Origin of the sequence: Sciscionella marina DSM 45152 (assembly GCF_000379465.1) — a bacterium.
Classification (GTDB): domain Bacteria; phylum Actinomycetota; class Actinomycetes; order Mycobacteriales; family Pseudonocardiaceae; genus Sciscionella; species Sciscionella marina.
In genome coordinates, this window is sequence record NZ_KB905392.1 from 670219 (window position 1) to 726299 (window position 56081).

General features: G+C 69.3%; 56 protein-coding genes and 1 pseudogene (1 of these 57 running past the window's edge). 28 read left to right on the plus strand and 29 right to left on the minus strand.

Features of this window, described 5'->3' with window-relative positions:
• From A37U_RS0120290 to A37U_RS0120300, 3 genes are all read right to left on the minus strand, one after another.
• A protein-coding gene (locus tag A37U_RS0120290) for a class F sortase (protein ID WP_020498504.1) crosses the window boundary here: on the minus strand, positions 1-505 show its 5' portion. The gene continues 95 nt to the left of window position 1, outside the view; the window shows 505 of its 600 coding nt (coding positions 1-505); its start codon is at positions 503-505; its stop codon lies off the left edge, out of view.
• Between the two features lie 4 nt (positions 506-509).
• Positions 510-1100 carry a hypothetical protein gene (locus A37U_RS48425; RefSeq protein ID WP_020498505.1) on the minus strand — a complete coding sequence of 197 codons (591 nt, stop codon included), beginning with the start codon at positions 1098-1100 and terminating at the stop codon, positions 510-512.
• 199 nt (positions 1101-1299) lie between these two features.
• Positions 1300-2703, minus strand: coding sequence for an NAD(P)H-quinone dehydrogenase (locus tag A37U_RS0120300; RefSeq protein WP_020498506.1), 1404 nt, complete (start codon positions 2701-2703; stop codon positions 1300-1302).
• A gap of 116 nt (positions 2704-2819) precedes the next feature.
• On the opposite strand from A37U_RS0120300, the gene A37U_RS0120305 reads away from it, so the two are divergent.
• On the plus strand, positions 2820-3272 hold the full coding sequence (locus A37U_RS0120305; protein WP_083933658.1) for a gamma-glutamylcyclotransferase: 453 nt from the start codon (positions 2820-2822) through the stop codon (positions 3270-3272).
• Here the strand turns inward: A37U_RS0120305 and A37U_RS48430 are convergent.
• The 6 genes from A37U_RS48430 to A37U_RS52985 form a co-directional block, all read right to left on the minus strand.
• Positions 3224-4144 (minus strand): hypothetical protein, encoded by a 921-nt coding sequence (locus tag A37U_RS48430; protein WP_020498508.1) that lies wholly within the window; start codon positions 4142-4144, stop codon positions 3224-3226. The two genes, A37U_RS0120305 and A37U_RS48430, sit on opposite strands and share 49 nt — an antisense overlap.
• A gap of 269 nt (positions 4145-4413) precedes the next feature.
• A complete protein-coding gene (locus A37U_RS0120315) occupies positions 4414-5673 on the minus strand; it encodes an amidohydrolase (RefSeq protein WP_020498509.1) in 1260 nt (419 codons plus the stop codon).
• Between the two features lie 223 nt (positions 5674-5896).
• Positions 5897-6241 (minus strand): hypothetical protein, encoded by a 345-nt coding sequence (locus A37U_RS0120320; RefSeq protein WP_020498510.1) that lies wholly within the window; start codon positions 6239-6241, stop codon positions 5897-5899.
• Positions 6242-6245: 4 nt separating this feature from the next.
• On the minus strand, positions 6246-7235 hold the full coding sequence (gene meaB, locus A37U_RS0120325; protein ID WP_276141800.1) for a methylmalonyl Co-A mutase-associated GTPase MeaB: 990 nt from the start codon (positions 7233-7235) through the stop codon (positions 6246-6248).
• A gap of 157 nt (positions 7236-7392) precedes the next feature.
• On the minus strand, positions 7393-9579 hold the full coding sequence (gene scpA / locus A37U_RS0120330) for a methylmalonyl-CoA mutase (protein WP_020498512.1): 2187 nt from the start codon (positions 9577-9579) through the stop codon (positions 7393-7395).
• A complete protein-coding gene (locus tag A37U_RS52985; protein ID WP_020498513.1) occupies positions 9576-11375 on the minus strand; it encodes a methylmalonyl-CoA mutase family protein in 1800 nt (599 codons plus the stop codon). Before A37U_RS52985 ends, scpA begins: the two co-directional genes overlap by 4 nt.
• Before the next feature lie 84 nt (positions 11376-11459).
• Here A37U_RS52985 and A37U_RS0120340 point away from each other — a divergent pair, with 84 nt between their 5' ends.
• From A37U_RS0120340 to A37U_RS52650, 6 genes and pseudogenes are all read left to right on the plus strand, one after another.
• The gene (locus A37U_RS0120340) at positions 11460-13112 is read left to right on the plus strand and encodes a serine/threonine-protein kinase (RefSeq protein WP_020498514.1); all 1653 of its coding nucleotides are present in this window, start codon (positions 11460-11462) and stop codon (positions 13110-13112) included.
• A gap of 88 nt (positions 13113-13200) precedes the next feature.
• A complete protein-coding gene (locus A37U_RS0120345; RefSeq protein ID WP_020498515.1) occupies positions 13201-13983 on the plus strand; it encodes a purine-nucleoside phosphorylase in 783 nt (260 codons plus the stop codon).
• A 10-nt stretch (positions 13984-13993) separates the two neighbouring features.
• Complete coding sequence (locus A37U_RS0120350) at positions 13994-15634, plus strand: phospho-sugar mutase (protein ID WP_020498516.1); 1641 nt, start codon at positions 13994-13996, stop codon at positions 15632-15634.
• An 87-nt stretch (positions 15635-15721) separates the two neighbouring features.
• On the plus strand, positions 15722-15859 hold the full coding sequence (locus A37U_RS53765) for a type II toxin-antitoxin system Phd/YefM family antitoxin (RefSeq protein ID WP_020498517.1): 138 nt from the start codon (positions 15722-15724) through the stop codon (positions 15857-15859).
• Positions 15856-16095: pseudogene (locus A37U_RS52645) on the plus strand (Txe/YoeB family addiction module toxin); the annotation flags it as partial. The gene A37U_RS53765 and the pseudogene A37U_RS52645, both read left to right, overlap by 4 nt.
• Before the next feature lie 42 nt (positions 16096-16137).
• A complete protein-coding gene (locus A37U_RS52650) occupies positions 16138-16590 on the plus strand; it encodes a flavodoxin family protein (protein ID WP_026197416.1) in 453 nt (150 codons plus the stop codon).
• Between the two features lie 5 nt (positions 16591-16595).
• Here the strand turns inward: A37U_RS52650 and A37U_RS0120365 are convergent, their stop codons facing one another.
• On the minus strand, positions 16596-17243 hold the full coding sequence (locus A37U_RS0120365; RefSeq protein WP_051111697.1) for a TMEM175 family protein: 648 nt from the start codon (positions 17241-17243) through the stop codon (positions 16596-16598).
• 23 nt (positions 17244-17266) lie between these two features.
• The gene (locus A37U_RS0120370; protein ID WP_026197418.1) at positions 17267-17791 is read right to left on the minus strand and encodes a DUF6790 family protein; all 525 of its coding nucleotides are present in this window, start codon (positions 17789-17791) and stop codon (positions 17267-17269) included.
• Between the two features lie 57 nt (positions 17792-17848).
• On the opposite strand from A37U_RS0120370, the gene A37U_RS0120375 reads away from it, so the two are divergent.
• Entirely contained in the window at positions 17849-18280 is a 432-nt protein-coding gene (locus A37U_RS0120375; RefSeq protein ID WP_026197419.1) for a MarR family winged helix-turn-helix transcriptional regulator, read from the plus strand.
• 221 nt (positions 18281-18501) lie between these two features.
• On the opposite strand, the gene A37U_RS0120385 is transcribed toward A37U_RS0120375, so the two are convergent.
• The gene (locus A37U_RS0120385) at positions 18502-19245 is read right to left on the minus strand and encodes a helix-turn-helix transcriptional regulator (protein WP_026197420.1); all 744 of its coding nucleotides are present in this window, start codon (positions 19243-19245) and stop codon (positions 18502-18504) included.
• Positions 19246-19300: 55 nt separating this feature from the next.
• Between A37U_RS0120385 and A37U_RS0120390 the strand changes: the two genes are divergently transcribed.
• The gene (locus A37U_RS0120390; protein WP_026197421.1) at positions 19301-20467 is read left to right on the plus strand and encodes an MFS transporter; all 1167 of its coding nucleotides are present in this window, start codon (positions 19301-19303) and stop codon (positions 20465-20467) included.
• On the opposite strand, the gene A37U_RS0120395 is transcribed toward A37U_RS0120390, so the two are convergent.
• Both A37U_RS0120395 and A37U_RS0120400 read right to left on the minus strand, forming a co-directional pair.
• Positions 20440-21426 (minus strand): aldo/keto reductase, encoded by a 987-nt coding sequence (locus A37U_RS0120395; protein ID WP_020498525.1) that lies wholly within the window; start codon positions 21424-21426, stop codon positions 20440-20442. The two genes, A37U_RS0120390 and A37U_RS0120395, sit on opposite strands and share 28 nt — an antisense overlap.
• Positions 21423-21824, minus strand: a complete 402-nt coding sequence (locus A37U_RS0120400) for a MerR family transcriptional regulator (protein ID WP_020498526.1) — start codon at positions 21822-21824, stop codon at positions 21423-21425. The genes A37U_RS0120395 and A37U_RS0120400 overlap by 4 nt, the downstream gene beginning before the upstream one ends.
• Before the next feature lie 105 nt (positions 21825-21929).
• On the opposite strand from A37U_RS0120400, the gene A37U_RS0120405 reads away from it, so the two are divergent.
• Positions 21930-23807 carry a glycoside hydrolase family 43 protein gene (locus tag A37U_RS0120405; protein WP_020498527.1) on the plus strand — a complete coding sequence of 626 codons (1878 nt, stop codon included), beginning with the start codon at positions 21930-21932 and terminating at the stop codon, positions 23805-23807.
• A 6-nt stretch (positions 23808-23813) separates the two neighbouring features.
• Here A37U_RS0120405 and A37U_RS0120410 read toward each other — a convergent pair whose 3' ends face one another.
• Positions 23814-24122, minus strand: coding sequence for an L-rhamnose mutarotase (locus A37U_RS0120410; protein ID WP_020498528.1), 309 nt, complete (start codon positions 24120-24122; stop codon positions 23814-23816).
• Between the two features lie 88 nt (positions 24123-24210).
• Between A37U_RS0120410 and A37U_RS0120415 the strand changes: the two genes are divergently transcribed.
• The gene (locus A37U_RS0120415; protein ID WP_020498529.1) at positions 24211-24984 is read left to right on the plus strand and encodes an MBL fold metallo-hydrolase; all 774 of its coding nucleotides are present in this window, start codon (positions 24211-24213) and stop codon (positions 24982-24984) included.
• Positions 24981-25757 (plus strand): SDR family NAD(P)-dependent oxidoreductase, encoded by a 777-nt coding sequence (locus A37U_RS0120420; RefSeq protein WP_020498530.1) that lies wholly within the window; start codon positions 24981-24983, stop codon positions 25755-25757. The genes A37U_RS0120415 and A37U_RS0120420 overlap by 4 nt, the downstream gene beginning before the upstream one ends.
• On the opposite strand, the gene A37U_RS0120425 is transcribed toward A37U_RS0120420, so the two are convergent.
• The 3 genes from A37U_RS0120425 to A37U_RS0120435 are packed head-to-tail and all read right to left on the minus strand — an operon-like array spanning position 25744 to position 28779.
• Positions 25744-26775 (minus strand): zinc-dependent alcohol dehydrogenase, encoded by a 1032-nt coding sequence (locus A37U_RS0120425; RefSeq protein ID WP_040588266.1) that lies wholly within the window; start codon positions 26773-26775, stop codon positions 25744-25746. The two genes, A37U_RS0120420 and A37U_RS0120425, sit on opposite strands and share 14 nt — an antisense overlap.
• A gap of 22 nt (positions 26776-26797) precedes the next feature.
• Complete coding sequence (locus A37U_RS0120430; protein ID WP_020498532.1) at positions 26798-28006, minus strand: cysteine desulfurase-like protein; 1209 nt, start codon at positions 28004-28006, stop codon at positions 26798-26800.
• Positions 28003-28779, minus strand: a complete 777-nt coding sequence (locus A37U_RS0120435) for a PP2C family protein-serine/threonine phosphatase (RefSeq protein ID WP_157182905.1) — start codon at positions 28777-28779, stop codon at positions 28003-28005. The genes A37U_RS0120430 and A37U_RS0120435 overlap by 4 nt, the downstream gene beginning before the upstream one ends.
• Before the next feature lie 83 nt (positions 28780-28862).
• Between A37U_RS0120435 and A37U_RS0120440 the strand changes: the two genes are divergently transcribed.
• On the plus strand, positions 28863-30641 hold the full coding sequence (locus A37U_RS0120440) for an N-6 DNA methylase (RefSeq protein WP_020498534.1): 1779 nt from the start codon (positions 28863-28865) through the stop codon (positions 30639-30641).
• Between the two features lie 52 nt (positions 30642-30693).
• Positions 30694-31605 (plus strand): serine/threonine-protein kinase, encoded by a 912-nt coding sequence (locus A37U_RS0120445; protein WP_026197422.1) that lies wholly within the window; start codon positions 30694-30696, stop codon positions 31603-31605.
• A 105-nt stretch (positions 31606-31710) separates the two neighbouring features.
• Here the strand turns inward: A37U_RS0120445 and A37U_RS0120450 are convergent, their stop codons facing one another.
• The 3 genes from A37U_RS0120450 to A37U_RS0120460 are packed head-to-tail and all read right to left on the minus strand — an operon-like array spanning position 31711 to position 34585.
• Positions 31711-32352, minus strand: a complete 642-nt coding sequence (locus A37U_RS0120450) for a LutC/YkgG family protein (RefSeq protein WP_020498536.1) — start codon at positions 32350-32352, stop codon at positions 31711-31713.
• On the minus strand, positions 32349-33836 hold the full coding sequence (locus tag A37U_RS0120455; protein ID WP_020498537.1) for a LutB/LldF family L-lactate oxidation iron-sulfur protein: 1488 nt from the start codon (positions 33834-33836) through the stop codon (positions 32349-32351). The genes A37U_RS0120450 and A37U_RS0120455 overlap by 4 nt, the downstream gene beginning before the upstream one ends.
• Positions 33833-34585, minus strand: a complete 753-nt coding sequence (locus A37U_RS0120460; protein WP_020498538.1) for a (Fe-S)-binding protein — start codon at positions 34583-34585, stop codon at positions 33833-33835. Before A37U_RS0120460 ends, A37U_RS0120455 begins: the two co-directional genes overlap by 4 nt.
• 26 nt (positions 34586-34611) lie before the next feature.
• Here A37U_RS0120460 and A37U_RS0120465 point away from each other — a divergent pair, with 26 nt between their 5' ends.
• From A37U_RS0120465 to A37U_RS0120475, 3 genes are read left to right on the plus strand one after another with little or no spacing between them, the layout of a single operon-like run.
• Positions 34612-35556, plus strand: coding sequence for a pseudouridine synthase (locus A37U_RS0120465; protein ID WP_020498539.1), 945 nt, complete (start codon positions 34612-34614; stop codon positions 35554-35556).
• A gap of 12 nt (positions 35557-35568) precedes the next feature.
• Positions 35569-36522 (plus strand): DNA polymerase domain-containing protein, encoded by a 954-nt coding sequence (locus A37U_RS0120470; RefSeq protein WP_020498540.1) that lies wholly within the window; start codon positions 35569-35571, stop codon positions 36520-36522.
• The gene (locus A37U_RS0120475) at positions 36515-37162 is read left to right on the plus strand and encodes a class I SAM-dependent DNA methyltransferase (RefSeq protein WP_020498541.1); all 648 of its coding nucleotides are present in this window, start codon (positions 36515-36517) and stop codon (positions 37160-37162) included. The genes A37U_RS0120470 and A37U_RS0120475 overlap by 8 nt, the downstream gene beginning before the upstream one ends.
• Here A37U_RS0120475 and A37U_RS54915 read toward each other — a convergent pair.
• The 3 genes from A37U_RS54915 to A37U_RS0120495 form a co-directional block, all read right to left on the minus strand.
• The gene (locus A37U_RS54915) at positions 37159-37491 is read right to left on the minus strand and encodes an SRPBCC family protein (RefSeq protein WP_157182906.1); all 333 of its coding nucleotides are present in this window, start codon (positions 37489-37491) and stop codon (positions 37159-37161) included. The genes A37U_RS0120475 and A37U_RS54915 overlap by 4 nt on opposite strands.
• 498 nt (positions 37492-37989) lie before the next feature.
• Positions 37990-38292: a putative quinol monooxygenase gene (locus tag A37U_RS0120485; RefSeq protein ID WP_026197424.1), complete on the minus strand. Its 303-nt coding sequence runs from the start codon at positions 38290-38292 to the stop codon at positions 37990-37992.
• An 836-nt stretch (positions 38293-39128) separates the two neighbouring features.
• Entirely contained in the window at positions 39129-40697 is a 1569-nt protein-coding gene (locus tag A37U_RS0120495) for a PucR family transcriptional regulator (protein WP_020498545.1), read from the minus strand.
• Positions 40698-40878: 181 nt separating this feature from the next.
• Here A37U_RS0120495 and uraD point away from each other — a divergent pair, with 181 nt between their 5' ends.
• The 6 genes from uraD (at position 40879) to A37U_RS0120525 (ending at position 46116) form a co-directional block, all read left to right on the plus strand.
• Positions 40879-41388 carry a 2-oxo-4-hydroxy-4-carboxy-5-ureidoimidazoline decarboxylase gene (uraD, locus tag A37U_RS0120500; protein WP_020498546.1) on the plus strand — a complete coding sequence of 170 codons (510 nt, stop codon included), beginning with the start codon at positions 40879-40881 and terminating at the stop codon, positions 41386-41388.
• 76 nt (positions 41389-41464) lie between these two features.
• The gene (gene uraH / locus A37U_RS0120505; RefSeq protein ID WP_020498547.1) at positions 41465-41788 is read left to right on the plus strand and encodes a hydroxyisourate hydrolase; all 324 of its coding nucleotides are present in this window, start codon (positions 41465-41467) and stop codon (positions 41786-41788) included.
• A 26-nt stretch (positions 41789-41814) separates the two neighbouring features.
• The gene (pucL, locus tag A37U_RS0120510) at positions 41815-42663 is read left to right on the plus strand and encodes a factor-independent urate hydroxylase (protein WP_020498548.1); all 849 of its coding nucleotides are present in this window, start codon (positions 41815-41817) and stop codon (positions 42661-42663) included.
• A gap of 206 nt (positions 42664-42869) precedes the next feature.
• Positions 42870-43352: a nucleoside deaminase gene (locus A37U_RS0120515; protein WP_020498549.1), complete on the plus strand. Its 483-nt coding sequence runs from the start codon at positions 42870-42872 to the stop codon at positions 43350-43352.
• A gap of 130 nt (positions 43353-43482) precedes the next feature.
• Positions 43483-44925: an NCS2 family permease gene (locus A37U_RS0120520; RefSeq protein WP_026197426.1), complete on the plus strand. Its 1443-nt coding sequence runs from the start codon at positions 43483-43485 to the stop codon at positions 44923-44925.
• Positions 44926-44982: 57 nt separating this feature from the next.
• Complete coding sequence (locus A37U_RS0120525) at positions 44983-46116, plus strand: glycerate kinase (protein WP_020498551.1); 1134 nt, start codon at positions 44983-44985, stop codon at positions 46114-46116.
• 33 nt (positions 46117-46149) lie between these two features.
• On the opposite strand, the gene A37U_RS0120530 is transcribed toward A37U_RS0120525, so the two are convergent.
• Positions 46150-46665, minus strand: a complete 516-nt coding sequence (locus A37U_RS0120530; protein ID WP_240437619.1) for a mycothiol transferase — start codon at positions 46663-46665, stop codon at positions 46150-46152.
• Positions 46666-46684: 19 nt separating this feature from the next.
• Positions 46685-46966 (minus strand): hypothetical protein, encoded by a 282-nt coding sequence (locus tag A37U_RS54920; RefSeq protein WP_040588035.1) that lies wholly within the window; start codon positions 46964-46966, stop codon positions 46685-46687.
• Positions 46967-47149: 183 nt separating this feature from the next.
• On the opposite strand from A37U_RS54920, the gene A37U_RS0120540 reads away from it, so the two are divergent.
• The 4 genes from A37U_RS0120540 (at position 47150) to A37U_RS0120555 (ending at position 50947) form a co-directional block, all read left to right on the plus strand.
• Positions 47150-48658 carry an alpha/beta hydrolase gene (locus A37U_RS0120540; protein WP_026197427.1) on the plus strand — a complete coding sequence of 503 codons (1509 nt, stop codon included), beginning with the start codon at positions 47150-47152 and terminating at the stop codon, positions 48656-48658.
• A 74-nt stretch (positions 48659-48732) separates the two neighbouring features.
• Positions 48733-49689, plus strand: a complete 957-nt coding sequence (locus tag A37U_RS44435) for an ornithine cyclodeaminase family protein (protein WP_020498555.1) — start codon at positions 48733-48735, stop codon at positions 49687-49689.
• The gene (locus tag A37U_RS0120550) at positions 49686-50381 is read left to right on the plus strand and encodes a GntR family transcriptional regulator (protein ID WP_020498556.1); all 696 of its coding nucleotides are present in this window, start codon (positions 49686-49688) and stop codon (positions 50379-50381) included. Before A37U_RS44435 ends, A37U_RS0120550 begins: the two co-directional genes overlap by 4 nt.
• 107 nt (positions 50382-50488) lie before the next feature.
• Complete coding sequence (locus A37U_RS0120555; protein WP_020498557.1) at positions 50489-50947, plus strand: nuclear transport factor 2 family protein; 459 nt, start codon at positions 50489-50491, stop codon at positions 50945-50947.
• A 22-nt stretch (positions 50948-50969) separates the two neighbouring features.
• Here A37U_RS0120555 and A37U_RS0120560 read toward each other — a convergent pair whose 3' ends face one another.
• Together A37U_RS0120560 and pruA are read right to left on the minus strand one after the other, a co-directional pair.
• The gene (locus tag A37U_RS0120560; protein WP_020498558.1) at positions 50970-51899 is read right to left on the minus strand and encodes a proline dehydrogenase family protein; all 930 of its coding nucleotides are present in this window, start codon (positions 51897-51899) and stop codon (positions 50970-50972) included.
• 12 nt (positions 51900-51911) lie between these two features.
• On the minus strand, positions 51912-53540 hold the full coding sequence (gene pruA, locus A37U_RS0120565; RefSeq protein WP_020498559.1) for an L-glutamate gamma-semialdehyde dehydrogenase: 1629 nt from the start codon (positions 53538-53540) through the stop codon (positions 51912-51914).
• A 127-nt stretch (positions 53541-53667) separates the two neighbouring features.
• Here pruA and A37U_RS0120570 point away from each other — a divergent pair, with 127 nt between their 5' ends.
• On the plus strand, positions 53668-55260 hold the full coding sequence (locus tag A37U_RS0120570) for a PucR family transcriptional regulator (RefSeq protein ID WP_020498560.1): 1593 nt from the start codon (positions 53668-53670) through the stop codon (positions 55258-55260).
• Here A37U_RS0120570 and A37U_RS0120575 read toward each other — a convergent pair.
• Complete coding sequence (locus A37U_RS0120575) at positions 55257-56042, minus strand: transporter substrate-binding domain-containing protein (RefSeq protein WP_020498561.1); 786 nt, start codon at positions 56040-56042, stop codon at positions 55257-55259. The two genes, A37U_RS0120570 and A37U_RS0120575, sit on opposite strands and share 4 nt — an antisense overlap.
• Positions 56043-56081 lie beyond the last annotated feature (39 nt).

The window sequence follows — 56081 nt, forward strand, 5'->3', positions numbered from 1 at the left end:
CGGGTTTGGTGGTGTTGCCGTACACCGCCTGGGTGGGGAACTCGTCCTTGGGCACCTGATCCACCGCACGCACCCGGAACCGCGCGGTTTTCCCGTCCGCGCGGGCGATGTCGACCTCCTGGCCTGCCTTGACCTTGTCGAGGTCGTAGAAGATCCCCTTCTTGTGGTTCCCGTCGACATGGCCGAGTACGACCGACGGACCGACCTGCCCCGGTGTGGGCCCGTTCCGGTACCAGCCGGCTTGGCGCGGCTGGCTCACCGGCGGTACCGCGACACTCCCGTCGGACTGCAGACCGAGCGGGACGAGGCCGGATTCCGCGCCGATACTGGGAATGTCCAACCGTACCGGCGTCGATCGCGGCATTCCCGCCTGCGGTGCGGAGCTGGCCGCGGGCTTGGGTGCCGCCTGCCCGGCAGGTTGCGCGCTCGGTCCCGCGCAACCCGCCGCGAGCAGTGCGGGTGCCACCGCCGCGACCACCGCCGTCGCGAGGCGTGCCTTTCGCATCGGCTCAGCGAAGGCCGGCGAGCGATCCGTCACCGGTCTCCGCGGCACCCTTGGGCACCACGGTCACCTGGTGCTCGCTGATCGGCACCGGCTTCGAGGGCTTTTTCGCACCGAGCACCGTCAGGCTCGCCGAGAGCGGCTTGCCCGCGCAGCTCGACGTGACCGAATAGGTTCCCGGTTTGACCGAGGCGACGGTGGCGTTCTCGTACAGCGAGCCGGCCGCACCGTCGGCCCTGCCCATCCGCAGCGCGGGAGAACTCGTCGAGCCCTTGTCCCCGAGACAGGTCAGTCGCACCACCACGCCCTGGCCCGGGCGGGCGGAGTGCGGAGACACGGTCAGGGACGAGCCTTGCGAGTCACCACCGGGCTGCGTGGTCGTGGGTTCCGGTTTGCTCGTCGTGGGTTCCGGCTGGCTCGTGCTCGTCGGAGCGGGTGAGCTGGTCGGATCCGCCGAGGTGGTCGGCGCGGGGGCCGCGGTCGGTTCCTGGGCCGGGGCCGTCGCCGCAGAGGCGCCGATGGCGGTCGCAAGTACGAGGACGCCGGTGCCCGCGGCACTGGTGATCAACCTGAAACTCTTACGCGAACTGATACGCATTCGTGACCTCCGAAAAATATCGAGCGATTACCGAAGTACCGCACACGAAATGCCTGCGGTAAACCGTCGAATCGCTTCGAGCGGTGTCTATTCGAACCCTTCCGGAAGGCCTCACTCAAAAGACGCCCGTTGGCCCGGAAAGGTTGCCACGTATCGAAAAAATCCGCCTCTGCCCAGATCAGCCGTGTTACCCGTGAGTTCAGTCCAGGTCGTCGTGGCGCATCAGCTGGCGCCCGGCCTCGGTGATCGAACCGGACAGCGAGGGGTAGACCGAGAAGGTCATCGCCAGGTTGTCCACGGTGAGCTGGTTCTGCACGGCAAGGGTGATCGGCAGGATCAGCTCGCTCGCCCGTGGTGCGACGACCACACCGCCGACGACGACCCCGGTCGCCGGACGGCAGAACAGCTTGACGAAGCCACGGCGCAGCCCGTCCATCTTGGCCCTGGCGTTCGTGGCCAGCGGGAGCATCACGGTGCGCGCGGGTACCTCACCGGCGTCGATCGCCTGCTGGCTGATCCCCACCGTGGCGATCTCGGGGTGAGTGAACACGTTCGCCGCGACCGTCTTGAGTTTGATCGGGGCGACGCCCTCGCCGAGCGCGTGCCACATCGCGATCCGGCCCTGCATCCCGGCCACCGAGGCGAGCATGAGCACGCCGGTGCAGTCGCCGGCAGCGTAGATCCCGGACACCGAAGTACGCGAGACCCGGTCCACCGAGATGAACCCGCCCCTGTCCGGTTCGATGCCGACCCGTTCGAGGCCGATGCCTTCGGTGTTCGGTACCGAACCCACGGTCATCAACGCATGACTGCCGGTCACGGTGCGCCCGTCGGAGAGCCGCACGACCACTCCGTCCTCGGTACGCTCCACGGCGTCCGCGCGGGCGTGCTTGAGCACCCTGGTGCCGCGTTCGGCGAACACGTCCTCGAGCACCGCCGCCGCGTCCGCGTCCTCGTGCGGCAGCACCCTGTCCCGGCTGGACACGAGGGTCACCTGCACACCCATCTCGGTGTAGGCGGAGGCGAACTCGGCACCGGTGACCCCGGAGCCGACCACGATCAGGTGTTCCGGGAGCTGGTCGAGTTCGTAGAGCTGGCGCCAGGTCAGTACCCGTTCGCCGTCCGGTTCCGCGCCGGGGAGCACCCGCGGATGCGCGCCGGTGGCGATGAGCACCACATCGGCGGAAAGCACCTCGGTTCCGCCTTCGGTGAGCTCGACCTCGATGCTGTGCTGCGCCAATCCCGGTGCCTCGTCGCAGAAACGCGCGGTCCCGGTGAGCATCCGCACACCCTCACGCTGCAGCCGGGCCCGGATGTCGGCCGATTGGGCGAGCGCGAGTCCCTTGACCCTGCCGTGCACCGTCGGCACATCCACCACGGCCTTCTCGGTCTCGGCGTGGATGCCCAGCTCGTCGACCGCATGAAAGGAGGACCGCGCCCCGGCCGAGGCGATGAAGGTCTTCGAGGGCACGCAGTCGTAGAGCACGCACGCGCCGCCGAGCCCTTCCTCCTCGACGACCGTCACCTCCGCGCCGTGCTGTGCCCCGACGAGCGCCGACTCGTATCCGGCGATCCCGCCGCCCATGATCACGATGCGGGTCACGTGCTGGCCTCCCTCTCACCCGAGAACTCGCTCGTTACCGTACGCGCGCGCGAACGAAACGGACGCACGGGGCACGGCCCGCAACCCGCGCGGGAGTGATCGAATAGTCTGTCTCCGTGGCGTTGTATGCAGCTTATGGGTCCAACATGGATCCGACGCAGATGGCCGAGCGCGCCCCGCACTCTCCGATGTCCGAAACGGGGTGGCTCATCGGGTGGCGGCTCACGTTCGGCGGCGAGGACATCGGCTGGGAGGGCGCGCTCGCCACGATCGTCGAGGATCCCGACTCGCAGGTTTTCGTGGTGCTCTACGACGTGACGCCGTACGACGAGGCGCGCCTGGACCGCTGGGAGGGTTCCGAGCTCGGCCTGCACAGCAAGATCCGGCTCCGGGTGCAGACACTCGGCGGTTCGGTCCTTTCCTGGCTGTACGTGCTCGATGCCTACGAGGGCGGTCTCCCTTCGGCGCGCTATCTCGGCGTGATGTCCGATGCCGCCGAGGCCGCCGGTGCACCCGCCGACTACGTGTCCTCGTTGCGCACCCGGCCCTGCCGGGGCATCGGTCCGTGACCGGACTCCCTTCCGGAATCGCCTAACGCGACACTGAGCCCGGTGCCGAGTTCGGCGAGCCAGCCCGTGCCGGGTCCGGCACGGATCAGGCTCCATCCCCGCTCCCGCAGGTCCGCATCACGCAACGGGTCCGGTGCCCGGGTCATTTCGAGCGCCAGGCGGTCGGCCGGCCAGGCGAACTCCAGCCGGTACAGCTCACGTCTGGCGGCATCGCGTACCGGGAACCACAGCCGTGGGACGGGCAACCCATGGTCGGCGATCGCCAGCAGCGCGGCACCGGCGGCCGTTCCCCTCGTCTTGCCGCTGACCAGGCAGCTGAGCCGATCGCCCCGTTCGCGGTAGCGGGGATCGCGCCGTTCGGCGATCCGGGCCCGGATTCCGGCGCGGAAGGATCTTCGCCACGCCACCGGCTGTAGGGCGAGAGCCTCCTCGGCCACGGCGAATCCGAAATCCCGTTCCGGCGCGCACAGCAGTTCGGCGAGCGCGTGGTCGAGACCTACCGTCGGTAGCCCGCAGACGGTGTCCGGTGCATAGCGGGCGGGGTCTCCGTGATGGATCCGGATACCGGATGGCGCACTGCGATTGCGGCCGTACGGCCGGAGCACGTGCACCTGCTGGACGCGGGCGCTGGAGCAGCCGTGCAGCCAGGCGGCGCTCGCCCGGCACAGCACACTGCCCGGCCCGCACCACAGGATGGCGGCGGAGGCGACGGTGAGCGGGTCGGCCGCCCGCGCCCCGCGCACCAGCACCCCGGGGAACCGTTCCCGCAGCTGCCCGGTGCTCACCGCGAGGCGCAGCGGATACCCACCGATCTCGGCACGCGCCGCGCGCTCGATACACGCGCCGTTGGTCATGCAGCTCAGCTCGGTCATGTGAGCGGAGCTCCCCGAGCATCGCAGCGAGCCCCGGCGAGCGAGTCCGCGAAGACGCCGATCGAGTGAGGACACGAGCGAGCCTCAGCGAGCGAGGCCCGGAGCGAGTGAGAAGTCGAGCCGAGGTCGCAGCGCAAGGCAAGATCCGATCGGGTCGACACGGTCATGAGAACGAGCATGCCGTGGTCCGCCCGGAAGACAACGGGCCTGCGCAAATCTGTGGATGGCGGTGGCCGCTGTGGACAACCGCGCAGACAGACGGCCGGTGGTCAGCGCTGCGCGGTCAGCGCGTGCAGCGCGGCTGTCACATGGACCCGGACACCGATGGGAAGCGCCCGCTCGTCGATGTCGAAGGCGGGCCGGTGGATATCCCGGTGCTCGCCACCGCCGTGCACCCCGAGCCGGGCGAAGGTGCCCGGCACCTGCTCCAGGTACCACGCGAAGTCCTCGCCACCTGAGGACTGCGGCGCCGTGGCGACCGCATCGGTGCCGATCGCCGAGGTCACGGCCTCGGAGAGCAGTTCGGTGCTGCGTTCCTCGTTGACCACCGGGGGAACTCCCCTGCGGTAGTCGAGCTCGAACCCGACCCCGGTCGGCGAGACGAGGGCGGCGACGAATTCGCGCACCAGGGGTTCGAGCGCGGCCCAGGTGTCCCGGTCGGCGGTGCGCAGCGTGCCGCGCAGTTGCCCCTCCTTGGGCACCGCGTTCGGTGCGTTCCCCGCGTGCACCGCACCCCAGACGAGCACCGTCCCGGAGCGTGGGTCGACCCGCCTGGACAACAGCGCGGGCAGGCCGGTGATCACCGAGCCGAGCGCGTTGACCAGGTCCGCGGTCAGATGGGGGCGGGAGGTGTGCCCGCCGGGAGAGGTGAGCCCCAGCTCGATGAAATCGGTCGCGGAGGTGATCGGGCCGACCCGGGTGCCGACCGTGCCGACGTCCAGTTTCGGTTCGCAGTGCAGGCCGAAGATGCGCTCGACCCCCTCGAGCCCGCCCGCCTCGATCACGTCGAGCGCGCCGCCGGGCATGACCTCCTCGGCGGGCTGGAAGATCAGCCGTACCCGCCCGGGCAGGCTCGGGGCCTGGACGAGCGCATGCGCGGCGCCGAGCAGCATCGCGGTATGCGCGTCGTGTCCGCAGGCGTGCGCCACCCCGTCCACGGTCGAGGCGAACGGGAGGCCGGTGTCCTCGTGCACGGGCAGGGCGTCGATGTCCGCACGCAGCGCGACGCACCGGTCCCCGCTGCCGATATCGCAGATCAGGCCGGTTCCGTTCGGGAGGACATCGGGTTTGAGCCCGATCGAGCGCAGCAGGTCACCGACGAGTTCGGTGGTCGCGTACTCGTCGCGGGCGAGCTCGGGGCGGGCGTGGATGAGCCTGCGCCAGGCGACGAGATCCGCGCTGCCGCGGCGCAACCAGCTCTCCAGCCAGTCCGGTCCCCGTCCCTTGGCCAGGTCGGCGACGTCGCCCGCTCCGGTGAGCAACTCCTCGATTCCGCCGGTGCGCTCCGGCTGTGCGTCGACCAGGGTCACTGCTGCGGCTCCATCGGCGAACCTCCTCGAAAGGCTTGCGCTGTCGTGCTCATCATGCACGGATACTCGACGACAGAACGTAGTTTCGGCTGATCAACCGCTCGCCGGTCGCGCGAGTGCGCTGGACGGCAATCGGGAATTCAGCCCGGCCGAACGCTGTGCGCGGGCCTCGAGGTCTCAGAGTTCGTTACCGAAAGAGCACGGCAGATGACGGAGCAGGGGACTATGCCTTGGCGTTCTGGAGGTTCTTGAGCTTCCTGCGGTACTTGCCGCGCTTGCGCCGCCCGAAGTAGACGATGACGAGCAGCAGCACCACGACCACGCCGAGGATCAGTTTGTTGGCCGAACGCTCCTTGTCGGCCTGCTCCTGCTGCTTGTTGATCGACACCCCGGGCTCCGGTCCGGCGGTCGCGGCGTGCCCGCCGACCGCGGTCGAGGAACCGACCAGGGCGGCGGAAGTGGCCGGCTGCGCCGTGGCTACCTGTGGGAGCAGTCCGCCGCCGAGGCCGAGCAGCATGGCGCACAGCCCGAGCAGGACGATCCGGCTGGCGCGGTGTTGTGAACGCACACGCTCAGTGTGCCCGCTCGCGGGTGAACGCGTCCAGGATCCGCGCCGCGGCGAGTGAAGCGGCCAGCCGTCCCTCGCGCACCTCCCGCTGCACACCGTCCACGATCGCCGCCACATCCGGGTTCGCGCGCAGCGAGTCGAACAGCTGATCACGCACCATCGACCACATCCAGTCCACCTGCTGACGACGGCGGTTCTCCTCGAAGGAGCCGTCCGCGAGCGCGGCCTCCCGATGCGCGCCGAGCTGGGTCCACACCGTGTCCAGCCCGGTCTCGGTCAGCCCGCTGCAGGTGAGCACGGGGGCGTGCCATTCGTCCTCGCTGGAGCGCAGCATCCGCAGTGCCCCGGCGAGTTCGCGTGCCGCACGGCGGGCCTCGCGTTCGTGATCCCCATCGGCCTTGTTCACCGCGATCACATCGGCCAGTTCGAGCACCCCCTTCTTGATTCCCTGCAGCTGGTCACCGGTGCGCGCGAGGGTGAGGAACAGGAAGGAGTCGACCATATTGGCCACGGTGGTCTCGGACTGGCCGACACCGACGGTTTCCACGAGCACCACATCGTGGCCCGCGGCCTCCATCAGCACCATGGTCTCCCGGGTGGCCCGGGCCACCCCGCCGAGAGTGCCCGAGGTCGGCGAGGGACGCACGAAGGCGTTCGGGTCCACGGCCAGCCGCGCCATCCGGGTCTTGTCGCCGAGGATCGCCCCTCCGGTCTTGCTGGAGGAGGGATCGACGGCGAGCACGGCGACCCGGTGCCCGCGCGTGGTGAGCATGCTGCCGAGCGCGTCGATGAAGGTCGACTTGCCCACCCCGGGAACCCCGCTGATGCCGAGCCGCATCGCCCTGCCCGAGTGCGGGAGCAGTTCGGTGAGCAGTTCGGCGGCCTTGGCCCGGTGATCGGCCCGGGTGGACTCGACGAGCGTGATCGCCCGGGAGAGCACCCCGCGCTTGCCAGCCAGCACCTCCTTGGCCATCGCGGCGACGTCTATCGTCACGGCGCCTCCTCGCTGACGCTCCTCGGCTTCGTGACGCGCCGTGCTGTGCCCGATGGCGGCCTCGCAAGCTCGGCCGCCGCACCTTCCTCGCTGACGCTCGTCAGCCCCGCGGCCGACGGCACTGTGTCCGATGGCGGCCTCGCAAGCTCGGCCACGTCTAATCCTCCGGCACCGGGTGGCCGTGCTGGGCGCAGAGCTGACGGAGCAGGTCGATCGCGGCATCGGCGATCACGGTGCCCGGCGGGAAGATCGCGGCCGCGCCCGCCTCGCGCAGCGCGTCGAAGTCACCCGGCGGGATCACGCCACCGACCACGACCATGATGTCCGAGCGGTCGTTGGCGGCCAGTTCCTCGCGCAGCGCGGGGACCAGGGTCAGGTGCCCGGCCGCGAGCGAGGACACCCCGATCACGTGCACATCCGCCTCGACCGCCTGCCGGGCGACCTCGGCGGGGGTGGAGAACAGCGGGCCGACGTCCACGTCGAAGCCGAGGTCGGCGAACGCGGTCGCGATGACCTTCTGCCCCCGGTCGTGCCCGTCCTGGCCCATCTTGGCGACCAGGATGCGCGGGCGGCGCCCCTCGCCCTCGGCGAAGGAATCCACGATCGAGCGCGCGGTGTCCACATTGGACGCTTTGCCGACCTCGTGCGAGTACACACCGGAGATGGTACGGATCTGCCCGGAATGCCTGCCCCACACTCGCTCTAGCGCGTCGGAGATCTCGCCGACGGTGGCCATCGACCGGCCGGCGGCGACCGCGAGCTCGAGCAGGTTGCCCTCGCCGGATTCGGCGGCCCCGGAGAGCTGCCGCAGCGCGTGGTCCACCTGTTCCTGGTCCCGTTCCTCGCGCAGCCGGCGCAGCTTGTCCAGCTGGCGGGCGCGCACATCGGCGTTGTCCACCTTGAGCACGTCGATCTGCTCCTCGGCGGTGAGCTGGTATTTGTTCACGCCGATCAGCGACTGGCGGCCGGAGTCGATGCGCGCCTGGGTGCGCGCGGCCGCCTCCTCGATGCGCAGCTTCGGGATACCGGCGTCGATCGCGCGCGCCATCCCGCCCGCGGACTCGACCTCGGTGATGTGCGCCCAGGCCTTCTCCGCGAGATCCTTGGTGAGCCGCTCGACGAAGTAGCTGCCGCCCCAGGGATCGATGGTGCGCGTGGTCCCGGATTCCTGCTGCAGCACCAGCTGCGTGTTGCGGGCGATGCGCGCGGAGAAGTCGGTGGGCAGCGCGAGCGCCTCGTCGAGCGCGTTGGTGTGCAGCGACTGGGTGTGCCCCTGGGTCGCGGCCATCGCCTCGACGCAGGTGCGCACCACGTTGTTGTACACATCCTGGGCGGTCAGCGACCAGCCGCTGGTCTGGCAGTGGGTGCGCAGCGACAACGACTTCGCGGACTTCGGCTCGAACTGTTTGACCAGCTTCGCCCACAGCAGCCGGGCGGCACGCATCTTGGCGATCTCGGTGAAGAAGTTCATCCCGATCGCCCAGAAGAACGAGAGCCGGGGCGCGAACTTGTCGATGTCCAGGCCCGCGTCCAGACCGGCCCGGATGTACTCCACCCCGTCGGCGAGGGTGTAGGCGAGCTCCAGGTCGGCGGTGGCCCCGGCCTCCTGCATGTGGTAGCCGGAGATCGAGATCGAGTTGAACTTCGGCATCTCGGTCGAGGTGAACGAGAAGATGTCCGAGATGATCCGCATCGAGGGCTGCGGCGGATAGATGTAGGTGTTGCGGACCATGAACTCCTTGAGGATGTCGTTCTGAATGGTCCCCGCGAGCTTCTCGTGCGCGACCCCCTGCTCCTCGGCGGCCACGATGTAGAGCGCGAGCACCGGGAGCACCGCGCCGTTCATGGTCATCGAGACGCTCATCTTGTCCAGCGGGATGCCGTCGAAGAGGGTGCGCATGTCGTAGATGGAATCGATGGCGACCCCGGCCATACCGACGTCCCCGCCGACCCTCGGGTGGTCGGAGTCGTAGCCGCGGTGGGTGGCCAGGTCGAAGGCGACGGAGAGCCCCTTCTGCCCCGCGGCGAGGTTGCGCCGGTAGAAGGCGTTCGACTGCTCCGCGGTGGAGAACCCGGCGTACTGGCGCACGGTCCAGGGCTGGTTGACGTACATCGTCGGGTACGGGCCGCGCAGGAACGGCGCGATACCCGGATAGGTGTGCAGGAAGTCGATGCCCTCGGTATCGGCCGCGGTGTAGACCGGTTTGATGCCGATGCCCTCCGGGGTCTCCCATTCGAGGGCGTCGGCGTCCTTACCGGTGGCTGCGCGCAGTGCCGAGGTCCAGTCGGCGTAGCCCGGCTCGGCCGGTTCACCGAGCTCGACCTGCGAGAAGTCGGGGATCACGCGGTCACCTCCAGAATCTCGCCGAGGGCGGCGAGCGCATCGCAGCCCGCGTAGACGTATTGATCGCAGCCGGTGTCCCGGTCGCCGCGCGGCTTGCCCGCGAGGGCGATCAGCCGGGCCCCTGCCGAGCGCAGCGCGGGGACGAGTTCGGCCAGCCATTCGCCGTACGCTTCCTCGGTACCGCACACGCAGACGCAGGCGCAAGCCGAGTCGGTGAACGCGGACACGATGTCCGCGACCGTCTCACTCGGCCCTGCCTCGACGCTGTCTATCCCGCCCGCCGCATAGGTGTTGCGGGCGAACCCGGCGCGCGCGGTATAGGCGGCCAGCGAGCCGAGCGTGGCCAGGAAGATCCGGGGCCGCTGCGCCGCGGCGTCCGCGCGATCCCGCAGTGCCTCGTACCCGGCCGCGTAGTGCACCCCGGGCAGGATGCTCGGCGGCTCGGAGTCCGCCGCCGGTCGGGAAAGCGGACGCTCCTCAAGATCGGGGAACTCGCTGACCCCGGTGATCGGGTCCGTCCGGTGCGCGAGCCGCTCGCGGTGCGCGCTCCAGGTCCGTCCGAGCTCACGGGCCAGCGATCCGGAACCGAGCGCCGCGACGATCCCGCCCTCGGACTCGACCCCGGTGAATCGCTCCCAGGCCCGGTTCGCCAGTTCGTCGGTGCGCCGTTCGACGGCGTAGGAACCGCCTGCCGGATCGATCACCCCGGCCAGGTGCGATTCCTCCAGCAGGATCGACTGGGTGTTGCGCGCGATGCGCCTGGCGAACGCGTCCGGGGCCCCGACCCGCTCGTCGAAGGGGCGCACGGTCACCGCGTCCGCCCCGGCGACCCCGGCCGCGAACGCCGCGATCGTGCTGCGCAGCATGTTCACCCAGGGGTCCCGCGCGGTCATCATCGCCGAGGAACCGACCGCGTGCTGCCGCTGCGGAACCCCCTTGATACCGCTCACCTCGCACACCCGCGACCACAGCCGCCGAGCCGCGCGCAGCTTCGCGATGGTGCCGAACTGGTCGACGCTCGCGGCGTAGCGGAACTCGAGGGTCGCCGCCGCCGTGTCCGCGTCGAGCCCGGCCTCGGTGAGCGCGCGCAGATAGGCGAGTCCCGCCGCGATCGAGTAGCCCAGCTCCTGGGCATCCGAACCGCCCGCCTCGTGGAACAGCGCCCCGTTCACGGTGACCACCTGTGTGTTCGGGTACCGCTTCGCCAGCGCGGCGAGGTGGTCGGGCTCGGGGATCTGCCCGATGGCCGAGAGCGGGTCGATGCCGAGGACCGCGCGCACTCCACTGTCCGGGATCCCCGCGGCCGCGTAGCAGGCGAGCAGGGCCTCGACCGGTTCACGGAACCGCTCCCCGGGAGAGAGCACGACGGGGGCGAGATCGAGCAGCACCCCGTCCAGTGCGCGCGCCAGCCCATCGGCCGGTACCCCGTGCTCCCCCGCGGCGAGCCAGACCGCGCCCGCCCCGTGCTCGAGGTCGTCCAGCAGGCACTCGTTCACCGCGACGGGGTCGCCGCCCCCGGCCCTGGTGCGCACCTGCCACGCGGTTCCCTGCGGATCGGCCCCGCGTACGTAGGGGGCGAGGCCGGGAAGACCCGTGCCGGGCGAGCCGTCCTCCGCGGTGTAGAGCGGGCGGATCGTGATGTCATCGTCGGTGGTGGTGGCCAGCGCGAGTTCGGGGTCGTCCGGCGCGGTACGCCCTTGTTTGGCGAACACGCCCGCGACCAGTTCCCGCCATTGCGCGCGCGTCGCCGCCTCGAACTCGGCGGCGAGTTCGAGCCGTTCCGGAGCGGTTGTCATACGTGGTGATGGTACTGGCGGGTATTCAGGACACGGGTGTGACTCTGGTCCCGATCTGCGCGCACATTCGGGCACAATGTCTCCGTGACCGATTCCGAAACCCGGCTGATCGGCGGCCGTTACCGCCTGGGGGAACGCCTCGGTACCGGCGCGATGGGCATCGTCTGGTCGGCCTACGACGAGCTGCTGTACCGCAATGTCGCGGTCAAAGAGGTGCAGCTGCCCGCGGGCATGCCGGACGACGAGGCGGACGCGGTGCGCGAGCGGACCCTGCGTGAGGCGCGCGCGGTCGCCGCACTCAACCAGGCGAACGTGATCACCGTCTTCGACGTGGCGGTGACCGACGGGGCTCCGTTCGTGGTGATGGAACTGGTCACCGGCCGCAGCCTCGCCGGTCTGCTGCGCGCGAGCGGGCCACTGGACGAACAGGCCGCCGCGCTCATCGCGGACGCGCTCGCCGCGGCACTCGGCGCCGCGCACCGCACCGGGATCACCCACCGGGATGTGAAGCCGGGCAACGTACTGCTCGGGGACGGCGGCCAGGTCCGGCTCACCGACTTCGGCATCGCGCGCAGCGTCGCCGAGTCCACCATGACCCACACCGGGATCATCCTCGGCTCACCGGCCTATATCGCCCCGGAGATCGCGGAGGGCGCGAAAGCCGCACCCGCCGCGGACCTGTGGAGCCTCGGCGCGACCCTGTTCGCCGCACTGACCGGGCGCCCGCCCTATGAACCGGACGGCGGGATCGTCGCCACACTGCACCAGGTGGTGGACGGGGAGGTACCCGATCCCGAGGTGGACGGCCCGCTCGGCGAGGTGGTGCGCGGGCTGATGATCAAGGATCCGCAGGCCCGGCTGTCCCTGCTCGAGATACGCAGACTGGTGCACCCGCTGCTGCCCGCTCCGGGTGAGTCACTGTTCGATCTGGCCAGCCCGGATCCGGAACCGGTGCCGATCCCCGCCCCCACTCCCCCGCCCAGCCCGAAACCCGGGACCGAGGCCGCCACCGCTGCACCGCTGGCCGGTGATCCGGGACCGCTGCCATTCACCCCGAGCGCCCCGGCATCGCAGCCGAAGCACAGCCGGACCCCGATGCTCGTGGTCGCCGCGATCGTGCTGTTCCTGCTCGCCGGGACCGGCACCTTCGTCGCCGCGCGCACCATCGGCGGGCAGAGCATCCTCCCCCAGCCCCGGGTGGTCGCCGCGGACGCGCCGACGCGGCCGATCGGGGAACTCATCCGCCAGGAGGGACGGGCACAGACGCTGAACGGGGCCCGTGGCGGCGGATTCTCCATCATGGTGCCCAAGGGCTGGCCGACCTTCGTCGAACAGCGCACCGACACCCGGCTGCCCTCGGCCGCGGTGGTGCACTTCCTCAGCGAGGACGGCCAGCAGGAGATCACCGTGGAGCGCTATCCCCGGTTCTTCCCCGCGCACACGATCTCCGACTACCTCCGCAGCATCCGCGAGGCCTGGCCGGCAGGCGATCTGTCCACGCAGCGTGCAAAATCCGGGGACAGCAGCGAATTCATGTACCGCACGGTGGAATCCGGCCAGGCCGACGGGCAGCAGGGCGCCGCGAGCACCGACCTCGGCCGCACCGTCTACGCCAAAGCCACGCGGGACGAATCGATCCTCTGGGTGGTCAGCGTGCACGTGCCGACCGAGCAGGAGGACAAGGGCCACCAGCAGCTCTATCAGCGGATCGCGCCGACATTCCGCGCCGAGGACTAGCGAGCACATCCGAGCGCTCCATGTCCTGCCGCGCAGCCACGACGAGAGCTATCGGACGCACTCCGAGCGTGGCCTAGTATTGCCCGGCGTGACTAGCGAAGCAGAAGCCGCGGCGGTCATCGCCGAGCGAACGGGCATCGAACGACACGACATCGCCGTGGTCCTCGGCTCCGGGTGGCGCCCGGCCGCCGATGTGTTCGGCACCCCGGACACGGAAATCCCGCTCGCCGAACTCCCCGGCTTCCTCGCCCCCACGGTTACCGGGCACGGGGGCACGCTGCGCTCGGTCACCCTCGGCGGCACGAAGGTGCTGATCGTGCTCGGCCGCACCCACCTCTACGAGGGCAAGGGCATCGATCCGGTGGTGCACGGGATCCGTACGGTCGCCGAGGCCGGAGTACGCGCGATCGTGCTGACCAACGCCGCGGGAGGACTGCGCGAGGACATGAGCGTCGGCCAGCCGGTGCTCATCTCCGATCACCTGAACCTGACCGCGCGCAGCCCGCTCACCGGAGCCGCGTTCACCGATCTCACCGACCTCTACTCGCCACGCCTGCGCGAGCTCGCCACACAGATCGACCCCAGCCTCGCCGAGGGCGTCTACGCGGGCCTTCCCGGTCCGCACTTCGAGACGCCCGCCGAGATCCGGATGCTGCGCACGCTCGGCGCGGACCTGGTCGGCATGTCCACCGTGCTCGAGGCGATCGCCGCGCGCGCCCGCGAACTCGAGGTGTTCGGGCTCTCCCTGGTCACCAATCTCGCCGCGGGCATCACCGGGGAACCACTGGACCACCACGAGGTGCTCGCCGCCGGACAGGCCGCCGCGGAACGCATGGGCACGCTGCTGCGCGAACTCGTGCAGCGGGCATGAAGGATCACCCATGATTTCGCCGGATCTGCGCAAGCGCACCACGACCTGGATCGCCGAGGACCCCGAGGAACGGACCCGGGAGGAACTGACCCGGGTGCTCGCGGACGCGGTCGCCGGGGTTCCCGGTGCGGCCGAGGACCTGGAATCGCGGATGGGTGAACCGCTCACCTTCGGCACCGCCGGCCTGCGTGCCCCGGTGCGCGCCGGGGTCAGCGGGATGAACGTGGCCGTCGTGGTGCGCACCACGGCCGGGATCGCCGAATGGCTGCACGGACAGGGACTTTCCGGGCGCACCGTGGTCGTCGGGCGGGACGCACGGCACGGTTCGGAAGCCTTCGCGCACGCCACCGCCGAGGTGTTCGCCGCATCCGGGTTCGACACGCGGCTGCTGCCCGGCCCGCTGCCCACTCCGGTGCTCGCCTACGCCGTCCGGACGTTCGGTGCCGTGGCCGGGGTACAGATCACCGCCTCGCACAATCCGCCCGCGGACAACGGTTACAAGCTCTACGACGGCAGCGGGGCGCAGATCGTGCCACCGGCCGACGAACGCATCGAGGCGGCCATCGGCGCGGCGCGGCCCGCCCGCTCGGTGCCGCGCGCGACGAACCACACCGAGGTCGGCCCGGACCTGCTGGAGTCCTACCTCGACGCCTGTGCCGCGGTGCGGCGGAACATCGAACCCGGCCCGCGGATCGTGCTCACCCCGATGCACGGGGTCGGCGGCCGGGTCGCGGTCGATGCCTTGGCGCGCGCCGGATTCACCGATGTGCACCTGGTCGGCGCGCAGGCCGGACCGGACCCGGACTTCCCCACGGTCGCCTTCCCCAATCCCGAGGAACCCGGGGCCGCGGACCTGCTGCTCGAACTCGCCGCGGAACGCGAGGCGGACCTGGCCATCGCGCTCGATCCGGACGCCGACCGATGCGCGATCGGGGTGCGCGACGCCGGGGGCTGGCGGATGCTGCGCGGAGACGAGACCGGCGCGCTGCTCGGTGAGTACCTGCTCGCCACGAACACCAGCCCCGATCCGCTCGTGGCCACCACCATCGTGTCCTCGGGTCTGCTCGCCGGGATCGCGCAGCGGCACGGGGCCCGCTACGACGAGACGCTCACCGGGTTCAAATGGCTCGTGCGCTCCGGGGACGGCGCGGGCACCGGACTGGTCTACGCCTACGAGGAAGCGCTGGGACTGTGCGTGGACCCGGATGTGGTGCGCGACAAGGACGGGATCTCCGCCGCCGTGTTCGCCGCCGACCACCTCGCCCAGCTGCGTGCCGCGGACCGCACCGTCCCCGAAGCGCTCGACGAGCTCGCCCGCAGCCACGGCGTACACCTGACCGGCCAGTACTCCCCGCGGTTCACCGACCTGAGCGAGCGCGAGGCCATCATGCGGCGGTTGCGTGCCGAACCGCCCGGCGAACTGGCCGGGACCGCCGTCGCGTGCACCGACCTGCTGCCGCGTACCGACGGGCTGCGGATCACCGGGGAAGCGGTGAAGGTGGTCATCCGTCCCTCGGGCACCGAGCCGAAACTCAAGTGCTACGCCGAGATCGCCCTCCCGCCGCGCGCGGACCTGGACTCGGCCAAGGCGGAGGCCGCCGAACGGCTCGAGGCACTGCTGACCGCGCTCGGCGAACTGCTTGCGAGTTGAGATTGCCGACAATCCAGGACCGACGTACGCGGAGACGACGAACCGAGTGATCGAGGATCGCGAGGAGGCCGTCATGAACCGGTCGTCATGGTCGCCTTGGATGAGTACGAATCCCTCAAGGAAACGGCGTATCTGCTCCGTAGCCCGGAGAACGCGCGGCGACTGGCGGCCTCGATCGCCGAACTGGAACGCGGCGAAGGGGTCGAGCGAAAACTGCTCGAATGAGAATTACCTTCAGCAGCCATACCGGGGAGGAATACCTGCACTGGCAAACGGCTGACCGGAAGATCCTCGAGCGAATCAACGCATTGATCGCCGATATCACTCGCAACGGGAACGAAGGGATCGGCAAACCCGAGCCGCTGCGCTACGAGTACAACGGACACTGGTCGCGCCGGATCACCGATGAGCACCGCCTTGTCTCTCGCCTCGTCGAGGACGAGATCCGGGTTGCCACATGCCGGTATCACTACACCGTTGACCGGAACTGGCAGGCTGGGGCCATGTCGACCCTGCTCCTGATCCACCACACCCCCTCGCCCTCGATGCAGGCCATGCTCGAAGGCGTGATCTCCGGGGCGAGCACCCCCGAGATCGAGGGCGTCGAACTGGTCCGGCGCGCCGCGCTCGCGGTGACGGTCTCCGATGTCCTGGAAGCCGATGGATATCTGCTCGGCACGCCGGCCAATCTGGGCTACATGAGCGGGGCGTTGAAACACGCCTTCGACACGATCTACTACCCCTGCCTGGATGCGACGGCGAAGCGTCCCTACGGCCTGTTCGTGCACGGCAACAACGACACCGTCGGCGCGGTCAAGGGCGTCGAAACGATCACCACCGGCCTACAGTGGGAGCGGACGGCCGAACACGTGACGGTGACCGGTGACCCGAGCAAGCAGGACCTGGAGTCCTGCTGGGAACTCGGCGCGACCCTGGCCGCGACGCTGAGCCCGTAACCGGGTCATTTCCCGGCACGCCCCTGGATACGGCGCGCGACGGTGAGCACGATCGGCGCCGCGAGCCAGCACAGGTACGCACCGGTGCTCTCGGTCAGGAACGCGACCGGAACGGAGACCGCGAACACCGCGACCAGGCAGATGCTGCGCACCAGGTTCTGCGCGAACACCCGGAGCGGGCCGTCCGCACGGTACAGATGCCGGCGCCGGATCTCCCGGATGATCAGCGCGGTCGAGGCGGAGGCCAGGACCTGCACGATCGCGTACAGGCTGAACCGGAGCGGAAAGGCGCCCTGGGCGGTGATCACCCGGGTCGCGAACGGCATCAGCACCTGCATGAACAGCCACAGCAGGGTGAGGGTGGTCAGCCGGCTGTTCAGCGCGCGGACATAGCGGAAGATCTCGTGGTTGGCGCGCCAGTGGGCGGCGATCACCACGAAGCTGAGCACGAAGGCCAGGTACTCGGTGCCGTGGGCGGATACCGACCGCAGCATGGCCGCGGTGGTGTCGCCGGTGGGCACGGGAAGGTCAAGCGCGAGCAGGGTGAGCGCGATCGCGATCCCCGCGTCGACGAACATGGTCAGCCGCTTGGCCGCTTCCGCCCGCGCTTCACCGGTCTCGCCTTCGGGTGTGTTGTCGATGTGTGTCGTCATGATGCCGAACAGCTCCCGCGGCCTCAGGCCGCGATGTCCGCGGCCGGCTGCGGATCGGCCGCCAGTCGCCGGGACCACACGGCCAGGATGATCATTACCGCCGGGATCAGCAAGTCGTTGACCAGCACTCCGCCGGTGTTCCCGGGCGCGTGGTCACCGTTCGCGAACCACTGGTAGAGGTGCCCGAGCACCGCTCCCCAGAGGAACATCCCGCCGCCGATCCCGATGGTGATGCGTTCGCGCGCGGATGCCGACGCGGCCCGGAAACCCATGACGGCCAGCCCGAGGTTGGCGAAGGCGATCTCGAACATGAACGGCGTCCGGTCGAAGCCGATCGCGGTGGCCATGACGTTCGGGACACCGAGGAACGCGACCGTCATCCACAGGCTGCCGCAGCCGAAGGCGCCGATGGCCCACCAGCGCTGCCAGATCTCCAGTGCCTGCAGGCGCGATTGGGCGTGCCGGGCCCGGATGAAGGCACCGATGGCCGGCACCACGATCCAGATCAGCGGGAAGGCGGACTGTGCGAGGTAGGAGAAGTTGTCCACGGCGTCCATTCTTAACTGGTTAATATTAACTAGTCAAGAATCGGGTACAGTGATGTCGTGGACGAAGGACTCGCAGACTTGCTGCATCGCGTGGTCATGTTGCTCGGCGAGGCGACCAGGCGGCGCACCGATGACACCGACGGCCTGACCTACAGCCAGATACGGTTGCTGGGCACGCTGGAGGACATCGAACCGGCCACCCAGCATCGGCTCGCACAGGCGCTCTCGGTATCCGATCCGGCGATCAGCCGGACACTGCGGCCACTCGAGGCGGATGGGCTGGTGCAAATCACCGCCGACCCCGAACACGCGCGGCGGCGGCTGGTCCGGCTCACCGAAACCGGCCGGAATGCCTTCCACAGCGCGGGAAAACCGCTCTACGACGAGCTCCGTACCGGGCTCATCGCCGCGGGCTTCCCCTACGAGCGCTACCTCGAGGACACCCTTCGGCTGGCCGAGATCCTCGCCGCCGACCGAGGGCGCCCGTAACCGGCTAGCTGTCGCCGATCTGTGCCATCGCCGCTCGTGCGCGGGAAAGGACGGTCGCGACCGGGCGCTGGATCAGTCCGGCAAGCCGCTCCCGATCCTTCGCGGCCAGGGCGTCGAGTATCAAGCGAAACTGGACTTTCGACTCCCCCCGGGCGCATCCAGCCCGGAATGGAACTGGTCAAGGCGCACGTCGAGGCACGGCCCGGTGATTCCCATCGCGCTCAGAACTCGGCACGGGTCCTGCGTCCCGGCGTGTACCCCATGACGCGCCGGAACGCCTCGATGAACGAGCTCGGGGTCGCCCAGCCGCAACGGTGCGCCACCGCGGTGACCGGCTGATCCTCGGCGAGCAACCGCAGCGCGTGGTACATCCGCAGCTGGGTGCGCCACTGCGGGAAGGTCATGCCGAGTTCTTCGCGGCACAGCCGGGAAAGGGTGCGCGCGCTGCTGCCGAGCGTGGTGGCGAACCCGGTGAGCGAGCGCGGATCGGCCGGATCCCGGTCGAGCAGTGCGCCGAGTTCGACCAGCCGGGGATCACTCGGCGCGGGCACGTGCAGCGGGCGCTCCGGGGAATCGCGGAGCTGATCGGTCAGTACCGCCCGCAGCCGCAGCGTCGCTGGGCTGGTGTCCTGCGGGCGGGCCGAACAGGTGATCAGCAGTTCGCGCAGCAGCGGACGGACCGCGACGACGACCGGTTCAGCACCGGTCAGGGCGTCCTGTGGGAGCCCGACGGTGTGCAGCACGGTCTGCCCGTAGGCGCGGTGTTCGTGCACGGTTCCGGCGGGAATGAGCACCGCCCTGGTGGCGGGCGCGATCCAGGCGCCAGCCGAGGTGGCCACGGCGAGCACGCCCGTGCTGGCGTACACGATCTGGTGTTCGTCGTGATAGTGCGCGCTGACCCCGGACCCGCCGGTGAGCGAACGGGTCACGGTGAGAGCGACGGGGCGGTGGCGAGTTTCCGGCACAACTCGGCAGAATATCGGAAGCGGCCGCCCCCGTCCGCGTTCGATGATCGAGATCATGCGTGTTCTCCGCGGGATCGTCCCGGTCGCCGGTCTCTCCTTCGTCCATCTTGTCGACGACATGTATCAGGGCGCGGTGCCCGCCCTGATCCCGTTCCTGGTCGTCGAACGGCAGTACACCTACGCCGCGGCGACCGGGATCACCGTGGCGGCCACCTTCCTGTCCTCGGTGCTGCAGCCGCTGTTCGGGGTGCTCACCGACCGGCGCAGGCTGGCGTTCCTGATTCCCTCCGGGGTGGCCATCGCCGGGATCGGGATCGGGCTTTCCGGGCTCGGCCCGCACTATGTGTTCACCTGGCTGGCGATCGCGCTCTCCGGGATCGGGGTGGCCGCGTTCCACCCGGAGGCGAGCAGGGCCGCCCGGGTCGCCTCGCACGGATCGGCGCGCGGGATGAGCTGGTTCGCCCTCGGCGGCAATATCGGCTTCGCGCTCGGCCCGCTGCTGGTGACCGCGGTGCTCACCGGCGGAGGGCTCACCGCGACCCCGCTGCTCGCGATCCCCGCGGTGGCCACCGGTCTGGTGGTGGCACTGCTCCAGCGCCGGAGCAGGGACGCGGTGGCGAAGAAGACGACCGAGACCGACAGGGTCGACGACTGGAGCTCCTTCCGCTGGCTCACCGGTCTGGTGATGTGCCGCTCGATCTGCTTCTTCGGGGTGAACTCGTTGCTGGCGCTGTTCCTGACGAAGAACCTCGGGTTCACCGAGAGCACCGGCAACGCGGCGCTGACCGTGCTGCTGGCCACCGGCGCCGCGGGCACTCTGCTCGGTGGCGCGCTGGCCGACCGCTACGGGCGGGTGCGCACGGTGCGGCTCGGCTACCTGCTGATCGTGCCCGGGCTGCTCGCGCTGCTGTTCGCCCCGAATGCGGTGGTGGCCTACCTCGCCGCCGCGCTACTCGGCTTCGCCCTCTACATTCCGTTCAGCGTGCAGGTCACACTCGGCCAGGACTACCTGCCGAACCGGATCGGCACCGCGAGCGGGGTCACCCTCGGGCTGGCGGTCAGCGTGGGCGGGATCGTCACCCCGGTGTTCGGCCTGCTCGCCGACCACGCGGGGCTTTCGACCGCGCTCGCCGTGTTGCTCGTCTTCCCGGTGGCCGCACTGGCGATCTCCACCCGGCTACCGGACACCAAGCCTCAGGTCCTGTCCACCACCGCTTCTTGAGCGGCCGGGTGGCGCGCCCCGGAGAACGCCTCGGCCGGGGCGACCGCCTCGATCGCCGCGATATCGGCGCCCGAGAGCTCGATCTCGGCCGCGGCCACGTTCTCCTCCAGATAGCGCCGCCGCTTCGTCCCGGGGATCGGCACCACGTGCTCTCCCCTGGCCAGCACCCAGGCCAGCGCCAGCTGCCCGGCGCTGACCCCGCGTTGTTCGGCGAGCTCGCGCAGCGCGGCCACGATGCGCAGGTTCGCATCCAGGTTCTCCCCGGTGAATCGCGGGAAGCGGCTGCGCGCGTCGTCCTCGGCGAACCCCGAGCCGGTGATCGAGCCGGTGAGAAATCCGCGACCGAGCGGGGAGAACGGCACGATCCCGATGCCGAGTTCCGCGCAGGCGGGCGCGATCCGGGCTTCGAGCTCCCTGGTCCACAGGCTCCATTCGCTCTGCAGCGCGCTGATCGGATGCACCGCGCTGGCGCGCCGGATCGTCCCCTCGCCCGCTTCCGACATGCCGAGCGCGCGCACCTTGCCCTCGGTGACCAGTTCGGCCATCGCGCCGATGGTGTCCTCGATCGGCACGTTCGGATCCACCCGATGCTGGTAGTACAGGTCGATGTGGTCCGCCCCGAGCCTGCGCAGCGAGGCCTCACAGGCCGAGCGGACGTATTCGGGTGCGCCGTGAACGGCCAGCTCGCCCCCCACCGTTCCGGTGATGCCGAACTTCGTGGCGAGCACGACCTGGTCCCGGCGATCGGCGATGGCCCGCCCGACCAGGCGCTCGTTCTCCCCGTCGCCGTAGAAATCCGAGGTGTCGAGCAGGTCGACGCCCAGTTCGAGGGCACGGTGAATCGTGGCGATCGACTCGCGCTCGTCCCGCTGCGCCGAGTCGTAGGCGTGGCTCATCCCCATGCAGCCGAGCCCGAGCGCGGACACCTCGAGCGCGCCGAGTTTCCGGCGTGCGATCATGCTGGTACCTCCGTGACTTTCCGTTGCTTGTCCTGGAATTTCTCCTCGATCCGCTGATAGTTCTCGATCTTGTAGTCGAGCACCTCGAGGCAGGTCTGGAGTTCGGCGATGTGCGCGTGCACACTGGCCCGCTGGCGCACCAGGATCTGTTTGCGCAGCGCGGCCGTGGCCTCCCCGTCCTGCGCGAGCTGGGCGTATTCGCGCATGAGCCGGATCGGCATTCCGGTGGTGCGCAGCTTGGTGAGGAACACGAGCCAGTTGATGTCCTCATCGGAGTAGGTGCGCCGTCCCCCGGAATCCCTGGCCGGCGGAACGACCAGTCCGATCCGTTCGTAGTAGCGCAGCGTGTCGATGGACAGCCCGCACGCCTCGGCGGCCTGTGCGATTGAGTACGTCACGAATCAACCGTAGGAGCTTGAGTGCACTCCAGGTCAAGCACACTGGCATCGATCAGCGGTTGACAGACGAGGTGACCGGGGCAATCGTGGTTCGTCGTGCACCGAATGCGCGCGGGCCTCGTCTCGCTTCTCGCCGTTCTGCTCCTCGCGGCACCGCTGGCCGCGCCCGCCTCGGCTGCCGGTCCCCGCTCGAACGCCACCTTCTACAACGACGCGAAGAATCCGGCCGCGGACCCCTTCGTGCTGTGGGACGAGCGCAGCGGCTCCTACTACGCGTACTCCACCGAGGGCGCCGATCCGGGCTACCACTTCGCCATCTACCGCTCCCCTGACCTGGCGACCTGGGAACGCCTGCCCGGCGGGGCGCTCTCCGCGCAGGGGCAGTGGGGGCACGACTGGTTCTGGGCGCCCGAGGTCTACCACAACGCGAAGACGGGGAAATACTTCCTGTTCTACGCGGCACGCATGAACAAGAACGTGGCGGAGAATTTCACGTTCGGCGATTTCGAGGAACCGTGCAAGCTCGGGGTCGCGGTCGCGGATTCGCCTGCCGGGCCATTCCACAACATTCAGGCCGGACCCCTCGACTATTTCCCCTATGATCCGGATTATCACGATGTCAACCGGATCATGGACAGCACGCAGAAAAAGCCGCCCGCCACCCACGCGGAAGGGCAGACCGCACCGCGCGGAACCTACATTCCGATGATCGATCCGAATGTCTTTTTCGACAACGGCCGGATCTATCTGTACTTCTCCCGGAACGCCTACCGGAACTGGGTGTGGGACGAGGACCTCGGCAAGTACGTCGAGGAATCGAACATCTACGCGGTGCGCCTGGATTCGGCGTGGTGGAAGGATCCGCGTGGCAAGACCATGCCCCGTATCGCCCCGGGCTATGTCAACGCGAACAAGCGCGGTGATCACGGGGCGCGGCGCCGCGACGGCTACACCCCGATCCTGAACTACGGCTCGGACAAGCAGTCCTGGGAGAACGCGCACGTCGACGATTACGCGAAGACCAACGGAGAGAAGAAGGACCGCCGCTGGGAGGAGGGGTCCACCACGGTCAAACGGATCGTGCACGGCAAACCCGTCTACTACCTGACGTATTCTGCGAACAACTACGAGAGTCCTTCCTACGGCGTCGGGTACGCGACCGCACCCAGCCCGCTCGGCCCGTGGCGCAAGAGCGCAGTGAACCCGATCCTGTCCCAGAATCCCTCGATCGGCATGTACTCCACCGGGCATGGCAGCATCATCGGCTCGCCGGACGGGAAGCAGGAGTACTACGTGCATCACGCGCGCCCGAGCGACACCGCGGACCGCGCGCTCTACACCGACCGGATGCGACTGGATCCGGATGGACAGCTGAGTATCGAGGCGCGAACCGGGGACACCCCGCTGCCCTCTGGGTCCGGGCCGCTGCGCATCGAGGCGGACCGGGCGATCGCGACGAGTGGAAAGGGGCTTTCCTGGCGGGTGCGCAGCGCACCGGGTGCGACGTTCCCGCTCGGAAACCCGCAGAACCGGGTGCGCGCCGAGTCCTTCGGTCCCGATCCGGTGCGGCTGGACGAGACCGCAGCCGACGGGGCACGGGTCTCGACCACCGGTGGAGTCGGCGGGCTGCGGCTGAGCTATCAACGCAGGCACGCGGCCGGGGACTACTACACCGTGCGGCAGAACGGGAAACCGCTGAACACCAGTGTTCCGGTCGCGGCATGCACCCAGCGGATCAGCGGCACTCATCCAGGCCCGCTCACCGTGCGCCACGGGATCACCTGCGTGGAGAACGCGCGCATCGCGGGACCCGTGCACGTCGCACCCGGCGCCTCGCTCGTCGTAGTGGACTCGACCGTGCTCGGCCCGGTCACCGCGAACCGTGCGGGCGCGTTATGGCTGACCGGTTCCCGGGTGCTCGGCCCGGTACACGCGAAGGCGGCGGGCTGGACACACACCGAGAACAACCGAATACTCGGCTAGGGGCGTTCATTCCAGCAGGAAGACCTGGCGGAGCAGTCCTGGCCCGTCGTCCTCGACCCGCTGTTCGAGCAGCTCCGCCATGGTGTCCTGCCAGCGGGCGTTGACCTCGGTGCGGCCCATCGCCTCGAGCGCTGCCTCCGGATCGTCCGCCTCGAAATACCCGAACGCCGTACTGTCGTCCAGGAAGATCGAGTAGTTGCGGAACCCGGCCTGCCGTAACGCTTCGCGCATCTCCGGCCAGACCCGCCGGTGTGCCTCGGCGTACTCGGCCACCTTGTCCCGTTTGATGTGCAGGGTGAACGCCGCACGCGCCATCGCGGTACCTCCGGAATCCCTTGGCTGGCCAGGACCGGACTGTAATACTGAGTCCAGGTGTTGGGAACCGACCAAAGGTGGTGCGGCCGTGGACGAGTACGCCATCGATCTTCTCCGTGTCGGGGCCGGAGAGGTCCCCGGACCCGAGATCTTCTGGATGAGCGCCTTCGACAGCTGGTATCCGCTCGTCTTCCAGTCGGTGCTGGTGCGCGGCAACGGGGTCACCGCGCTGGTGAACACCGGGCCCGCCAGGGATATCGGTCCGATGAACGAGAAATGGGCGACGGTGCTCGGGCAGCGGGCGAGAATGGTGCGCGCGGACGGGGAGTTCATCGCCGATCGGCTGTTCGAGAACGGCGTCGAGCCCGAGGAGATCACCCATGTGATCCTCACCCCGCTGCAATTGTATTCGGTCAGCAATATCCCGCTTTTCCCGAACGCGGAGATCTGCCTCGCCCGGCGCGGCTGGGTGCATTTCCACACCACGCACGAACATCCGCATGACGACCGCAGTACCTCGATCCCGGACGATGTGCTCGTGCACCTGGTCACCGAGGCCTGGCCGCGGGTGCGGTTGCTCGAGGACGAAACCGAGCTCGCGCCCGGGTTGCGCACCTGGTGGTGCGGCGGGCACCATCGCGCGTCGATGGTCGTCGAGGCGGACAGCACCAAGGGAACGGTGGCGATCTCCGATTCCTATTTCTACCTGGAGAACGTCGCCCGTGATCATCCGATCGGGATCAGCGAGAACATCTACGAAGCCACGGCGGCGTACCGGCGGGTGCGGGAGACCGCGGATGTGATCGTCCCGCTCTACGACCCGAAGAATTTCGATCGGTTCGCAGGAGGGAAGGTGGCATGAACAGCCCCACCGGACAGGAGACGGCGCACGTGCTCATCACCGGGGCGGCGCGGGGAATCGGCCGGGCGACCGCGATCCGGTTCGCCCGCGACGGCGCCCGGATCACCATCAACTTCCCGCCAGGGGAACGGGAGTTCGCCGAGGAGACCGCACGGCAGGTGGCCGAGGCGGGCGGCGTGGGGTTCCCGATCGAGGCCGATGTCGCCGATCCGGATGCGGTGCGCGCACTGGTCACCGATGCCGAGGAGGCCGTCGGCCCCACCGATATCCTGGTCAGCAACGCGGGAATCTGCCCGTTCGCGGACTTCTTCGAGATCGACGTGGAACTCTGGGACCGGGTGCAGCGGGTGAACGAGCGCGGCTGCTTCCTCGTCACCCAGGAGGTCACCCGGCGCATGGTGACCGAGGGCCGCACCGGATCGGTCATCGGCATCTCCTCGATCTCCGCATGGGTCGGCGGCGCCCGGCAGGTGCACTACACCCCGACCAAGGCGGGAATCAGCTCGCTGATGAAAAGCCTCGCGATCGTGCTCGGCCCCAAGGGAATCCGGTGCAATGCCGTGCTCCCCGGGACCATCGCGACCGATATCAACGCCGAGGACCTGGCCGAGCCGGCGAAACGGTCCGCGATGGAGAACCGTATTCCGTTGGGGCGCCTGGGAAAGCCCGAGGACATAGCGGGCGCGGTGTGGCTGCTCACTCGCCCGGAGGCCGGTTATGTGAACGGCGCGGAACTGCTCGTGGACGGTGGCCTGTTCGTCAATCTGCAGTGAACGAAACAAGGACCTTCCCCGCCACCGCCTTGCTGCCGCGCGCCATGCCGGCGAAGGCCTCCGGGGCATCGCGCACCGGGACGGTCTCCTCGACGAGCGCGGCCAGTTCGGCCGGCGCGGTCGCCACCCAGTCCGCGACCTCCCGGAAATGCCGTGCCGTATAACAGAAACTGCCGATGAGGCTGCGTTCCTCGGTGCTCACCGAATAGGCCGGGAGTTCGAGCTGCGGGGCGTTCATCCCGACCAGCACCACCCGGGCGCCGAACACGCTGCAGGAGAAGGCATCCGCGATCGTCGCCGAGGTGCCGACCGCGTCCAGCACGAGATCCGCTTTCCGGCTGAGCGCGGTGGCCGTGCCCGCAGCGAGGTCCCCTTCCGCCGGATCGAGCGGAGTCGCGCCGAGTTCGGCACACAGCCGCCGCCGCGCGGGATCGGGTTCGCTGACCGCGATCGCGCGCGCCCCGAGCATCCGGGCCGCGAGTATCGCGGACTGGCCGATGGGGCCACCGCCGAGCACGAGCACCGCGTCCGCGCTGCCGCAGCCGCCCCGGTTCGCCGCGTGGTAGGCGACCGCGAGGGGTTCCACCAGCGCCCCGTACTCGATCGGCATGGCCTCCGGGAGCCGGACCAGGTTCCGCGCGGGGGCGAGGAAATACTCCGCGAACGCCGAAGAATAGCCTGCGGTCACCCCGATGACGGTCTTGTCCGGGCAGGCCTGTTCCTGGCCGCGCGTGCAGGCCGGGCAAGTCCCGCAGGCGAGCACCGGGTTCACGGTCACCACATCGCCCACGGCGAGCCCGTCGACGCCCACGCCCAGTTCCGCGACGTGGCCGACGGTCTCGTGGCCCATCACCTGCCCCGCGACCCGTCGCCCGTTCTGCCCGGTATAGCCGTGCAGATCCGACCCGCAGATGCCGGTGGCGAACACACGCACCGCGACCTCACCGGGTCCCGGTGCGCCCCGTTCCCGCTCGTCGACCTGGAAATCCCAGAAATCCCGCAGTACCAAGGCTTTCATCGCATCCTCCATCCGCGAGCGGTCACCGTCGGGAACGCAGCTCCGCGATCCCGTCCAGCAGCCGGTCCACATCGGACTCGTCGGTGTAGGGCGCGATCCCGGCCCGTACCGCGCCCTGTTCGCCGAGGCCGAGCCTGCGGGCCGGTTCGTAGGCGTAGAAACTGCCCGAGGGCGCGTTCACCCCGCGCCCGGCGAGTTCGGTGTAGACCCGCTCGGCGGGCACACCGTCCACTTCGAACAGCACGGTCGGCGTGCGTTCCCGTTCCGGATCCCCGTGGCAGCGCACTCCCTGCGCGCGGAGCCCGTCCTCGAGGCGGCGAGCGAGCGCCTCCTCGTGTGCGCCGAGCGCGATCATACTGGCCAGCAGGCGGGTTCGCCGGTCCCCCGCCGCCGTGGAATCGAGCCCGGCGAGGAAATCCACCGCCGCCGTGGTTCCGGCGAGCAGTTCATAGGGCAAGGTGCCGAATTCGAAGCGTTCGGGAACCGCATCGCTCGCCGGGAGCAGCTTGTCCGGGCGCAGGGTCCCGAGCAGCGCGGGATCCGCGGCGAGCGCCCCGAGATGCGGGCCGAGGAACTTGTACGGCGAGCAGGCGTAGAAATCCGCACCGAGGGCACGCAGATCGATGCGCGCATGCGGGGTCAGGTGTACACCATCCACATAGGACAGCGCACCGGACTCCCGTGCGGCGGCGGTGATCGCGGGGATGTCGGGCCGGCTGCCGAGCAGGTTCGACGCCCCGGTCACCGCGACCAGCCTGGTGCGCGGACCCAGCAGTCCGGTGATCGCCTCGGTGGGCAGCACCCCGGAGCTCACGGTGAACTCCGCGACCCGGACCCACACCCCTGCGGATTCCGCGGCCTGCACCCAGGGCCGGAAATTGGCATCGTGATCGAGACTGGAGAGCACGATCTCGTCCCCCGGCGACCACTGCCTGGCGATCGTGCGGGCGAAGTCGTAGGTCAGCTGGGTCATACTCCTGCCGAACACCACCCCGCCCGGCTCGGCGCCGAGCAGATCCGCCATCGCCGAACGGGCCGCGTGCACCCCGTCCTCCGCGCGCCGCTCCGCCGCGGTGACCGTGGCCCGGTTGGACACCCCGTCCCGCAGCGGCGCCGTGATCGCCTCGATCACCGCGTCCGGCACCTGTGTCCCGCCGGGGCCGTCGAAGTAGGCCGTGCCCTCGGCGAGTGCCGGGAACCGCTTGCGCACCGCAGCCACGTCGTAACTCACTCGGTCGCTCCGTTCCCCGGGTACACATCCGCGATCACCACGGTGATGTTGTCCGGTCCACCCGCCTCGTTGGCGAGCTCGATCAGTTGCCGTGCCACCGCATCCACCGGTTCGGTCATCCCGAGCACCTGGTGAATGGTCTCGTCGGGAACCACATCGGTCAAGCCGTCCGAGCAGACGAGGTAGCGGTCCCCGGCGCGCACATCGAAGGCGCCCAGATCGGCCGTGGCCTCCGCACCGGACTGCAAGGCGCGCACGAGCATGGAGCGGCGCGGATGCGTGGCGGCCATCTCCTCGCTCATCCTGCCCTCGTCCACGAGCGTCTGGACGAAGGTGTGATCCCTGGTCAGTGGCCGCAGCTGCCCTTCGCGCACCACATAGGCCCGGGAATCCCCGATGTGCGCCAGCACGAATTCCTTGCCGTCGAAGCACAGCGCGGTCATCGTGGACCCGGTTCCGCGCAGGTTCTCGTCGGCGACGACCCGTTCGTCGATCCGGGCCACCACCCGGATGCCCACCTCGGAGAGTTCGGCCAGCGCCGAGTTCCCGCCGAGTATCCGCTGCTCGGCCTCGGCGAGCGCGCGCACCACGATCTCGCTGGCGACCTCGCCGTGCGCGTGCCCGCCCATGCCGTCGGCGACCGCGATCAGCCGCTCGCTCGCATAGGCGGAGTCCTCGTTGACCGAACGACGCCGCCCGACATCCGTGGCGCTCGTGACGACGAGCCGGAACGGAGCGGCATGCGCTGCCGGAGGTTGTGATTGCTCGTGCACGGGACCAGTGAACCACTTGTGAATCGTGTTCACAAGTGGTTCAGCTGTGGAACCGCTCCGGGCGATGACGTACTGTGCGCGCTATGGGAGAGGACGCCTTGGTGAGCTCGGCCGATATCGCGCGGCTCGGGGGTGTCGGCCGGGCCGCGGTGAGCAACTGGCGGCGCCGCTACGAGGACTTCCCCGCCCCGGCCGGGGGAACCGCATCGAGTCCGTTGTTCTCCTTACAGGCCATCCAGTCCTGGCTCACCACCAACGGCAAGGCCGCCCGGGTTCCGCTGGCCGAGCAGGTCTGGCAACGCCTGCGTGCCACGACCGAGGACCTCGAACTCGGCGGCACGGTGGCCCGCGCGGGCGCCTATCTGCTGCAGACCCGGCTCGGCGAGGCGCCCCGGCTGCCCGGCGCGGTACGCCCCGAACTCGCCGACCGCGCACTGCGCACCCTGCTCACCGAACTCGCCGAGGAACAGGGCCCCGCGACCGCGTTCGAGCGGCTGTGCGAGCGTTACCGGGCGGCGCACGCCCGCACCCTGGCCACCACATCCACCGAGACCGCACGGATCATGGTGCGGTTGCTCGGCGGCGATCCGGGCACGGTGCTCGATCCCGCCTGCGGTATCGGCACCCTGTTGCTCGATGCGGGGCCACGCGCCGCGCTCGCGCAGGACACCGATCCGAACGCCGCGGCGATCACCGCCGTGCGACTGCGGCTGGCCGGGATCGAGACCACGGTGATCGACGCGGATGCACTGCGGCACAATGGATTCACCGATCGGCTCGCGGACGCGGTACTGTGCGATCCACCGTTCAACGAGCGCGCCTGGGGACACGCCGAACTGGCCGCGGATCCCCGCTGGGCCTACGGTCAGCCACCGCGCGGGGAATCCGAACTGGCCTGGGCGCAGCACTGCCTCGCGGCCGTGCGCCCCGGTGGACCGGTCGTGCTCCTGATGCCGAAAGCGGCGGCGAGCAGGCGTTCGGGGCGGCGCATCCGGGCGAACCTGCTGCGCGCCGGAGCGGTGCGCGCGCTGTACTCGCTGCGCGAGGGACACGACATCTGGTGCCTGCACCGGCCGGTACCCGGTGAAACCCAGCGCACGACCGTGTGGCTGGAGGAGTACGAGCCGGAGCGGGACCGCGCACCCGGGGACGATCCCGAACCGGTGCCGATCATCGACCTGCTCGACGACGAGGTGGACCTCAGCCCGGCGCGCCAGCGGTTGCTGCGCGAGCGCGCGGATGTCGGCGCGGTGTTCACGAAGACCCGGGCGAGCGTGCAGCAGGCGAGCAGTGAGATCGACGAGAATCTGGCGCGGGTACTGGAGATCAGCGCCGAACGCAGGCAGCTGTCCACGACCTCGCTTGCCGAACTGGCGAAGACAGGAGCGCTGACCGTGCTCACCCCGCGGCCGGGCGCCCCGGATCTGCCGGTGCTCACCTCCGCGGATCTCGCCGCGGACCGGTCACCGAGCGGAACCCAGGACGCCCTCGGCGAGGCGGCGGTGCACCTGTACCCGGGCGATGTGGCCGCGAGCGCGACCGGGATGGCCCGGGTGATCGAAGAAGAGGCGCTGCTCGGCCAGCACCTGACCGCCTACCGGACGAGCGCGGCACTCGATCCCCGGTTCCTCGCCGGTGTGCTGCGTGCCTGCACACCGGCGGTGCACGGCTCCTCGCGGATCGATCCCCGCCGCGTCGCGGTGCCGCGGCTGCCGGTGGAGCAGCAGCGCGCCTACGCCGAGGCGTTCGCCGAACTCGACGCGGTGCACCGGGCCGCGAGCGCGCTGGCCGAATCGGCGGATTCCTTGGCACGTCTCGGTTTCGTCGGCTTGCTCGACGGGATGCTCACCCCGGGCGAGTGAGCCCGATCCGCTACGGTGACCGGCCAGCCGCACGAAGGCAAACGAGGTGATCATGCTACTCGCGGACCGCTACGAGCTCGAGGAGCTGCCCATCGGCAAGGGCGGTATGGGCGCGGTCCATCGCGGATACGACACCCATCTGGCGCGCCGGGTCGCGGTGAAGTTCCTCGAGGTCCCGGGAAACAGCGATCCCGAGGTGGAGGGCCGGTTCATCCGCGAGGCACGCATCCTCGCGAAGCTGGAGCTGACCGGGGCACCGACGCTCTACGATCTCGGCACGGTGGAATCCCGGCTGTTCCAGGTGATGCAGTTCGTGGACGGGGTCACCCTCGCCGATGTGCTCGCCGAACACGGGCCACTCCCGGTGCCCTGGGCGGCGGCGATCGCGGCGCAGTCCTGCGCGGTGCTCGCCGAGGCGCACGCGCTGTCCATCTGCCACCGCGATCTGAAACCGAACAACCTGATGCTGCGCCCGGACGGCGGCGTCACCGTGCTGGATTTCGGGCTCGCCGTGCTGCGCGAGGCCGATCTCGCCCGGTTCACCCGCGCCGGACAACTGCTCGGCACCCCCGCCTATATGGCGCCGGAGCAGATCCAGAAGGGCAGCGCCGGACCGGCGAGCGATCTCTACGCGCTCGGCTGCGTGCTGCACGAAATGCTCACCGGGGTGCCGCTGTTCACCGGTCCCACGGCCTACGCCGTTTTCGAGCAGCACGTGAACGCCCGGCCGCCGGAGATCCCCGGCATTCCCGCGCGGCTGGGCGAGGTGCTGGCCCGCATGCTGGAGAAGGAGCCCGAGGACCGGCCGGCCGACGCGCTCGACTGCTATGCCGCACTGGAACCGCTGGCCCGCGAACTGCCGCCGCTGCCCGGTTTTCTCACCGTGAACGGGGAACCGGTGCCCGCCAGGATGTATGCCCGCATCGTCGGCCGGATCCCGGACCGGTTCGGTTCCGCTCGCTGACCACCCGGATCAGCCCGAGTTCACCGTCTTCGAGGTCGAGCGTGAACGTCGCATCACGGGCCTCATGGGGTCTCGGATCACATTTCCAGATATCCATGAGCACGCTCACCGGTCGGTGCGCAGAACCACGACCAGGGTGCGCGGGCCGTGCACGCCCTCCACGCGTTCCAGTTCGATGTCCGAGGTCGCCGAGGGGCCGCTGATCAGCGTGATGGGGCGAGCCGGTTCGAGGCGGGCGATGGCCTCCGGAACCCCGGCGACAACGCTCGAGGCATCCACCACGCAGAGGTGCTTGTCCGGGACCAGGGTCAGCGCCCGGCGCCCCTGGTCCGGACCGGCGTCCAGGAAGATGGTCCCGGTCTCGGCGCAGCTGACCGCCGAACCGGTGACCACGGCATCGAGCGCATCCAGTGCGGCGACCGAGGTTTCCGGGCCGTCCACCCGGATCTCGGCCCCGGTCTCGGCGAGCCAGTCCCGCGGGAGCCCGGCGGGGCACCCGATCCGGCGCGCCGGGCCGAGTATCCGCGCGATGGTGGCCGCGGTGTCCGTGGCCCGGCATTCGTGCACGCTCGCCCGATAGTCCCGCAGTCGCTCGGCGAGCAGCGCGATCCGTTGCGGCGAGGGCAGTTCCGTCCCGGTGCGGTATGCACGTGGCACCGTGACCGGTGCGGGCGGCGCGATGGCGAGCGCATCCCGTATCCGGCCGAGCACGGTCGCTTTGCCGGTTGTCCCCGTCTTGCCGGTCATCCCAGCCCCCGTTCCGCTTCGCGGCGCAGTTCCTCGCGCGCCTGCGGGCTGGCCCACCACTGCCGGAAGGTCTGCTTCGGCGGCGCGGGCAGATCACGTGCCCCGGTCCAGCCGCGCAACGGCGGGGGCAACGCCCGGATCCACCCGTCCCGCGCGAGCAGCCTGCCGAGGCCCGCCGCCCGCTGCGCCAGTTCCCAGCGCCGCGAGTCCCCCATCGCGGCCGCCGCGGCCTTCATGATCGCCGCCTCACCACGCGGCGCGGCCTCCCGCACATGCTGGTGGCGCAGTTCCACGAGCAGCGAGGGAATATCGATCTTGACCGGGCAGGCGTCGTAGCAGGCACCGCACAGGCTCGAGGCGTACGGCAGCGAGGCGTTGGGGTCTGTTCCGGCCATTCCGGCCAGCTGCGGGGAGAGCACCGCCCCGATCGGGCCCGGATAGGTGGAACCGTAGGCGTGGCCACCGGTGCGTTCGTACACCGGGCACACGTTGAGACACGCCGAGCAGCGAATGCAGTGCAGTGCCGAGCGGCCGATCTCGTCGGCGAGGGTGGCGCTGCGCCCGTTGTCCAGCAGCACCAGGTGGAACTCCTCCGGCCCGTCGCCCGGGGTCACTCCGGTCCACATCGAGGTGTACGGGTTCATCCGTTCCCCGGTGGAGGATCGGGGCAGCAGCTGCAGGAACACCTCGAGATCGGCGAAGCGGGGCAACAGTTTCTCGATGCCCATCAGGGTGATCAGCTTGCGCGGCATGGTGAGGCACATCCGGCCGTTGCCCTCGGACTCCACGACGGTGAGCGTCCCGGTCTCGGCGATGCCGAAGTTCGCCCCGGAGATCGCGACCTCGGCGGCCATGAACTTCTGCCGCAGATAGCGGCGGGCGGCAGCGGCCAGATTGGCCGGATCATCGTCCAGGTCCGGGTCCACGCCCGGCATCGCGCGCAGGAACAGTTCCCGGATCTCGGCGCGGTTGCGGTGGATCGCGGGCACCAGGATGTGCGAGGGGGTGTCCCCGGCGAGTTGCACGATCAGCTCGGCGAGATCGGTCTCGAAGGCGCTGATCCCTGCCGATTCGAGGTGTTCGTTGAGCCCGATCTCCTGGGTGGCCATGGATTTCACCTTGACCACCTCGCGCGCGCCGCCGAGCAGACCGGTGATGATCTCGTTGGCCGCGGCGGCATCCGGTGCCCAGTGTACGGTGCCGCCCCGCTCGGTGACCCGCTGTTCGAAGGTCTCCAGCAGTTCCGGCAGGTTCGCGAGCACTTGGGTCTTGATCGCCGAACCCGCGTCCCGCAGGGCTTCCCAGTCCGGGAGTTCACCGGCAGCGGCGAGCCGTTTCGCGCGGATCGTGCGGGTCGCCTTGCCGAGATTGCGGCGCAGCTGACTGTCCGCGAGCCGGTCGTGCGCCGCCTCCGGAAACGACTGGGTGCCACGGAGGTTGCCGGTTCCGCGCGGGGGAACCTCCGGAGTGCCGAGAAAGGTCATCGGGTCACCTCCCGGGACTCGGTCGCCGCCAGGATCTCCGCGATGTGCACGGTGCCCACCCCGGTGCTCAGCCGGGAGAGCCCGCCGCCGATGTGCATCAGGCAGGAGGAATCGCCCGCCGCGCAGAATTCGGCGCGGGTGTCCAGCACATGGCGCATCTTGTCGGCCAGCATCGCGGTCGAGGTCTCCGCGTTCTTCACCGCGAAGGTCCCGCCGAACCCGCAGCAGGACTCCGCCTCGGGCAGTTCCACGAGCTCGATCTCGCGCACGTTTCGCAGTAGCCGCAAGGGTTTCTCGCCGACCCGGAGCATGCGCAACGAATGACAGGTCGGATGGTAGGTCACCCGGTGCGGGAAGTACGCGCCGACATCGCTGACCCCGAGTACATCCACCAGGAACTCGCACAGCTCGTAGGTCTTGGCCGCGGTCGCGTGCACGCGCTCCCAGGTCGCGGTGTCGCAGTAGCGCCGCGCCACGATCTCGTGCTGGTGGCGCACCGAACCGACGCAGGAACCCGAGGGTACGACCACGGCCTCGATCGAGGGATCGGCGAAATCCTCGACGAATCGTTCCACGAGCCCGCGCGCCTCGCGTTGGTAGCCGGTGTTGACGTGCATCTGCCCGCAGCAGGTCTGCGTCGTGGGGAAGACGATCTCGTGGCCGAGGCGGGCGAGCACCTTCGCAGTCGCCGCGACCGCTCCCGGGAACATCGTGTCGCCGAGGCAGGTCGCGAACAGTGCTACGCGCATGGCGGCAAGGTTATGCTGCACGGGTTATGCGCCGCAAACTCCGATCGCCGCTCGCTCAGCGCGCCGGGCTCGACCCGGTGCGCATCCAGCTGCCCGATGGACACTGGAGCACCATCCGCGAGCACCTGCACGAGCGGCTGCCCAGGGTCAGCGGCGCCCGTATCGACGAGAAGCTGCGCGCGGGCGAGTTCGTCGGCCTCGACGGACCGATCGGCGAGGACACCCCGTACACCCCTGGCCTGCACCTGTGGTTTCACCGCGATCTGCCCGAGGAACCGCACGTGCCCTTCGACATTCCGGTGGTGTACCGGGACGAGCGCATTCTCGTGGTGCACAAACCGCATTTCCTCGCCACCATTCCGCGCGGGAAACACGTGCGCCAGACCGCGCTCGTGCGGCTGCGCGAGAAGCACGGCCTTCCCGAACTGAGCCCGGCGCACCGGCTGGACCGGGCCACCGCGGGGCTGGTGCTGTTCGTCATCGAGCGCGCGCACCGCGGGGCTTATCAGACCCTGTTCCGCGACCGTAAGGTGCGCAAGGTCTACGAGGCGATCGCCCCGGCCGATCCCGCCCTCGCCGCGGCGCGCACGGTGCGCAGCCGCATCGTCAAGGAGCGTGGCACCATCGCCGCGTTCACCGAGGACGGCCCGCCGAACAGCGAATCGCGGATCGAACTGGTCGAATCGCGCGACGGATTGGGGCGGTACCGGCTGGAGCCCGCCACCGGCCGCACCCACCAGCTGCGGCTGCACATGCACGAACTCGGGGTGCCCATCCTCGGTGATCCGTTCTACCCGGAGTTGACCGAGAAACCCCTCGAGGACTTCAGCAAGCCGCTGCAACTGCTCGCGAAGACCCTGCGGTTCACCGATCCGATCACCGGTGCCGAGCACGCCTTCACCGCCCCGTGCGGGCTGCTGGCCTGGGAATCCTTCGCCGAATGGGAGTTGACCGGTTCGCCCGGTTCGTGAACGCTGAACACCATGACCGGCGAGCAGCGTGAGGGTGTGCGGCTGACCAATCTGGACGAGCCGCTCTTCGCCGAGGCGAACGCCACCAAACGCGACCTCCTCGACTATCTCGACGCGATGTCCGGGCTGTTCGTCCCCGAACTCGCCGGGCGCCCGCTCTCGGTCATCCGGGTACTGCGCGGACAAGCCGCATTCATGCAGAAGAACCTGCCCAAATACGTCCCCTCCTGGGTGCGCTCGGTCGGGATGTGGGCCCAGACCTCGCATCGCCAGGTGCGCTACGCGCTGTGCGAGGACCGCCCGACGCTGCTGTGGTTCGCGAACCAGCGCGCCGTCGAGTACCACCCCACCCTGGTGCGGCACGACGCGTGGGAGCGGCCGACCCACCTGGTGCTGGACATCGACCCGCCGGAGGTGACGGAGTTCCGCCTCGCGGTGGCCGCCGCCTTCCTCGTCCGGGATGCGCTCGCCGATGCCGGGCTCACCGGTTCGGTGAAGACGAGCGGGGCGAAGGGCGTGCACGTGTTCGCGCCCATCCGGGACGCCGATCACGAACAGGCCGCCGCGGCCACCCGTGCACTCGCCGCCCGCGCCGAACGGCTCGATCCCGCACTCGTCACGACCGCGTTCATCCGGGAGGACCGGGGCAACAAGGTCTTCCTCGACTCGACCCGGTCCGGCTCCGCGACCGTGGCCGCCGCGTACAGCCCGCGCGCCCGGCCCGGTGTCCCGGTGTCCTTCCCGCTCGACTGGGCCGAGCTGGACCGGATCATCCCCGGCGAGTTCACCGTGCACACCGCCGTATCCGCAACCGCGGGGCGGGCGCCGTGGCGGGACGGTTTCGCCGAACCGGCCCCACTTCAGGCCGCGCTCATCGAGGAAGGCCGCGCCATCCCCGTTGCCCGGGTACAGGCCATGCACGAAGGCAAACGCCGTGCCCGGGAACGCAGGCGCGCCGGTGACTGAGTTCCTGACGCATACCCGCGACTCCTACGACCGCGGCGCCGAGGACTTCGCCGAGTGGATCGCCGCCGAGCTCGCGGCCAAACCACTCGACCGCGCACTGCTCACCGCGTTCGCCGAACTCGTGCGCGAACGCGGCCCGGTCGCCGATATCGGTTGCGGAACCGGCCGGATCACCGCGTTCCTGCGCGATCTGGGACTGTCCGTGTCCGGGATCGACCTCTCCCCCGGAATGCTCAACCTCGCCCGCCGGTCCTATCCGGGGCTCAGCTTCACCGAAGGCTCCATGCACACGCTCACCCTGCCCGATTCCGCGTTGGGCGGGATCCTCGCCTGGTACTCGATCATCCACATCCCCGACGAGCTGCTCGGCACCGTGTTCACCGAATTCTACCGGGTGCTCACCCCGGACGGACTGCTGCAGCTCGCCTTCCAGGAGGGAACCGGCGCGGTACACCTCGAAACGGCCGGAAGACACCGGGTGCGCCTGGATTTCCACCGCCGCACGGCTCGGGATGTGGCCGAGTCGTTGCGGGGGTGCGGGTTTCGGATGCTGGCGGAAACGGTGCGTGAGCCCGACCGGGAGGGCGCGTTCGCCGAACAGAGCCGACAGGTTTATCTCCTGGCCGGTAAGGAGATTTAGGGAATTTTTCGGTCGGCAGCGGCAGTGCAGAGTTCATCGAGCCGGGCAAGTGTGCGCTCCATGCTCCCCACCCACAGGCTGCCATCGCCGATCTGTTCGCGTAGTTCTCCGCTGACACCACGACAGTCGTAGATCTCGGTCACCATTGTCGTTTTCGCGCCCGTGGCGGTCAGTTCGAAGCTCCACCGCTGGCCCGGACGCGCACCACCCGAGCCTGGGTGACCATTCCCCGGTTCGGGTTCCCAACCGATACGACGATCGGGTTCGTACTCGACGACGTGATTGATCATTTCGTAGTGGCCCAGTGGATCGAAGTACATGCGCATCACGAAGACATCTCCGACACCGGTGACCGGTTCCGTCGAGCTCGTACCGCGGACCATGCCTGATCCGTCGAGTTCGACATGCCGCGCAGGGGCAGTGAGCAACCGGAAGATATCGGCGGCCGCCACCTTGATCTCCCGGGACACCCTGATCGGTTCGCTTTGACCGGCCATTGCTACCTCCCGGATGCCGAATCCACGAATGCCGAGCATACTCCGTTCAGACGATTCTCGATTAATTCCCGGAGATCACATCAAACTCTTATAGTATAGATGTATGAACACTGGGGAAATTGGAACAACGCTGCGCAGCCATGCTGGCGGACGATCACCTGCGTTCAATGCCGGTGCCCCACAAGAGCCGCAACCTTGTCGAGTGATCTTGCAACAGACCATACCGTGGCGCCGACTGGCCACTCACTACGACAAGCTCGCCATCACCTACCGGGCCGCAGCCACGATCCTTGCGGTCATCACCTGGTTACGCACATAAGAAGCGATGCGCTAGTCACGTAATGGTGAGCCCACCACGTCGAACCGAAACCCCCCGAATTCGCCGTCGAGTAGAGACTTGGCCGAAGCGATGGTTGCCAGCACGTCCGGGTGCTTCAACGATGCCTGGTGCGCGGCGGCGTCTGTCCACATCTCTACAACGAAGACCGTGTTGGGCTGCTCCTCATTGACGCCGACCTCGTAAACGAGGCAACCGAGATCACGAAGCAGGTCGCTGCGCGCAGTGAGGATTGATACGAGCTGGTCCCGTCCACCGGCGACGACACCCAGCGTTCCCGCGTTGATGTAGGTCATGGCCACGATGATAAGGCCGCGCCGGATCCGGGATACTCGGCCACTTCATCGATCCGGGTGAAGGCGTCCGACACTACCGAGATGTAGAGGTCAAGTGGTCCATCGGAATCGCTTGGGTCCTGGGCCTCGTAGATGTCGGCTGGTTCGGCTTGCGTGCCGTTCGGATGGGGTGACCTCTGCCCACCGAGCCCTGATCTGTGGGTCTCAGGAACCGAGTACCTGAAACCCCGCAACCACTCAGGTCGAAGCCAACTGCGTGCGCTGCGGGCATCGTGGACGACAACTAGGAACCCGGCTCCACGACATCTTGATGGGGCAGGAACGTCGACAACCGGCCCTCGTCACGGATCTCATAGACGCCCGCCGCGGTTTCCTGATCGCGGCGCCAAGGTAACAGGGGATGGACAGCAGCGGCGGGTCGGACATGAGTCCGAGCGGACCGAATCGACCTTCCATGCCTTCATAGCAGCCCTGCCGGAATCAACAAACGCGGCCTCGTACGGGCCCAGAATTGCGGATCGTCACCTACGGCGAAGGTGGCGAACTCGTGGTTCCGCTGACGAAGTCGGTCCCGAAGCCAGTAGCTTTCATGCGCAGGGCGCCGTGCTCGGTCGGACACCGCATCGGCGCGGACAGCCAGCTCGGGTACATGGGTCGGCCGCACGTGTCTCGCCGAGCGTGTCGTCCACGTCGGTGCGCGCGAACAGTTCTTCCTCGAGCTCCCGGCGCACGGTCTCCTCGATTGCTGCATCGGCGCGCGGATCGGTGAGCGATCGGTGGAGATCTTTCGGGACCACGGACGCCCCGAATTCACGCCACCCGATACCGGCCTTCGGCTATTCTCGTTCCCAACTGTCCAGGGCCAGATAAAGATCCACCCGGTCCGAAAAAACCGCGAGATCACGCCCCGTCAGTTCGGCGACCCGACCGATCCGATAGCGCAAAGTGTTCACGTGCACATGCAATTCTGCCGAGGTCTGGGTCCAGGAACCCGAATTGCGCAGGAAAGCCCGCAAGGTGTGCACCAGACCGGAATTGTGCTCGGCGTCGTAGTCGAGCAGCGGTCCGAGCACCCGGGCCCGGAAAGTCCGGCGCAACCGGTCGGGAATGGCGGCGAACAGCAGCCGGTGCGAGGCGAGATCGGCCCCGGCGATGACGCTCGCGCGTCCCGGGGATAGTTCGGCGAGCTCGCGCAGCTGGGTGGCCTCCTGCACGGCGGCACCGACCCGGGCGGCTTCGGGCGCGAACGTGGCACCGATCGCCAGCCGCGCGGATCCGAGCGCCGGTTCGAGGATCCGGGTGGCCTGCTTGACCGCCTCGAACACGACGCCCGCGGCATCCAGATCGGCGGCGGGAACCGGGGCGAGACCGAGCACCTCATCACCGTGTTCCCCGATCCGCACCCGGTCACCGTGCGAGGCGAGCAGTTCGGCCAGCGCGGCGAAGGCGAGCCCCGGAGCACCACCGCGCAGGCGGGCGAGCAGCACACACACGGGTTCGGTGGCGGCGAGCCCCGCCTGATGCAGCCGCGCGGTGACCTCCTCGGCCGGGCTGTCGCGCTCGAGTATCGCGGTGAACAGCGGACCGGCCTCGGTGTCCGCGAGCCTGCGCCGCTCGTCGAGCCGGGCGTGTTCGAGGCCGATCAGGGTGGCGAGTTCGGTGGCGAGCCCTCGATGTTCGCCCGACCACCGTTCGTGGTCGCCGGTGATGGCGAGGAACCAGCTCGTCAGCCGCCCGCCCGAGCGAGCGGCCGCGTCGAACAGCGTGACCGGGCCGGATTCGGTGTCGACTCGGGTGGGTAATCGCTCGGCGCGCAGGAATTCCCCGGCCAGCCACGCCCCGTCCACAGTATCCGGCCCGGAACCGGCGATCCGGCGCCCCGAGGATCCGAACACCGCACAGGCCGCACCGAGTTCGGCCGCGCCCGCCTCGGTCAACGCCCCGAGCCCGCCGCCCTCGCCGAGCACGGCGACCAACCGCCGGTAGCTGTCCAGGAACGCACCGGAGTAAGGGGTGCTCTCGGCGCGCTCGGCGGCGAGCCACAGGATGACCCGTTCACTGACGGTGGCGAAGGAGACCGTCACCGGAACCTCGATCAGCGGAACCCCGTGCTTGCGGCAGGCATGGAGGACGTGTTCGGGGACCGGTCCGCCGCCCCATTCCGCGGTCCCGGCACCGAGCGCGGTGACCTCGGCTTCGGCGAGCACGGCGACGAACGCATCCGAATCGGCCGGGGTGTGCCACCATTCCATGCCGCTGAGCACGAGCTCGCCCCCGGACAGGTAACGGCGCGGATCGCGCAGTGTCGCGGTGAAAACCCGGTGGAAGCTCCGGTCCAGCTTGTCCGCACCGACCAGGAGCCGCAGCCCGAGTTGCTCCACGGTGAGCAGCGTGTCCAGTCGCACCGTACCTCCGTCACCTCATCGACCCTCGTTTGGAGGAAAACATGAAATCCCCACACACGGATACGTCCGTTTTCGTCACTTCCTCCGCTGGCCGTGCTCTGCCGACCGGGTGTGTACTGCTTGTCGAGCTCACTCACCGTGCCACGCAACGAGGCGAACAGCGAGAGGTGACAGGCACGCGATGCACAGCACGAGAGGTCCGAATCCGGACACCCGGCACGATCCGCCACCCGAAGTGATCACCGAGCGACTGCGGGCCTGCTGCGCCGCGCCCGACTGGGTGGCGGCGATGCTGACCGCCTGGCCCTACGCCACCCCGGACGCGGCACTGCACGCCTCCGAGGAAGCGTTCGCGAACCTGGACTGGGCGCAGATCGAACTCGCCCTCGCGGCGCACCCCCGGCTCGGCGACCGGCCACGCGGCGAGGGCGTGGAAGCGGCCTCCTCCCGGGCCGAGCAGTCCGCGCTCGGCTCGGACGCCGCGATCCGCGCGGAACTCGCCGAAGCCAACGCGCAGTACGAACGGGTCTTCGACCGGGTATTCCTCAGCTACGCGGACGGCCGTGGCGCCGCGGACATCCTCGCCGAACTGCGCGACCGGCTCACCAACGACGAGGAAACCGAACGCCGCGTGGTGCGCCGGGAACTGGGCAAGATCGTGGCACTGCGACTACGGAGGTGGCTGGGATGACCCCGAAGACGACGAGCCCGGGAGCATCGCAGCGAGCCCGGGCGAGCGAGGAGCGCACCGGGCGAGGAGGCGAGGCATGAGCCTGTCGACGCACGTACTCGACACCGCGCAGGGGCGGCCCGCACCCGGATTGCTGGTGCGCCTGCAGTACGGCGCGGAGGATTCCTGGGATTCCTGGACGACGCTCGCCGAGGACCGCACCGGGGCCGACGGCCGGATCACCGGCTGGCCGACCAGATCGGGAACCCACCGGCTGGTGTTCGAGACCGGCGAGTATCTGGGCGATGGCGCCTTCTACCCCGTCGCGACCGTGGTCTTCCAGGTGCACGAGGCCGAGCGACACCACCACATTCCCCTGCTGCTGAGCCCGTTCGGGTACTCGACCTATCTGGGCAGCTGACCGACCGACACAGGAGAGAAGACACCATGATTGAGCTCGGCGCTAACCAGTACGGCAAATCCGAGGTCCGGGTCGTGCGCGTGGACCGGGACGGCGCACGGCACGAGATCACCGACCTCAACGTCAGCGTCGCCCTTTCCGGGGATCTCGCCGACACCCACCTGACGGGCGCGAACGACAAGGTGCTCACCACCGACGCGCAGAAGAACACGGTGCACGCCTTCGCCCGCGAGGGAATCGGTCCCGTCGAGGAGTTCGGCACCCGGCTGGCACGGCATTTCGTGGACAGCCAGCCGAGCATTCACCAGGCGCATGTGAGCATCGAGCAGTACCCGTGGTCGCGGATCGGCGCGGACGGGGAACCCGGCCCGCATTCGTTCACCCGCTCAGGTTCGGGTACCCGGCGGGCGGTGGTGCACTACGACGGCGAGCGTGCGCGGGTCTCCGCCGGGATCACCGATCTGACCGTGCTGAACACGACCGATTCGGAGTTCTGGGGTTTCGTCAAGGATCGCTACACCACCCTCGCCGAGACCAAGGACCGGATCCTGGCCACCGCGGTGACCGCGGAATGGGATTACGCGGCGGGAACACCGATCGACTGGAACGGGTGCTACGAACGGGCGCGTGCGGACCTGCTCGCCGCGTTCGCCGGCACCTACAGCCTTTCCCTGCAACAGACCCTCTACGCGATGGGCGAGCGGGTGCTCACCGGCATCGAGGAGATCACCGAGATCCGGCTCTCGCTGCCGAACAAGCACCATTTCCTCGCCGACCTGAGCCCCTTCGGACTGGACAATCCCGGCGAGGTGTTCTACGCGAGCGACCGGCCGTACGGGCTCATCGAGGGCACCGTGCGGCGCACGGAATCCTGAAGAGTGTCCACAATGGACCTTATCCGGCCGGGAACACTCGCCGAGGCGCTCGCGGTGAAAGCCGAGCCCCCGGAAGCCCTCGTGAATCTCAACCGGGTCACGCAGCTGCTCGGGGGAATTCAACCGTCGGCAGATCTTTCCGCTCGATCCGGAGATCGAAGTCCCGAGCAAACCCGAGCACATTCTCAACCGTGAGGAACCGATCCATGCTTACCGATATCAACCGGGAAACCGAATGGCTCGGCGAGACGATCCGGCTCGCCACCGAAAGCGTCGAGAACGGCGGCGGCCCGTTCGGGGCGCTGATCGCGGACTCCGAGCGGGTCATCGCCATCGGCACCAACCGGGTCACCGCGAACCTGGACCCGAGCGCGCACGCCGAGGTCACCGCGATCCGGGCCGCCTGCGCGGAACTCGGCAGCTTCACCCTCGCCGGCTGCGTGCTGGTCTCCTCCTGTGAGCCCTGCCCGATGTGCCTGACCACCGCACTGTGGGCCAGGGTGGACCGGGTGCTCTACGCCGGGGACCGGGAAGACGCGGCCCGGGCCGGTTTCGACGACCGCGCCTTCTACGAACTGTTCGAGAAACCCCGCAGCAGCTGGGATGTCCCGGTGCAAAAGGTGTCCACAGTGGATGGTTTCACACCGTTCTCCGCCTGGCTGAACCATTCCGAGCGAATCGAATACTGACCACCCGAGGGTGCTGACCGGAGCACCACAACTGTGTTGGTAGGCAACAAAAACCGAATTCGTCCCGCGCATCCCGCGCCGCAATGGCGCGGGCTCGGTGCGATACGCCCACCGGCAAGGGGAAGGACGCATGACGCGAACCGAATCCGAGCTCCGTCTCGGTAGCCCACCACCACCGCGAACCCCATTGTTCGAGCGGATTTTCGAGATCCGGGGCCGGGGAACCACCGTCGGCAGGGAAATCCGCGGCGGCGTGACGACCTTCGTGGCGATCGTCTACATCGTACTGCTCAATCCGCTCATTCTCGGTGCTTCGGCGGACATCACCGGCGCCCGGTTGAGCACCGGCGAGCTCACCACCGCGACCGCGCTCTCCGCCGCCGTGGTGACCATCCTCATGGGACTGGTCGGGAACGCGCCGCTCGCGCTGGCCGCCGGGCTCGGGGTGAACGGGGTCGTCGCCTTCCAGATGGCACCGGCCATGACCTGGCCGCAGGCCTTCGGACTGGTGATCCTGGAAGGCGTCTGCATCGTGGCCATGGTCCTCAGCGGGCTGCGCGAGCGGATCATGAACGCCATCCCGAAACCGCTCAAGACCGCGCTGACCGTCGGCATCGGCCTCTATATCGCGCTCGTCGGACTGGTGAGCGCCGGTTTCGTGACCAGGACCCCGGATTCGGCGCAGTCCACCGTCCCGGTCCGGCTCGGCATCAACGGGCATCTCGTCGGCTGGCCGATGGCGGTGTTCTGCTTCGGGCTGCTGCTGATGATCGTGCTCACCGCGCGCAAGGTGCCCGGGGCGATCCTGATCAGCATCGTGGCGGCCACGATCCTGGCGATCGTGCTCAACGAGGTGTTCCACGTTTCCGGGTGGCAGCTGGTGTCCCCGAAGGTGCCGGGCAGCCTGGTCTCGGCACCGGATTTCAGCCTACTCGGCCATATCGATCTGTTCGGCGGGTTCGTCACCGCCGGGCCGATCGCGGCCACGGTCTTCTTGTTCACCCTCGTACTGTCCGGCTTCTTCGATGCGATGGGCACGATCACCAGCGTCTCCGATGAGGCAGGCCTGGCCAGGGACGGCAGAATCCCGCGGATGAACCGGATCCTGTTCGTGGACGGGGTCGGGGCCGTCGTCGGCGGGGCCACCGGAGCCTCCCCGAACACGGTGTTCCTGGAATCGGCGGCGGGTGTCGGCGAGGGCGCGCGCACCGGGCTGGCCAGCGTGGTCACCGGGCTGCTGTTCGCCGCGACACTGGCCTTCACCCCGCTGGCCAGCGTCGTCCCCGCCGAGGCGGCCGCACCCGCACTCGTGGTCATCGGCGCCATGATGATGGCCCAGTGCCGCAACATCCCGTGGCACGAATCGGATTACGTCATCCCGGTATTCCTGACGATCGCCATCATCCCGTTCACCTACTCGATCACCAACGGAGTCGGGGCCGGGCTCATCGCGTTCGTGCTCATCAAGGTCTGCAAAGGAAAATGGCGGGAAACGGGCTGGCTGCTGACCGTGCTCGCGGTGATCTTCGCCGTCTACTTCGGGGTCAACGGCGTGGAAGCGCTGTTCCGCTGACCGAGACAGCCTGTAGGGTGATTCCGGCCCACGGACATCCGGGAGGAGACGATACCGGTGGAGATCGACCACACCCTCTCGTCCGCGCATGTACTGATCGCCCCGGACAAGTTCAAGGGCTCGCTGACCGCGGCCGAAGTGGCGAGCGCGGTCGCCGAGGGGATCGGTTCGGCCGCTCCCGCCGTCCCGCAACGCTGTCTGCCCCTCGCCGATGGCGGGGACGGCACGGTGGCCGCGGCGGTCGCCGCCGGATTCGAGCGAGTCGAGGTCACCGTGCAGGGTCCGACGGGTGAACCGGTTCTCGCGGAGTACGCCGTTTCCCAAGACACGGCGGTCGTGGAACTGGCCGAGGCCTCCGGGCTGCGCCGGCTCCCCGGCGGGCACCTGGCCGCGCTGTCCGCCACCAGCGCGGGTGCCGGGGAACTGATCGCCGCGGCCCTGGACTCCGGGGCGCGGCGGATCGTGCTCGGGATCGGCGGCAGCGCGAACACCGACGGCGGGGCGGGCATGATCACCGCGCTCGGCGCCCGGCTGCTGGACAGTTCCGGTACCACCCTGGCCCCGGGCGGTGGCGCGCTGCGCGAGCTCGACCGGATCGATCTGTCCGAAATGGACACCCGGCTGTCCGCGACGGAGTTCGTCCTCGCCAGCGATGTGGGCAATCCGCTGCTCGGTGAACAAGGTGCCGCCACGGTGTACGGCCCGCAGAAAGGCGCCGAACCCGAGGACATTCCGGTGCTCGAGGCCGGGCTGCGCCGGTTCGCCGAACTGGCCGGGCCCGACTGGGTGGACGCGCCGGGCGCCGGAGCGGCGGGCGGGGTCGGATTCGCGGCACTCGCCCTGCTCGGTGCGCGGATGCGTGCCGGATTCGACGTGCTGGCCGAACTGCTCGGCTTCGACGCGGCACTGGCCGGGGCACGGCTGGTGGTGACCGGAGAGGGTTCGCTGGACGAGCAGACGCTGTACGGCAAGGTTCCCTCCGGGGTGGCCACCCGCGCCCGGGCCGCCGGAATCCCGGTGGTGGCGGTGGCCGGGCGCAGCCTGCTCGACCAGGAAACCCTGCACACCGCGGGAATCGCGGCGGCCTACCCGCTCACCGCGATCGAACCGGATCCGGCCCGCTGCATCGCCGAGGCGGCCCCGCTGCTGACCGAGGCCGCCACGGCACTCGCCAAGGAATGGCTGAGCTAGCCAGAATCCGATCGTCTCGTCGAGCTGAGCTGGCTACTCCCCGATCGTCTCGTCGATGAGTTCGCGGGCGATGTCCAGGTGGCCGACGTGCCGGACGTATTCCTGCAGCATGTGGAACAGTGTCCACACCAGGGTCGGGCGCGGATCCTCCGGCCCGAATCCGCCACCACGGGCCGCGATCTCCTCCGGCGCGGTCGCGGCGATGATTTCCCTGGTGCGGGCCCAGCGCATGCGGAGCTCGGCCAGCAGCGAGTCGAGCGATTCCTCCTCGGGAACCTGCCAGTTCCCGTCCGGCCCGTTCTCCGGCCACGGGTTTTCCGCCGGTGTCCCCAGGAATCGCCACTCGGTCCAGCGCCATTCCATGTGGATCAGGTGCTTGAGCAGTTCGATCGGGGCCCACCCGGAGGGCAGCCTGCCACGCCGGGCCTCGGATTCGGGCATTACATCGAACTTGCGGAGCACCGCCTCGTGGTAGAAGTCGAGGTATTCCACGAGAAGTCCGAAGGGATCGGCGTTGGTCATCGCCGGTTCGGCCGGTGGTTCGATCATGCGCACCATGGTGTCCAGCCTAGTGCTCGGTCAGTTCCGAGAACACGTCGCCGAGCGTCGGGCGGCGAACCGCGAAATCGATCACCGGGATCCCCGCGGCCGCCCGTGCCCCGGAAACCGCTGCGATGCCGTCGATACCGTCCTCGAGGTGCAGCCCGATCCGGCGGCGTACCAGCTTCGGTTCGCGGGCCACATCGTGCCCGGTGACCAGGGCGCGTGCGCTGTCCGGGGCGAGCAGGGTGGCCAGAACGCGGACCGTGGTGGTCTTCCCGACCCTCGTCCTTGTCATCGTGGCGGTCATCGCACCCACCGCGCATCCGGTACACCCCAGACGCTCGGTGTCGCGAAAACCGGGTCCCATGGTGTGAGGTCCCGACTCCGAGTGGTTCTCCTACCACTCGGAGTGCGGCGGGGGGTGCGCACCACCGCGAATCCGGGGGAGAACCACAGCGACATCCGCCCGGCGTCCCGGCAGGCTGAGCCGGTGACCAGCTTCGCCCTGCGCGCCGGAACGGCGCTCGCCGCGAGCGCCCTCGGCCTCGCCACCCTCGTCCCGCCCGCCAAGGCCGCGCCCGGCGGCATCGACTGGGGCCGCTGCGAATCCGGTTCCCCCGCCGGATACCAGTGTGCGCGCGTCCCGGTGCCGTTGTCCTACCGGGATCCGGACGGACCGCGCCTCTCCCTCGCCGTCGGCCTGCTGCCCGCCGTGGACCAGAAGCACAAGCTCGGCACCGTGTTCGCCAATCCGGGAGGTCCGGGCAACCCCGGCCGGTTCGCCCCGGCACTGACTCCCGAGCTGCATCAGCGCTTCGACATCGTCGGCTTCGACCCGCGCGGGGTCGGCGCCAGTACCCCGCTGCGCTGCTTCACGGATCCGCGCCAGGCCGAGGAGTTCGCCGGAGTCATCGGGGATTTTCCGCGCACCACAACCGAACGCGCGCGGCACAAGGCGGCGGTCGCACGGCTGACCGGCCTGTGCGAGCGCAATGCCGGTCCCCTGGGCAAGCATCTGTCCACCGCGAACACCGCTCGCGATCTGGACCGGTTGCGCGCGGCGATCGGCGAGCCGAAACTGCGCTACTACGGCCTGTCGTACGGCACCTACCTCGGCGAGGTGTACGCCAACCTGTTCCCGAACCGCGCCGGTGCGCTCGCCCTGGACGCCGTGGACGATCCGGTGAATTGGACCAGCGGCTATCGCCCCGCTCAGGCGCGGATTCCGATGAGCACCCGGCTCGGCGGGTATCGGGACGCCGAACGCGCGCTCGATTCCTTCTTCACCGCCTGCGCCGCGGACACCCGTTGCGCATTCCGCGGTGGTGACCTGCGGGCCCGCTACGACCGCATCCTGGACCGGCTCGAGACCGGTCCGGTGACCATCACCGATCCGGAAACCGGCGCGCCACAACGGGTGCGCTACCAGGACGCGATCGCGCGGGTGCACGAAGCGCTCACCGATTCGGCGAACTCCCCCGGGCTCGCCGGATTCCTGGCCGCGCTCGAACATCCGCTGCCGGAGCGGAGCACCGCCCGGGCAGGCGTGCCGACGCCCGCGGACTCGATGCTCGGCGGCGGCGCGACCCTGTGCGCCGATGCGGCCAATCCGCGCGATCCGGATGTGTGGCCGCGCTACGCAGCCGCGGCGGACCGGCAGGCGCGCGGGTTCGGTTCCTACGACACCTACAAGACCTTGCCGTGCGCCACCTGGGATGTGGCCGATGCCGACCGTTACCCCGGTCCGTGGAATCGCAGCACGGCGCCCATCCTGTTGCTCGCCGACCGCAAGGGTGATCCGGAGACCCCGTATGCGGGCGCGGAGCGGACCGCGCGGCTGCTGGGCAAGGCCCGGTTGCTGGCCCTGGACGATTTCGGGCACGGCGCGCGCGGCAAGAGCCGCTGCATCGATGCCGCACTGAATGCCTACCTCAGCTCGGGCACGCTCCCCGCACGCGGAACCGTGTGTCGCCCGGACCGTGCTCCCTTCGACGGCTGAATCACGCCCAATGCCCGATCGGTAGTGTGTAGTATATTACCTACTACCGATCGAGCATTGGGGATTCGATGACAATGCGGTCCATCGACGCCGAGGAACTCCGGGCGACGGTATCCATGCGGGAAGCCGTGGACGCCGTGCGCGAAGCCCTGCGCGGGCATGCCGCCGGCGAGTTCGAGCAACCGACGCGGACCGCGCTCGCCGACGGTGGATTCCTGGTGATGACCGCCCGCCACCGGCCGAGCGACACCGTCATGGTCAAGACGCTGAGCCTGAACCCCGAGCGCGAACCGGTCATCACCGGAACGGTGGTCTGGGCCGAATCCGCCGACCCGCGCAACCTGGTCGCGGATGCCATCTCGGTGACCACGCTGCGCACCGGCGCGATCGCGGGCGTGGCTACTGATGCGCTCGCCCCGCGCGCCGCGGACCGGCTGACCCTGATCGGCGCGGGCGCCCAGGCCGCCGACCAGTTCCGCGCGGTCCATGCCGTCCGGCCGTTGCGCGAATTCACCGTCGTGGCACGCGATCCCGCACGCGGCGAAGCCCTGCTCGACCGGCTCGGCGGGGAACTGGACGGGATCACCACCGAAGTACGCAGCGATATCGAGGACGCGATCGCCGATACGGACATCGTGTGCTGTTCGACCTCGGCGCACACCCCGCTGTTCCGTGCCGAGGCTCTGCCCGAACGGGTGCACGTGAACGCGATCGGATCGTACCGCCCGAGCATGCGCGAACTGCCGACGGAACTGCTCGGCGGGGCACGGGTGGTCATCGACGAACGCGCCGCGGTCTACGAGGAGTCCGGGGAGATCCTGCACGCGCTGGAAACCGGGACCATCCGGGAAACCGACCTCACCGAGCTCGGTGACCTGCTCGGCGAGGACCGGCCGGTCCCGGAGAACGGGCGCACCGTGTTCAAGTCCGTCGGGATCGCCGTGCAGGACTGGGCGATCGCGAAACTGCTCGCCGCGAAGTTCCTGGCAGGACAGCTTCCCGGCAGGACAGGGACGAGCGGGCAGCGATGAGCGGAGATCCTGCCGAACAGGGCGGCCTGCTCGGCAAGCTGCCCGAGTACGCGAGCCTGCGCGAGCAGGCGCTGCGGGTGATCCGCACCGGACTGATCGCCGGGCGTATCAAACAGGGCGAGATCTACTCGGCGAGCGCGCTGGCCGCCGAACTCGGCGTGTCCACGAGCCCGGTGCGCGAAGCACTGCTCACCCTGACCAACGAAGGCCTCATGGAGGCGGTGCGCAATCGCGGTTTCCGGGTGGTGCCCACCAGCGAGCGGGATCTCGAGGAGGTCTACGAGCTGCGGCTGATGCTCGAGGTGCCCGGGATGCGCCGGGTCGCGGAACGCCGGGAGCACGGCGAACTATCGCGATTCGGCGCGCTTGTCGAGCAGAACAAGCAGGCTGCCGCCGCCGGGGAGGTGCACGGATTCCTTGACACGGACCAGGAATTCCATCTCGGTCTGCTCGCGCTGGCCGGGAATCGCCGGCTGGTGGATACGGTGCGCGCGCTGCGCATGCAGGCACGGCTCTACGGGGTCGGCACCCTCGCCGCGCGCCATCAGCTCGAAGGTTCGGCACAGGAACACGCGGACATCCTGGACGCGGTCGCCGCGGGCGACGGCGCGGCGACCGAACGACTGATGCGCCGCCATCTCGCGCACACCAGGGGAACCTGGGCCACCGGGGACCCGCTCGACCAGGACTGACCGGGCCGGGACCGCGACCCCGTGACCAACCGCACCCTTCCCCTGCGCGCGGGCGCTCTCTACGCTAACCAGAGAACGGTCGTTCTCTGGTTAGGAAGGAGATTCCCATGACGAGCAAACCACCACTTCCCCCGTTCGAGCTGACATCCGCACGGCAGAAGGTGCAGGCGGCCGAGGACGCGTGGAACACTCGCGATCCGGAACGGGTCTCGCTGGCCTACACCGAGGATTCGGTGTGGCGCAACAGGGATGTGTTCCTCACCGGGCGCGCCGAGATCGCGGCCTTCCTCCGGGCGAAATGGGACCGGGAACGGGATTACGCGCTGCGCAAGGAACTCTGGGCCTACACCGAGGACCGGATCGCGGTGCGCTACCAGTACGAGTGCCGCGATGCCGAGGGGCAGTGGTGGCGCAGCTACGGCAACGAACTCTGGGAATTCACCGCGGACGGCCTGATGTCCCGGCGCGAATCGAGCATCGACGATGTGCCGATCACCGAGCGGGAGCGGCGGATCTTCGGGCCGCGCGGCGAAGACGAGCGCGACGAGCCCATTCCGTTGCGGTGAACGGAACAAGCCCGCCGCGTGCTCAGGAGCGAGTCGCCAGGGAACGCAGGAAGAACCCGACGTTCGCCGGGCGCTCGGCGAGCCTGCGCATGAAGTAGCCGTACCAGGCCTGGCCGTAGGGCACGTAGACACGCATGGTCTCGCCGCGCCCGGCTATCGCGGACTGCTCGGCGGGCCGGATTCCGTAGAGCATCTGGAATTCGTGGTCCGCCGCGTTCCGCCCGTTGCGCATGGCCAGCTCGCGCGCGATCGCGACCATCCGCGGATCGTGCGAGGCGACCATCGGGTATCCCTCGCCTTCCATGAGCACCCGCAGGCAGCGCACATAGGAGGAGTCCACCTCGGCCTTGTCCTGATAGGCGACCGATTCCGGTTCGGCGTAGGCGCCCTTGCACAACCGCACCCGGGAACCGGGTCCGGAGAGCTCGCGGCAGTCGGACTCGGTGCGCCGCAGATAGGCCTGCAGCACCGCGCCCACCCAGGGAAAGTCCACCCGCAGCTCGCGCAGGATGCCGAGGGTGGAATCGGTCGTGGTGTGATCCTCCATGTCCAGGGTGACCGTGGTGCCCGCGGCCGCCGCAACCTCGCAGATCCGCCTGGCGTTCTCCAGCGCGATCTTCTCCCCGTCCGTGGGCAGGAACTGGCCGACCGCGGACAGCTTCACCGAGACCTCGGCCCCGGCGGCGAGACCGCGCTCCGCGAGCAGTCCGAGCACCTGCTCGTAGGCCTGCAGGGTCTCGGTCGCCTGCCGCGCCTCGCTGGTGTCCTCACCGAGGTGGTCGAGTGTCACCCGCCGTCCGCTGGTGACGATGGCGCGCACCGCCTCCAGCGCGTCGGTGACCTCGGCGCCGGCCACGAACCGGCGCACCACCGGTTTGGTCAGCGGGGTGGACTCCACGAGGGTGCGCGCGGTCGGCGAACCGGCCACGCCGAGCAACAGCGAGCGCAGCATCTCGACTCCCCTCTAGCTTTCCTGGTGCGGGTAACCGACAGTGGTCGGCGCCACGAAGGTTTCCTTGATCGCCCGCGGACTCGTCCAGCGCATCAGGTTGAACAGCGAACCCGCCTTGTCGTTGGTGCCCGAACCGCGGGCGCCGCCGAAGGGCTGCTGACCGACGACCGAACCGGTCGGCTTGTCGTTGATGTAGAAGTTGCCCGCGGCGAACCGCAGTTCCTGCTGCGCCTGCCGCACGGCCGCCCGGTCGTTCGCGATGATCGAACCGGTGAGCGCGTAGTTGCTCGTCCGGTCGACGAGTGCGGGCATCCGGTCGAACTCGGCGTCCGGGTAGACGTACACCGCCAGCACCGGCCCGAAGAACTCGGTGCTGAACACCTCGTGTCCCGGGTCCTCGCCGAGCAGCACGGTCGGGCGCACGAAGTAGCCCTCGGAATCGTCGGTGGTTCCCCCGGCGAGCACCTGGATCGAGGAGTCCTCCCGTGCCGAACGCAGCACGGCATCGAGCTTGTCGAAGGAGCGCCGGTCGATCACCGCGCCGGTGAAGTTGGTGAAGTCGGTGACATCGCCGACCGGGAGCGCGTCCACCTCGGCGATCAGGTCGTCCCGCAGCCGCTCCCACACCGAGGCGGGAATGTAGGCGCGGGAGGCCGCCGAGCACTTCTGCCCGGAGTACTCGTACGCGCCCTTGATCAGCGCGGTGCGCAGCAGGTCGACATCCGCGGACGGGTGGGCGAGCACGAAGTCCTTGCCACCGGTCTCGCCGACGATCTGCGGGTAACCGCGGTAGTTCGCGATGTTGGTGCCGACCTGGCCCCACAGGTGCTGGAAGGTCTTGGTGGAACCGGTGAAGTGCACCCCGGCGAGTCCGGGGTGCGGGATGGCGACATCCGAGACGGCGAGCCCGTCCCCGGTGACCAGGTTGATCACACCCGGGGGCATACCGGCTTCCTCGAGCAGCCGCATGGTGAGCACCGCGGCGAAGGTCTGGGTCGGCGCGGGCTTCCACACCACGGTGTTGCCCATCAGCGCGGGCGCGGTCGGCAGGTTGCCCGCGATGGCGGTGAAGTTGAACGGGGTCACCGCGTACACGAAGCCCTCGAGCGGACGCTGCTCCATGCGGTTCCACTGGCCGCGCGGGCTGTACGGCTGCTCCTCTTGGATGCGCCTGCCGAAGGAGACGTTGAACCGCCAGAAGTCGATGAGCTCGCACGCGGCGTCGATCTCCGCCTGGATCGCGGTCTTCGACTGGCCGAGCATGGTCGCGGCGTTCAGCGTGGCGCGCCACGGCCCGGCGAGCAGGTCCGCGGCGCGCAGGATGATCGCGGCGCGCTCGTCGAAGGAGGTCTCCCGCCAGGCCGGGGCGGCGGCGAGCGCGGCGTCCACCGCGGCCTTCGCGTCCTCGTGTGTGGCGTTGCACAGGGTGCCGAGCACCGAGCGGTGGTTGTGCGGCTGGACGACCTCGACCTGTTCGCCGCCACCCATCCGGCGCTGTCCGCCGATGGTGCAGGCCAGCTGCTCGGGCTGCTTGGTCAGCTCGGCCAGTTCGGCTTCGAGCTCGATCCGCTCGGCACTGCCGGGGCGGTGGTCGAGGACGGGCTCGTTCACCGGGGTGGGCACATTGGTCACGGCATCCACTTCTTGGACTCCTGCGAGGTCGGAGGGACGAGGATGGCTTCACCGTAAGTGCGCAACCCGCCCGCGATGTTGGTTCGGTCAGCTATATTTACCGAAGTATCGTTGTCCGATCGAACAAGGAGTCGCGGTGGAGTTTCCCGACCTCATCCCACTGCGGCAGGTGCTGCTCACCCTCGGTGAGTCGCTGCTCGAACTGAGCACCGCACCGGACGGCGTGGAGGTCGGGGTGCGCGATGTGGTGATCGCCGATCCGGAGGACGAACCGCGCCCGCACGCCGGCGATCTGGTGCTGCTCATCGGGGCGCGGGGCAGGGCGGCGATCCCGGTGCTGCGCACGGCCGCCCGTTCGCGTGCCGCCGCGATCGCGGTCAAGGGCGTCACCGGACCGCTGCGGGACGCCGCGAGTGATGCCGGGATCGCGCTGCTCGCGGTGCATCCGGCGGTCAGCTGGGCGCAGCTGACCGCGGTGGCGCGGGCGGCGCTGGACGACGCCCGGGTGCTCTCCGAAAGCGAGTCCGGCGTGGTGCTCGGCGACCTGTTCGCCCTCGCGCAGACGATCGCCACACTCACCGGGGGCATCGTGAGCATCGAGGACACCGCCAGCCGGGTGCTGGCCTATTCGCGGTCCTCCGGCGAGGTGGACGAACTGCGCAGGCTGTCCATCCTCGGCCAGCAGGGCCCCGAGGAGTATCTGGCGCTGCTGCGGAAATGGGGCGTGTTCGACCGGCTGCGTTCCGGCGAGGAGGTGGTGCGGATCGAGGAACGCCCGGAATCGGGTATCCGCCGCCGCCTCGCGGTCGGCATCTTCGCCGGAGCGCAGCCGCTCGGCACGATCTGGGTGCAGGAAGGCGAGCAATCGCTGCACGAACGGGCCGAGCGGGCGCTGCTCGGCGCGGCCCGGGTCACCGCGCTGCATCTGGTCCGGCGCCGCGGGGAACGCAGCGCGCACAACGCCTTGCGCGAGGGACTGCTGAACGGGCTGCTCGAAGGGCGCCTCGATGTGGGCTCGGTGGCCTCGGAAATCGGCGCTGATCCGGCGAAACCCGCCGCGGTCGCCGCGTTCGCCCTGCTCGACGAGGACGAGGCGGACCGTTCCGCACACGAACTGCGCCGGCTCGAGATGACCAGCCTGATCGCCGTGCACGCCGCCGCGTACCGGCGAAGCGCACTGGCCACCACCATCGGGCCGCGGGTCTACGTGCTGCTCCCCGATCTCCCCGAACAGGAGAGCGGCGCGAGCGTGCTCGGGCTCGCCAGGGAGATCGTCGCCGCGGGCAGCAAGCACGCGGGCTTCACGGTGCGTGCCGCGGTCGGTTCCCCGGTCCCCCGGCTCGAAGGCGCGGCGGAATCCCGGCAGGAGGCCGACCGGGTGCTGGACGCGGCGACGGAGGGCCCGGCGGTCGCCACCATCGAGGAAGTGCGCTCCGCGGTGCTGCTCGCCGAAACCCTGGCCGAGGTACGCGCCAACGAACGGATCCGCGATCCCCGGATCACCGCCCTGTTCGCGCACGATCGGGAGAACGGCGGGGAACTGGCCGCATCACTGCTGTCCTATCTGGACTCCTTCGGGGATGTGCGCAGCGCGGCGACCGAACTCGGCGTGCACCCGAACACCCTTCGTTACCGGGTGCGCCGGGCGGGAACGGTGGCCGGGCTCGACCTCGGCGACGCCGGGGAACGCCTCGTCGCCCAGCTGCAGTTGCGGCTGCTCGGCCGTTAACCGATCCACGGCTTGGCGATGCGGTCGAAAGTTCCGTCCCCGCGCATCAGGTGCAGCCACTGATTCACCCATTCCTGGAACACCACGTCCCCGCGCGGGGTCAGATACGCCTTCTCGGAGAAGCTGAACGGTGTTTCCGGATGCACCGGGCACAGCTGCGGATGCTGCTTGTTCTGCCAGCGGGTCTCGGTGGCATCGGTGATCATCAGGTCGGCGCGCCCGGCCAGGATCTCGTCGAAGATCGTGTTGTTGTCCGCGTGCGGTACGATCGTGGCCTTCTCGAGGTGTTCACGGGCGAAGGATTCGTTGGTACCGCCCGGATTCACCACCACGCGCACCCCGGGACGGTCGATCTGCGCGAGTGTGCCGTACTTGTCCACGTCCGGGCAGCGGGTGATCGGGGTCTTGCCGTCCCGCAGATAGGGATCGCTGAAGAAGGCCTCCTTGGCGCGTTCCAGGGTGATCGAGACCCCGCCCATGGCCAGATCGCATTTCCCGGAGCGCACATCGGCCGTGAGGTCCTTCCAGGTGCTCGGGACCAGCCGCAGCCGCACCCCGAGCCGGTGGGCCATGTCCCCGGCGAGCTCGATGTCCATTCCGCTCCACCGCCCGGTTTCCGGGTCCCGCTTGGTGAACGGGAGGTAGTCCCCGGTGCTGCACACCCGCAGCTCGCCGCGTTCACCGACCCGGTTGAGCGCGCTCTTCGCGCCCGCCGCGTTCGCCACCGTGGAACCGAGGGCGAGCATGATCGCGAACCCGATCGCGAACACCGTCCTGCGCATCTGGCACCTGCCTTTCCGAATCGGGCCTACCTTAACGGG

What these genes read in the sequence shown, in the direction of transcription:
- A37U_RS53765 (WP_020498517.1), top strand. Translation starts at nt 15,722, where the DNA reads ATGGTCGCCTTGGATGAGTACGAATCCCTCAAGGAAACGGCGTATCTG.
- A37U_RS0120460 (WP_020498538.1), bottom strand. Translation starts at nt 34,585, where the DNA reads ATGCGCGTAGCACTGTTCGCGACCTGCCTCGGCGACACGATGTTCCCG.
- A37U_RS0120390 (WP_026197421.1), top strand. Translation starts at nt 19,301, where the DNA reads ATGCGTGTTCTCCGCGGGATCGTCCCGGTCGCCGGTCTCTCCTTCGTC.
- uraH (WP_020498547.1), top strand. Translation starts at nt 41,465, where the DNA reads ATGAGCCTGTCGACGCACGTACTCGACACCGCGCAGGGGCGGCCCGCA.
- A37U_RS0120465 (WP_020498539.1), top strand. Translation starts at nt 34,612, where the DNA reads ATGCGCCGCAAACTCCGATCGCCGCTCGCTCAGCGCGCCGGGCTCGAC.
- A37U_RS0120410 (WP_020498528.1), bottom strand. Translation starts at nt 24,122, where the DNA reads ATGGCGCGTGCGGCGTTCACCCTGCACATCAAACGGGACAAGGTGGCC.
- A37U_RS0120515 (WP_020498549.1), top strand. Translation starts at nt 42,870, where the DNA reads ATGCTTACCGATATCAACCGGGAAACCGAATGGCTCGGCGAGACGATC.
- uraD (WP_020498546.1), top strand. Translation starts at nt 40,879, where the DNA reads ATGCACAGCACGAGAGGTCCGAATCCGGACACCCGGCACGATCCGCCA.
- A37U_RS0120520 (WP_026197426.1), top strand. Translation starts at nt 43,483, where the DNA reads ATGACGCGAACCGAATCCGAGCTCCGTCTCGGTAGCCCACCACCACCG.
- A37U_RS52650 (WP_026197416.1), top strand. Translation starts at nt 16,138, where the DNA reads ATGTCGACCCTGCTCCTGATCCACCACACCCCCTCGCCCTCGATGCAG.
- A37U_RS48425 (WP_020498505.1), bottom strand. Translation starts at nt 1,100, where the DNA reads ATGCGTATCAGTTCGCGTAAGAGTTTCAGGTTGATCACCAGTGCCGCG.
- A37U_RS0120560 (WP_020498558.1), bottom strand. Translation starts at nt 51,899, where the DNA reads ATGCTGCGCTCGCTGTTGCTCGGCGTGGCCGGTTCGCCGACCGCGCGC.
- A37U_RS0120455 (WP_020498537.1), bottom strand. Translation starts at nt 33,836, where the DNA reads ATGACCTTTCTCGGCACTCCGGAGGTTCCCCCGCGCGGAACCGGCAAC.
- A37U_RS0120550 (WP_020498556.1), top strand. Translation starts at nt 49,686, where the DNA reads ATGAGCGGAGATCCTGCCGAACAGGGCGGCCTGCTCGGCAAGCTGCCC.
- A37U_RS0120445 (WP_026197422.1), top strand. Translation starts at nt 30,694, where the DNA reads ATGCTACTCGCGGACCGCTACGAGCTCGAGGAGCTGCCCATCGGCAAG.
- A37U_RS0120395 (WP_020498525.1), bottom strand. Translation starts at nt 21,426, where the DNA reads ATGATCGCACGCCGGAAACTCGGCGCGCTCGAGGTGTCCGCGCTCGGG.
- A37U_RS0120530 (WP_240437619.1), bottom strand. Translation starts at nt 46,665, where the DNA reads ATGATCGAACCACCGGCCGAACCGGCGATGACCAACGCCGATCCCTTC.
- A37U_RS0120405 (WP_020498527.1), top strand. Translation starts at nt 21,930, where the DNA reads ATGCGCGCGGGCCTCGTCTCGCTTCTCGCCGTTCTGCTCCTCGCGGCA.
- A37U_RS0120450 (WP_020498536.1), bottom strand. Translation starts at nt 32,352, where the DNA reads ATGACCGGCAAGACGGGGACAACCGGCAAAGCGACCGTGCTCGGCCGG.
- A37U_RS0120555 (WP_020498557.1), top strand. Translation starts at nt 50,489, where the DNA reads ATGACGAGCAAACCACCACTTCCCCCGTTCGAGCTGACATCCGCACGG.
- A37U_RS0120485 (WP_026197424.1), bottom strand. Translation starts at nt 38,292, where the DNA reads ATGACCTACATCAACGCGGGAACGCTGGGTGTCGTCGCCGGTGGACGG.
- A37U_RS0120470 (WP_020498540.1), top strand. Translation starts at nt 35,569, where the DNA reads ATGACCGGCGAGCAGCGTGAGGGTGTGCGGCTGACCAATCTGGACGAG.
- A37U_RS0120575 (WP_020498561.1), bottom strand. Translation starts at nt 56,042, where the DNA reads ATGCGCAGGACGGTGTTCGCGATCGGGTTCGCGATCATGCTCGCCCTC.
- A37U_RS48430 (WP_020498508.1), bottom strand. Translation starts at nt 4,144, where the DNA reads ATGACCGAGCTGAGCTGCATGACCAACGGCGCGTGTATCGAGCGCGCG.
- A37U_RS52985 (WP_020498513.1), bottom strand. Translation starts at nt 11,375, where the DNA reads ATGACAACCGCTCCGGAACGGCTCGAACTCGCCGCCGAGTTCGAGGCG.
- A37U_RS0120440 (WP_020498534.1), top strand. Translation starts at nt 28,863, where the DNA reads ATGGGAGAGGACGCCTTGGTGAGCTCGGCCGATATCGCGCGGCTCGGG.
- A37U_RS0120425 (WP_040588266.1), bottom strand. Translation starts at nt 26,775, where the DNA reads ATGAAAGCCTTGGTACTGCGGGATTTCTGGGATTTCCAGGTCGACGAG.
- pucL (WP_020498548.1), top strand. Translation starts at nt 41,815, where the DNA reads ATGATTGAGCTCGGCGCTAACCAGTACGGCAAATCCGAGGTCCGGGTC.
- A37U_RS54920 (WP_040588035.1), bottom strand. Translation starts at nt 46,966, where the DNA reads ATGACCGCCACGATGACAAGGACGAGGGTCGGGAAGACCACCACGGTC.
- A37U_RS44435 (WP_020498555.1), top strand. Translation starts at nt 48,733, where the DNA reads ATGCGGTCCATCGACGCCGAGGAACTCCGGGCGACGGTATCCATGCGG.
- A37U_RS0120420 (WP_020498530.1), top strand. Translation starts at nt 24,981, where the DNA reads ATGAACAGCCCCACCGGACAGGAGACGGCGCACGTGCTCATCACCGGG.
- A37U_RS0120350 (WP_020498516.1), top strand. Translation starts at nt 13,994, where the DNA reads ATGATTTCGCCGGATCTGCGCAAGCGCACCACGACCTGGATCGCCGAG.
- A37U_RS0120365 (WP_051111697.1), bottom strand. Translation starts at nt 17,243, where the DNA reads ATGACGACACACATCGACAACACACCCGAAGGCGAGACCGGTGAAGCG.